Origin of the sequence: Streptomyces luteogriseus (genome assembly GCF_014205055.1) — a bacterium.
GTDB lineage: Bacteria > Actinomycetota > Actinomycetes > Streptomycetales > Streptomycetaceae > Streptomyces > Streptomyces luteogriseus.
This window is the reverse complement of sequence record NZ_JACHMS010000001.1, coordinates 8,131,768-8,189,188: the sequence shown is the minus strand read 5'-3', so window position 1 is coordinate 8,189,188 and position 57,421 is coordinate 8,131,768. Positions and strand designations below refer to the sequence as shown.

Genomic DNA, 57,421 nt, shown 5'->3' with positions numbered 1-57,421 from the left:
TCTGCACCTTGCTGTGATCTCCGAGGACGAGACGGTGGGCGCTGGGGACGCTGGGGGCGGGGGTCACCTCGACGTGCCGGCCGATCAGCGAGGCCTCGATGCGGCCGACGCCCTGGATCGAGGAGTCCCGCAGCACGATGGAGAACTCCAGCTCGCTGTCGGTGATCCGGCAGTTCTCGGCGACGGAGGTGAAGGGGCCGATGTAGGAATTGCTGACGACGGTGCCCGAGCCGATGACGACGGGGCCGACGACACGGGAGTTGACGATCCGCGCGCCCTCTTCGAGCACGACGCGCCCGATGGTCTCCGACGCGTCGTCCACCTCGCCGTCGATACGGCGCTCCATGGCTTCGAGGACCGTGCGGTTCACCTCGAGCATGTCGCCGACGTTGCCGGTGTCCTTCCAGTAGCCCTTGATGACCGTGGAGCGCACGTCGGCGCGGGTGTCGATCAGGTGCTGGATGGCGTGGGTGATCTCCAGTTCGCCGCGCCAGGAGGGTTCGATGGCGCGGACCGCCTCGTGGATGAGGGGCGTGAACATGTAGACGCCGACCAGCGCGAGATCGCTCTTGGGCTGGTCGGGCTTCTCCTCCAAGCCGATCACCTGGCCGGAGGGGTCGAGTTCGGCGACCCCGAAGGCACGCGGGTCGGCCACGCGGGTGAGCAGGATCTGGGCGTCGGGCCGGTTGCCGCGGAACTCCTCGACGAGTCCGGTGATGCCGCCGACGATGAAGTTGTCTCCGAGGTACATCACGAAGTCGTCGTCACCGAGGTAGTCCCGGGCGATCAGCACCGCGTGGGCCAGCCCGAGGGGCCGCTCCTGCGGGATGTAGGTGACCTTGAGGCCGAACCTCGCCCCGTCCCCGACCGCTTCCTCGATCTCCTCGGCGGTGTCCCCGACGATCATGCCGACATCGGTGATGCCGGCTTCGGCGATCGACTCCAACCCGTAGAACAGCACGGCCTTGTTGGCCACGGGCACCAGTTGCTTGGCCGACGTGTGCGTGATCGGCCTCAGTCTTGTTCCTGCGCCGCCGGACAGCACGAGAGCCTTCATTCGGTTCACCTTAGTCGTGATCCGGCGGATCTGAACATCACTTCTTTTAGTTGTCGATGCGCGGAGTTGCTCGGATCGTCACCGCGCGGTCCACGGGGGAGGTATCAGTCCTCACCCCGGACGATGTTCCACTCCGCCCCGGAGCGCGCCACTCCGGGCGTGCCCCGGTCCTCGACGGCGGGGAGGCAGGTGCGCAGCGCGGCCTTTCCGCGCAGACGGCGTGCCTTCGACCAGCCGGTCTCGTGCTGACGGACGACGGGCTTCTCACTGGTGTCCATGGACTCCACGACTCATCATCTTCCTTCTGCTTCCACTCCTTGTTCGAGTCCCCAGCGAAAAACCGAACAAACCCCGGTCCGGAGCAGCTGCCTCGCGGGGTCGAACTCTCCTGCGCCGGACCGGGGTTCGGAAGACGGGTCGAGAAGGCAGGGCTCCCGTCAGGCGTTGGGGCGCGCGGCGCTGATGTCACCGAGCGCCGACTCCGGGTCACGCTCCATGGCCAGGTCGCCCAGGGAGACGATGCCCACGGGGCGCCCGTGGTCGACGACCGGGACGCGGCGCACGGAGTGCTCACGCATCAGCTCCACCGCCTGGGCCAGGCCCTCGTCGGGGCCTACGGTGACCAGTTCGTCGCTGCACGCGGCGGCCACGGTGATCCGCTCCGGGTCGCCGCCCCGGCTGACCGTCCGCACCACGATGTCACGGTCGGTGACCACCCCTCGCAGCCGGTCGCCGTCCGTCACCAGTACGGCTCCGAGGTCCTCGTCGCGCATGATGCGCGCGACCTCGGCGACGGAGGTCTGCGGTTCGACGGTGACCGGGTCGCCGGTCATGATGTCGCGGACATACTGAGCCATGACGTTCCTCTTCCTTGGGCTCGTGGCGGTTTCTCCGTCCTGTGCCGCGGCGGGTACCCGGCCGGCCCGCGGCGTCACCAGGTGCGGCCGGCCTCCAGCAGACGGTCGCGGACGAGGGCCACGTGCGGGTTGTCCGAGGTGCCCGGCCGCTGGACGAGGAAGCCGGTGTTGATCGGCGCGTCCTCGGGGGCGTCGAGGAGGACCAGCGCGCCGGACGCCAGTTCCCCGGCGCACAGGTAGCGCGGCAGCACGCTGTAGCCGGCACCGGCCGTGACCAGCGCGAGGACGGCCCTCAAATCCGGCACCGAGACGGCGGCGCGGCAGTTCAGACGCCGGCCGAAGACGTGCCGCCAGTAGCGGCGCACGATCGGCAGGTCCTCGGCGTACGTGATCAGTGGGATGTCGTGCAACGCGGCGGAGCCGTCGGCGGCCGGGCGCCGCGCGACGCGGTCGGCCCAGGCGGGTGCGGCGACCAGGACGAACTCCTCGTCGGTCAGCGGCACCGCGGACAGGGTGCGGCCGCGCGGCCGGGTGGTGGCGATCACCAGGTCGTGGCGGCCGGCGCGCAGTTCGTCGAGCAGGGGCTCGGTCAGCCCCATGGCGACGCGCAGCCGTACGCCCTCGGTGACGAGCGGGGCGAGGGCGGGCAGGGCCCGGGTGGACAGCAGCTCGGCGGGCCCGGCGAGGTGGACCGGCTCGGCGCGTGACCGCTCCCGGGGACCGTGCCCCGTGGCCTCCGCGAGCGCGTCGAGGGGCGCCGCGACGCGGGCGGCGAGTTCGTCGGCCACGGCGGTCGGGGCGACGCCGCGCGGCAGCCGTTCGAACAGCTCCCGGCGGGTCTGCCGCTCCAGGGTGCGGATCTGCGTGGTGACGGTCGGCTGGGACAGGCCGAGCAGCTGCGCGGCGGCCGTGAAGGAGCCCGACCGGTAGACGGCCAGGAAGGTCCGCAGCAGGTTGAGGTCGTACGGGGCGGGCGTGCCGGTCGCGCCGAGGGGATCGAGGGGCCTCACACGGTCCGACCCTACCGCGCCCCGCCATTGGGATTCCTATGGCTGCCATTGGCCCTGCCATTGGAAAACCGCGGGTCCAGGGGCATACGGTCGTCATCGTTCCAGTCATCGCCGCGCTGACCGACCGCGGCTCGTCCCCCACGGAGATGCACTCACCATGTCGAAGATCCTCTTCGTCGTCAGCGGCGCCGACACCTGGACCCTGGCCGACGGCACCGCACACCCCACCGGCTTCTGGGCCGAGGAGGCCGTCGCCCCGTACGAGGCGTTCCGGGCCGCCGGCCACGAGGTCGTCGTGGCCACGCCCGGCGGAGTCGTACCCACCGTCGACCGGGCCTCCCTGGCCGCCGAGGTGAACGGGGGACAGGAAAACGCCGACCGGGTCGCGAAGGCGCTGGAGTCCTTCGCCGAGCTGCGGCGTCCCGTCCGGCTCGAGGACGTCCGCCTGGACGACTACGCCGCCGTCTTCTACCCCGGCGGTCACGGCCCGATGGAGGACCTCGCCGTGAACGCCGACTCCGGCCGGCTGCTCGCCCGGGCCCTGGAGTCGGGCAGGCCGCTCGGGGTCGTCTGCCACGGGCCGGCCGCGCTGCTGGCCGCCGTCGGGGCCGACGGCACCAACGTCTTCGCCGGCTACGAGGTCGCGGCCTTCACCAACGCCGAGGAGATCCAGGGCGGCCTCGCCGACCGCGCGAAGTGGCTGCTCCAGGACCGTCTCACCGAGGCCGGGGTGACCGTGCGGACCGGTGAGCCGTGGGCCCCGCACGTGGTCACCGACCGCAACCTGGTCACGGGCCAGAACCCGGCGTCGTCGGCCCCGCTGGCGGAGGAACTGCTGAAGCGGCTGGGCTGAGCGGGAGCACCGCCCGCCGGCCGGGTCAGCGGCCCAGCACCAGTTCCGCCCACACCTGTTTGCCGCCGCTGACCGGCAGGGTGCCCCAGGTCGCGGAGAGGGCCTCGACGAGGAGGATGCCCCGGCCGCCGGTGGCCTCCCAGCCGATGCTCGCCGGTCTGACCGGGGAGCGGGGTGAGGCGTCGGCGACGGCGATGCGCAGCCGGTTGTTGACGAGGGTGAGGTCCATCCGGACCTTGTCGTCGGTGTGGACCAGGGCGTTGGTGACGAGTTCGGAGACGACGAGGAGCGCGGCGTCGTAGTCCACGGCGACGCCCCAGGAGCGCAGGGTGCGCCGGGCGAAGCGGCGGGCGTGCCCGACGGCCTGCGGCACCCGCCAGACCGTCCAGCTCTCCCGGAGCGGGCGCAGTTCCATGCCGTCGTAGCGCAGCAGGAGCAGGGCCACGTCGTCGCTGCGCGGGGCGTTGCCCAGGAGGGCGTCGGCGACGAGCCCCATGTCGGTGGGGGCGGCCTCGGCGAGCCGCTCGGCCAGGTACTCCATGCCCTCGTCGATGTCGGATTCGGGCGTCTCGACGAGCCCGTCCGTGACCAGGGCGATGACGGTGCCGGGCGGGAGCCGGAGCGGGCTCATGGGGAAGTCGGCCCGGGTGACCACCCCGAGGGGCGGACCGCCCTCCGCCTCCGCGATCTCGGTCCTGCCGTCCGGGTAGCGCAGCACCGGCGGCAGATGCCCGGCGCGCACGCACCAGGCGGCGCCCTCCTCCAGGTCGACGTCGACGTAGCAGCAGGTGGCGAAGAGGTCGCTCTCCATGTCCATGAGGAGCCGGTTGGCGTGCGCGACCACCACGTCCGGCGGATGCCCCTCGACGGCGTAGGCGCGCAGGGCGGTGCGCATCTGGCCCATGAGGGTGGCGGCGCCGGCGCTGTGGCCCTGGACGTCGCCGATGACGAGGGCGACGTGGTTGTCGGGCAGCGGGATGACGTCGTACCAGTCGCCACCGAGTTCCAGCCCAGCCGTGCTGGGCAGGTAGCGGGCCACGGCCACCGCGCCCGGCAGCCGGGGCAGGCTGCGTGGCAGCAGCTGGCGCTGGAGCATGCCGACCAGTTCGTGCTCGGCGTCGAAGGCCCGGGCCCGCACCAGGGCCTGTCCGGCGAGGCCCGCGCAGGCGGTGAGCAGGGCGCGTTCGTCGGTGCCGAAGTCGTGCGGGGTGTCCCAGCCGATCAGACAGGCTCCGGCCATGCGGTTCCCGGCGGGCAGCGGCAGGACGGCGAGGCCGCCGGGGCCGACCTCGGCCAGGGCGCGTTCCAGGGGGCTGCCCGCGGGCCAGATGCGGGCCCGGCCCTCGCGCAGCGCGGCGGCGAGCGTGGGCATGGCGCGCACGGGTGCGTCGGGCCACTCGGTGCGCCACTCCGACCGCCACAGCTCGGGCCAGGCCTCGGGTTCGGGCGGGTCGAGGACGGTGACGACGAGGCGATCGCTCTCCAGCTCGGCGAGTGCGATCCGGTCGGCCCGCAGCGGCCGGCGCAGCGCGGCGACCACGGCCTTGCCGACGTCGCGGACGGTGACGGCGGTGGCCAGCGCGGCGGCCAGGCGCTGGACGCGGGCGACGTCGGTGACGTCGGAGCGCAGTGTGGAGACGTCGACGACCGTGCCCACGAGACGTGCCGGGCGGCCCTCGCCGCCCGGCAGGAGGCGTCCGCGCAGCCGGAGCCACTTCGGCGGCCCGGTGGGCTGGAGCACCCGGAACTCCAGCTCCCGGTCGCCGATGGACATGTGGTCGGCCTCCACCACGGACATCAGCGACGGCAGGTCCTCGGGGACCGTGAGACCGAGCAGCGTCTCGACGCGGCCGTCGAACTCCACGGGATCCAGGCCGAACAGGTCCAGCAGGTCGTCGCCGACCCGGACGCGTCCGGTGTCCATGGCGAGGCTGAAGGCGCTCGGCGGCAGGTCACCGGCCTCGGCGGGTGCGGCCGGGGCGGTGAAGGCGACCGCGTCCGCGATGAGTTCCAGACAGCGGTGGTCACCGGGGCCGAACCCCTCGGACCGTTCGGTCACGGCCAGCAGACAGCCGCCGCCCCGCACGGGCAGGGCCGTCAGGGAGAAGTCCCCCGACGGTACGCGCCGTGCCTGGGCGTGCTCGGCGAGTTCCGCCGGGCCCAGCGACACCGGCCGTCCACGGCGGTGGGCCTCGGCGGCCGGGGACCGCCCGGCGCACGGGTAGCTGTCGCGCAGCCCGTACAGCGTCCTCGGGACGCCGGCCGACTCCATCAGGCAGAGCAGCTCGCCGTCCTCGCTGGGCCCGTAGACGGCGGCGAGCGCCGCACCGGCGAAGACGAGTGCCTGCTCGAGGACGCGGCGCAGCCGCTCGGGCGACTCGTGATCGACCGCGATCGCCTTGAGGGCACCTTCGGCACGCAGCGATCGCTTTCCGCGTTCTTGGGCGCCCTGACTGACCACGTTGGCCATTACAGCGCTAATGAGACACCTGCGCAGCCCCTGTGGGCGTTCCGTGGACCAGCGAGGAGGCGGACGCTCGAAAGAATCCGAACATGTCTTAACGCATGCGTTCCGCACGGTGTTCTCGTGACAGGCGTGACTGTCCGTGCCCGGCTGGTGGCTGGAAAGCTCGGTGCTCGTCAGGAGGGGGACGCATGGACAAGCGGTACGAGGTGTACGCGCTGGCCGACCGGCATTTCTACGAGACGCCGGACCGGCTGGCGCGGGGCGGCCAAGGCACGGCCGACCACCTCTACGAGACGGCCCGCCGGCCACTGCCGGAGGGCTGGGAGTCGGCCCGCATCGGCGACTGGCAGACCATGACGCCGCTCGGCCCGGACGGCGAACCGGTACAGGGCCCGGCCCAGGGGTGGAAGATCCACGCCTCGGCGACCCGGGCGAACGCCGAGGAGATCGCCCGGATCGTGTGGGACTACTGCGTCGAGCGGCGCGTCCCCTTCAAGTTCGTGCCGGGTCCGCACCTGCTCCACCTGCGCAACACCAAGTACGCCCCGCGCGACGGCAGCGGCAAGTTCGTCACCGTCTACCCGGCCGACGAGGAGCAGCTGCACCGGGTGCTGCGCGAGCTGGGCGCGTTGCTGGAGGGTTTCGAGGGGCCCTACATCCTCACCGACCTGCGCTGGGGCGAGGGCCCGCTGTACGTGCGCTACGGCGCCTTCGCCCGGGCGTTCGTCGTGGACGAGCGGGGCTCGCTGGTGCCGGCGGTGCGGGACGGCGAGGGGCGGCTGGTGCCGGACCGGCGGGCGCCGTCCTTCCAGGTGCCGGAGTGGGTGACCCTCCCGCCCTTCCTCCAGCCGCACCTGGACGCGCGGAACGACACGACGACGGGCGAGCTGCCGTACCGCATCGAGAAGGCGCTGCACTTCTCCAACGGTGGCGGGGTGTACGCGGGCACCGACACCCGCGACGGGCGCAAGATCGTCCTCAAGGAGGGGCGGCCGCACGCGGGACTGGCCTCGGACGGGGCCGACGCGATCGCGCGGCTGGAGCGCGAGAAGCAGGCGCTGGAGCAGGTCGCGGGCACGGGCGTGGTCCCGGAGGTGCGGGACTGGTTCGAGCTCGGCGGGCACCGCTTCCTGGTGATGGACTTCCTGGAGGGCCGTCCGCTCAACGCCTTCTTCGCGGAGCGGCATCCGCTGCTCACCCAGGACCCCGACGCGAAGGCCGTCGCCTCCTACACGGCGTGGGCGCTGCGCATCCACCGCAGGGTGGAGGAGGCCGTGGCGGCGGTGCACGCCCGGGGCATCGTCTTCAACGACCTGCACGTCTTCAACATCATGGTCGCCCCGGACGAGGAGACGGTGTTCCTCCTCGACTTCGAGGCCGCGGCCCCGGTCGGGGAGAACGGCCGCCAGGTCGTCGCCCACCCCGGGTTCTTCGCGCCGCCGGACCGCCGGGGCGCCGACATCGACCGCTATGCGCTGGCCTGTCTGCGCCTGGCCCTGTTCCTGCCCGTGACCACGCTGTTCGTGGTCGACCGGGGCAAGGCGGCGCACCTGGCCGAGGTGATCGCGGAGCAGTTCCCGGACGTGCCACGCGAGTTCCTCGACGAGGCGGTCACCGAGATCACCCGGGAGGTGTCCGGCCGTACGGTGGCCGCTCCGTCCTCGCCGGTGGACCCGGGCGACTGGCCGTACAGCCGCGACTCGATGGTCAAGGCCATCCTCGCCTCGGCCACCCCCGAGCGCGACGACAGGCTCTTCCCCGGCGATGTCGCGCAGTTCTCCGACGGTGGCGGGCTCGGGCTCGCCCACGGCGCCGCGGGGGTGCTGTTCGCGCTGGACGCGGCCGGCGCCGAGCGGTACGAGGAGGGCGAGCGCTGGCTGCTGGACCGGACGGCACCGGCCCCGATCGGTACCCCGCTCGGCCTGTACGACGGGCTCGCGGGCGTCGCCCTGGTCCTCGACCGGCTCGGCCACCGGCAGCGGGCACTGGACCTGGTCGAGGGCATCCTCGCCGAACGGTGGCAGAACCTCTCGTCCGACCTGCACGGCGGACTGGCCGGGCTCGGCCTCGTTCTCGGACAGCTGGCCCTTACGACCGGCGAGGCGGAGCTGGGCGAACGGGCCCATGAGGCGGCGCGGATCCTCGTCCAGCGGCTCACCGAGCCCGTCCCGGCCACGTCCCGGCCGCGCGCCGGACTGCTGCGCGGCGCGAGCGGCCCCGCCCTGCTCATGCTGCGGCAGTACGAGTGGACCGGTGAGGAGGCCTGGCTGGAGGCGGCTGCCGTGGCCCTGCGCCGGGACCTGGCGTCCTGCGTGACCCGCGAGAACGGGTCGCTGGAGGTCGACGAGGGCTGGCGGACGCTGCCCTACCTCGGCGACGGCAGCGCGGGCCTCGGCATGGTCCTCGACGACCTCGTGACCCACTCCCCCGCGCTGGACGGGGAGTTCGGGACGGCCCGCTCCGGGGTGATCACCGCCGCGACCTCGCGGTTCTACGCGCAGCCCGGCCTCTTCCAGGGCCGCGCCGGGATGATCCTGCACCTCAGCCGCACGACCGCACCGGGTGCGACGGAGGACCGGCTGGCGGCGCAGATCGCCGGGCTCGGCTGGTTCGCGATGGCCTACCAGGGCCAACTGGCCTTCCCCGGGCACCAGATGATGCGGCTCTCCATGGACCTCGCCACCGGAACGGCAGGGTGCCTGCTGGCCCTCGGCGCGGCCCTCGACCCGGCGACCGACGCCCACCTGCCGTTTCTCCCGCCGCCGAACAGGCGGCCCCACTGACGCGGTTCCGCGATCCCGCGGAGTCGTGACACCACCCCGTCCCCACGGATGACCACGGACGGACACCCAACGGAAGGACACACCATGGCACTTCTCGACCTGCAGACCATCGAGACCGAAGAGCGCACGACCGGCGGCAACAGCACGGTGAGCCTGCTCTCCTGCATCAGCGCCGCGAGCGTTCTGCTCTGTCTCTGACCTGCGGTCTGCTCGCTCCGGGCGGCTCTCTCCCTTCGGGGAGGGGCCGCCCGGGGTCCGTCCCGCCCCAGGAAAGGCCCGTATGACCCCGCGTGCCGACGACGACCCGGCGGCCGGACACGCCCGCGCCCTGCTGCGCGACGCCACCCGGTACAGCGGGGCGCGCTGCCTGGTGCTGTGCCTGGTGAGCATCGCCGCGACAGGTGCGGGGCTGCTGCTGCCGGCCGCGCTGGGCCGGGCCCTCGATCTTGTGCTGGCGCACGCCCCCGCCACCCGCTGGGTGCTCTGCTGCGCCGGTCTCGTCCTGCTGCTCGGGCTGCTCGACGCGGTCCAGACCGTCCTCACCGGCACCGTCGACGCCCGTACCACCGCATGGCTGCGCCGTCGGCTGACCGGGCACGTCCTGGGCGCCGGGCCGCGCGCCGCGGACCGGTTCGGCTCCGGTGACCTCGTCGCCCGCCTGGTCGGCAACGCCGCCGAGGCGGGCACCACTCCGGCGGCCCGTGCGGCGCTCGTGGCCGCACTCGCCGGCCCCGTCGGCGGGGTGGTCGCGCTGGGTCTGATCGACTGGTGGCTCGCGGCCGTGTTCCTCGCCGGGGCCCCCGTACTGGCGCTTCTTCTGCGCGCCGTCTCCCGTGACACCTCGGAGAGCGCGTCGCGCTACCAGCGGGCCCAGGGCCGGATCGCGGCCGCGCTGGCGGAGGCCGTCGAGGGCGTGCGCACCGTCCGGGCGGCCGGCACGGAAGGCCGGGAGACAGCCCGGGTGCTGCGGCCGCTGCCCGATCTGTCCAGCGCCGGGCACCGCATGTGGCGGGTGCAGGGGCGGGCTGCGGCCCGGGCGGTCGCCGTGGCGCCGCTGCTGCAACTCGCGGTCGTCGCCGTGGCCGGGGTCCTGCTCACCCGGGACCGGCTCTCGGTCGGCGAGGTGCTCGCCGCCTCCCGGTACGCGGTGCTCGCGACGGGCGTCGGCGTGCTGGTCGGCCGGCTCGCGGGCCTGGCCCGGGCCCGGGCCGCGGCCCGGCGCCTCGGCGAGGTCGAGACCGAGCCCGCCACCGCGTACGGCACCCGCGGGCTGCCCGACGGCCCCGGGCGGCTGGAGCTGCGCGGGGTGACGGCCCGGCGCGGCGGCCGCACCGTGCTGGACGGGGTGGATCTCGACGTGCCGGGCGGCACGACCCTGGCCGTCGTCGGCCGGTCCGGAGCGGGCAAGTCGCTGCTGGCCGCGCTCGCCGGACGGCTGGCCGATCCGGACGCGGGTGAGGTGCTCCTCGACGGTGTGCCGCTGCGCGAACTGCCGCACGAGGACCTGCGCGGCGCCGTCGGCTACGCCTTCGCCCGCCCCGCCCTCCTCGGCGGCACGGTCGGGCAGGCGATCGGCCTCGGCCTGCCGTCCCCCTCCCCCGGCCTGGTCCGCGAGGCGGCCCGCACGGCCCTCGCCGACGACTTCGTCCGCCGCCTCCCCGACGGATACGACACGCCCGTCGCCGACGCCCCGCGCTCCGGCGGCGAGTCCCAACGGCTCGGTCTCGCCCGGGCCTTCGCCCACGGCGGTCGCCTGCTGATCCTCGACGACGCCCTCTCCAGCCTCGACACGGTGACGGAACGCCGCATCACCGACGCCCTGTTCGGCGACGGACCGGGCACCACCCGGCTCCTGGTCGCCCACCGTGGCGCGACGGCCGCGTGTGCCGACGCGGTGGCGTGGCTGGACGGGGGGCGGGTGCGGGCGGTGGGGCGGCACGAGGAGTTGTGGCGGTTCCCTGAGTACCGGGCGGTGTTCGGAGACGGCGCGGGCCTCGACGTCACGGATGCGGACGACGGGGCGGTGTTCCGGGACGGCGCGGACCCCCACCCCACGGATACGGACGACCGGGCGATGCTCCGGGACGGCGCGGACCCCCACCCCACGGATACGGACGACCAGGCGATGCTCCGGGACGGCGCGGACCCCCACCCCACGGATACGGACGACCAGGCGATGCTCCGGGACGGCGCGAACCCCCACCCCACGGATACGGACAGCGGCGGTCCGCGGCCGGTCCGGACACCCGGGGCGGGACGAGCAGGGAGGGACGTGACGGCATGAACGGCCCGAGGGGTACGGGTGCGGCTGCCGGGGACGGGGCGCTGACATGACGGCCCGGATCCGTACGCGCGGACGACGCGGGCAGGACGCGGAAACGGCCGCCGACGCCCCGGCAGGAGCCGCCCTCCCCACCCGGGGCCTGCGCTTCCTTCTGGCACGCCGACGAGTCCTGCTGCGGCTCACCGCCTGGTCCGTGCTGGAGACCGGGCAGACCTTCCTCATCGGGTACGGGCCCGCCCGCGCCCTGGACGAGGGGTTCCTGCGCGGGCGGGCGGATGTCGGACTGGTCTGGCTGGCCGTGACCGGGCTGGGTGTCCTGCTCGGCGCGTACGGGACCGCCCGGGTCTACGCCGCCGTCGCCGCGCTGGTCGAACCGCTCCGGGACCTGCTCGTGGAGCGGGTGGTCACGCGTGGGGTGCGGACCGGGGACGCGGGGTCGCTGTCCGGGCTCACCCAGCAGGTGGAGATCGCGCGGGACACCTTCGCCGGACTGGTCATGGTCTCCCGCTCCTTCGTGTTCACCGCCGCAGGCGCCCTGGCGGGCCTGTTCACGCTCGCCCCGCCGCTCCTGCTGATCGTGGGGCCGCCCCTGATCGTGGGCATGGCGCTGTTCGCCGCGACGCTGCGACCGCTCGCCCGGCGGCAGGAGACGTTCCTGGTCGCGGACGAGGCCCTCGCCGGTGACCTCGGCACCGTCTGCCCCGGCCTGCGGGACATCACGGCGACCGGCGCGGAAGCGCAGATCGCCGCCGGCACCGGGGAACGGGTCGAGTCGGAACTGCGGGCGGCACGCGCCCTGGCCCACTGGGGTGTGCTGCGCGTGGCGTCCCTGACGATCGGCGGCCAGCTGCCGATCGTGCTGCTGCTCGCCGCCGGACCCTGGCTCCTGTCCCACGGCGTCACCGCGGGCGCCCTGGTCGGCGCCCTCGCCTACGTCACCCAGTCCCTGCTCCCGGCCCTGCGCAACCTGATCCACGGTCTGGGCACGAGCGGCTCCCGCCTGACGGTGGTGCTGCGCAGGCTCGCCGGGAAGGACACCGGCCCGGCCCGGCCGCCGGACACCGGGCCCGGGCCCGCGGACGCCACCGCGGGCCACGGTGCCCCGCACCCCGCCTTCTCCCTCGCCTCCGTCACCTTCGCCTACGGTCCCGCCAGCGCGCCCGTCGTCCAGGATCTCGATCTCACCCTCCCGCCCGGCGCGCACCTGGCCGTCGTGGGTCCCAGCGGCGCCGGCAAGTCCACGCTCACCGCACTCGTGGCGGGGCTGCTCGCCCCGTCACACGGCACGATCCGGGTCGGCGGACATCCCGTGCCCGGACCGGAGGTCGCCGCCGCGCGGGTGCTCATCCCGCAGGAGGCATACGTGTTCAGCGGCACGCTGACCGAGAACCTCGCGTATCTGCGGCCCGGCCCGGTGCCCGGGGAGGAACTGCTGGCCGCGGCCGAGGCGGTCGGGCTCGCCCCGCTGGCCGAGCGGCTCGGGGGATTCGACGCCCGGATCGATCCGGCGGCGCTGTCGGCCGGCGAACGGCAGCTGATCGCCCTGACCCGGGCCTACCTGTCGTACGCCCCGCTCGCCCTGCTGGACGAGGCGACCTGCCATCTGGACCCCGGGACGGAGGAGCGTGCGGAGCGGGCGTTCGCCGCGCGGCCGGGCGGGACCCTGGTGGTCGTGGCCCACCGCATCAGCTCGGCCCGCCGTGCCGGCCGGGTCCTGGTGATGGACGGCCGGAGCACGGCGTACGGCAGTCATGAGGAGTTGATGCGGTCCTCCGGGCTGTACCGGGACCTCGTCGGGAGCTGGATCCCCGCACCGGCCCGGCGGTGATCAGAGCCAGCCCTGGCCCTGCGAGATGCGTATCGCGTCGATGCGGTTGCGGGCCCCGGTCTTGCGGGTGATGGCGGCCATGTAGTTGCGCACCGTCCCGTGGGAGAGGTGCAGGCTCCCGGCGATCTCCGCGATGGAGGCTCCCTCGGCCGCGAGGGATAACACGCTCAGTTCTCTGCGGGTCAACGGCATCTCCGCCGCCTTGAGGAACCCGAAGCCCAGCGAGTCGTTGACGAAACGTTCCCCCTCGGCAACGCGGCGGATCCCGCGCAGCAGATTCTGCGGGGATCCCTCCTTGTCCACGTAGCCGAGCGCCCCCGCCTCGGCCGCCCGCTTCAACAGGCCCGGCCGACTCGCGGTGGCGAGCACGAGTAATCGCGGGTGCACGCGCTCCGGGCCCGGCCGGCACAGTTCGCCCAGCGGAGGGATGCCGTAGGAGTCCGTGCACTCCAGGTCCGCCGCGCACACGTCCGGCCGGACCGACCGCACCATGCCCGGCGCACCGCGCCACGACGTGTCGTGCACCGCCAGGTCGGTCTCCCGCCGCAGCCACTCCGCCAGCACCGACCGCACGAGGCACTCGTCGTGCACCAGAAGCACCCGGATCACTGCCACCCCTCCGCTCGCCGTACGCCCCCTCGTCCTGGTGAGCGCGTGCCCCATTGTTCGTGACCGTGACCCAGCGTGGGCGCGGAGAACCAGCCATCAGGGTGCGCGGGGGCGCACGCCCAGCGCCCGTACGCCCGGCCACGCTTCGACTACGGGGGCATGGGTCGGAGGAGTCGGGGTACGTGGGCGCTCCCGCCGGGGCCGGAGCGCATGTGACCGTCGGTAACCAGGCCCGTCGCGGAACCGCTCGTCGTGCGGGACCGGCCGTCAGGGGGGAGATTTGTTCCTGGGGCCGGTCGCGCGGCCGTGCGAGGAGGTGGTCGGCGTGTCCGACGGACAGTCGTCCGCGCAGGCGCCGGCGACCGCCAGGACGCCGGTCGGCCGGCCCCTGCTCTCGTTGGCGCTGGCCTCGATGATGGACGAGGTGCACGCTCACTCCGGCGCGGTGTACCTGATGGCACCGGACCAGCCGGTGCTGGAGATGGCGGTGATGGCCGGTCTGCCGCGGGCTTTCGCGGCGCCCTGGGAGCGGGTGGGCCTGAGCTCGCCGATCCCGGTCTCCGACGCGGCGCGCGAGCGACGGCTGGTGTGGGTCGGTGGCGAGGAGCAGATGGCCCGCCACTATCCGCGGATCGCCGTGGTGCTGCCCTACCCGTTCGCCCTGGCCGCGGTGCCGGTCGCGACCGAGTCCACCGTGTACGGCGCGGTCTTCGTGACCTGGCCGGGCGCGCATCCGGCGGAGATGTCCGACCACGAGCGCGATCATCTGACCGCGGCCTGCGGCCGGCTCGCGGTCCGGCTGGAGCGGGCCGCCGAGCACAGCATCCCGCCGCACCCCGAGACCGATCTGCTCGCCTCCCCCCTGGTGGGCGGCATGGCCGGCACGCTGGGCACGGTCGAGGCGGCCCGAATGGTGAGCCGGCTGCCGTACGGGCTGGTCTCGCTGGACCTGCACGGACGGGTCGGCTTCGTCAACGCGGCGGCGGGCGAGCTGCTGAACGTCCCCGTCAGCCGGCTGCTCGGCACCCAGCTGTGGGCGTCGGTGCCGTGGCTCAACGACCCGGTGTACGAGGACCGTTACCGGGCCGCGCTGCTGAGCCAGCACGTCACCTCGTTCGTGGCGCTGCGCCCGCCCGGCGAATGGCTGTCGTTCCGGCTGTACCCGAGCACGACGGGTCTGAGCGTCCGCATCACCAGGTCCCGGGCCGTGTCCCGGATGAACCGGACCGCACCGCCGCCCGACGGGACGCCGTCCCGCCTCGTCACCATCTCGCAGGTGCTGGACCTGGCCGGTGCGCTCACCGAGGCGGTGGGAGTGCAGGACGTGGTGCAGCTGGTCGCGGACGAGATCGCCCCGGCCGTGGGCAGTCAGGCCCTGGTCGTGCTCGGCTCGCGGGCGAACCGGCTGCAGGTGCTCGGGCATCGCGGATACCCGGACCCGCGCGTGGTGGAACGGTTCGACGGGATGCCTCTGACCGAGTCGACACCCGGCATCCAGGTGCTGCGGACGGGCGTGCCCGCGTTCTTCGAGACGCAGGAGCAGCTGGAGCGCCTGTACCCGGCGCGGCTCGCGACCCCCGACGGTTTCGCCGCCTGGGCCTACCTGCCGCTGATCGCCCAGGGCCGCCCGGTGGGGACCTGTGTGCTCTCCTACGCCGAGCCCCACCCCTTCCCGACGGAGGAGCGGGCGGTGATGACCAGCATGGCCGGGCTGATCGCGCAGGCGCTGGAGCGGGCCCTGCTCTACGACGCCAAGCACCGGCTCGCGCACGGCCTCCAGGAGGCGCTGCTGCCGCACTCCCTGCCGTCACTGCCCGGCATCGAGGCGGTCGGCCGCTATGTGCCGGCCACTCAGGGCATGGACATCGGCGGCGACTTCTACGACCTGGTCGGCTCCCAGGGGACGGCGGCGGCGGTGATCGGGGACGTCCAGGGCCACAACGTGACGGCGGCCGGTCTGATGGGACAGGTGCGCACCGCGGTGCGCGCGTACACGACCGTGGGGCAGGCGCCCGAAGAGGTCATGCGCAGCACCAACCGGCTGCTGCTCGACCTGGGGGCCGACCTGTTCGCCAGCTGTCTGTACCTGCGGCTCGACCCGGAGCACGGGCGGGCCGTGATGTCCCGGGCCGGGCACCCCCCGCCGCTGCTGAGGCGGCCGGACGGCAAGGTCCGCGTCCTCGACCTGGCGGGCGGCCCACTGCTGGGCATCGACGCCTCGGCGGTGTATCCGACGACGGAGGTCGCCCTGCCCCCCGGTTCGCTGCTCGTCCTCTACACGGACGGGCTGGTCGAGTCGCCCGGCACGGACTTCGAGGAGGCCCTCGCGGATCTGGGCCGGCGGCTGGCCGATGCCGGGGACCTGCCGCTGGACGAGCTGGCCGACAGCCTCGTCCATCAGGGGCGGCACCACGCGGACGGGGAGGAACGGCTCGACGACATCGCCCTGTTGCTGATCAGGGCCCTCGGGTAGCTCCCCCGGGCGCGGCGCCGCGGAAACGCCGGTGGCCGGCCCGGTCCCGCCAGGAAGGGGGCGGGACCGGGCCGGCGGCGTCGGACCGGCTGCCGACGGCTTGAGCAGGGTCAGCGGGACTCGGTCAGACCAGAGTTGTCCTCGACACCCTGACCGGCGTCCTGGCCGGCACCGGCACCCGCTTCGTCACCACCGGCCTGCTCACCGGCACCCGCACCGGCCTCTTCACCGGCCCCGGCTTCCTGGCCGGCTCCGGCCTCCTCACCGGCGCCCGCTTCCTCACCGGCACCGGCACCGGCCTCGTCGCCCGCACCTGCTTCGTCGCCCGCACCCGCACCGGCTTCGTCACCGGCACCGGCACCGCCGCCAGCGGCACCACCCGCACCGAGGGTCGCGCCGACCGCCTCCAGGGCGGTGGTCACCGGCTGGAAGAACGTCTCACCGCCGGCCGTGCAGTCGCCGCTGCCGCCGGAGGTCAGGCCGATGGCGAGACCGTCCTGGGTGAACAGCGAGCCGCCGCTGTCGCCGGGTTCGGCGCAGACGTCGGTCTGGATGAGGCCGGTGACCGTGCCCTCCGGGTAGTTCACCGTGGCGTCGAGGCCGAGCACCTGGCCGTCGTTGAGCCCGGTGGTGCTGCCCATCCGGAACACCTGCTGGCCGACGGTCGCCTCGGCGGCCTCGGTGATCGGCACGGTCTGGTCGCCGGTGTTGACCTCGCTGGGCGCCTCCGTCGCCGGGTCGTCGTACTTCACGAGTGCGAAGTCGCCGTTGCCGGGGAAGGTGGACTGGTCGACCGTGGCGATCGGCTGGCCGCCCTGGGTGTCGGACCACTCGTTGCCGCCGAGGGTGCAGTGACCGGCGGTCAGGAAGGCCGGGGAGCCGTCGCCCGCGGTGACGTTGAAGCCGAGGGAGCAGCGCGAGCCGCCCGCGAAGATGGCGTCGCCTCCGGAGACGAACGGCTTGAAGGTGCCGGAGGACTTCTTGATGGTGGCCATGTCGGAGCCGAGCTCCTTCACGGTGCTCTCCAGTCTGTCCCACTTGGCACCGGTCACGGTGCTGTCCGCGGTCACCAGGAGCTTGTTGGTCCGCGGGTCGATCGACCACGAGGTGCCCGCGATGGTCGCCTCGGACTTCAGCGTCGACGCCCCGTCCTGAAGCTCCGACCAGCTGTTGTCGACCTCGCGGACCTTCGCACCGGCCGCCTTCGCCTGCACGACCACGTTGTTGTCGTCGCCCGGAACGACGTTGACGACGAGCTGCTTGCTGGCACTGTCGTAGTAGGAGCCGCCGAACGCCTCTCCGAGGAGTCCGGAGAGCTGCGAGGCGAGATCCGAGGCGTCGCCCGCCTTCAGTGTCTTCGGCGCGGCCGCCGCGTCGCCGGACGAACCGTCCTGCGAGGCGTTGGCGTTGGGGAGCAGGATCGCGGCCGCGCCGAGCGCCACCACGCCGCCCGCCGCTATCGCGGCCTTGCGCTTCGGAATTCGCTTGTGACTCAAACTTCTCTCCTCCTGGGGGGACGGAGCCTGTGCCGCCGTCCGGCAGCTTGGGGGGCGCCTGGATGGCTGTTGGTACGCACGGGCCGTGCGGGGCGTTCAATTCCGATTGCAAGTGATCCCTTCGCATCGCGGAATCAGCCAACTCCCGCTGCCCGCCCACCGACCGCGCGGTCCGCGACTCCCCTGTTCCCATGGGCCGGTCGAGGAGGGCGGGCCCGGCCGGCCCGCGGAGAGTCATGGCCGGATGACGGCCCTTCAGCTACGGCACCGCTCCGGCATCGCGGAACGAAACGCTCCGTATCCGGCCGGGAACGATCTGTCGCCCTCACAGAGCCGGATCCCGGCTTCAGCGAATCTGCACATCGAATGCTCAACCCGGTCACCGAAAGGAGGGTTATCCACACCCCGGCCGCGTCGGACACGCCTTTGGTGCGGGAGTGCCGGATTCGCCTGCCCCCGGAGCAAGGGCCGGGATGCGCCGATGCGGTGTCACGTGTGAAGAACTCGCCGCCAAGCGGTGTCCAGACCTGCACGGAACGGTGCCGTGGAGGCGCAAGTTCCCTGGTGAGGGGGGTGGTTGATTGGAAGCGTGGACCCGCAGCGTGCTTTGATCCATCGCACCGCGGGAGCCGCTCAGGGCGTTCGGAAACGGACGCCCGGTGCTCGCGGTCGCGGCCGTCATCTGTCCCCAGAGGGGGCCGCTCCCCCCTTGTGAGATATCCATATGAAGGGAAGTTCCATCATGAACTCCACCCCCCAGGTTGAGACCGTCGAGATCGCCGACGCCCAGCTCGACGCCATCTCCGGCGGCCTGTCCGTGAACGCCGTCAACACCGTCACCGACACCGTCGACGGCATCGCTCCGGTCTCCGGCCTGGTCGACACGGCCGTCGGCACCGTCGAGGGTGTCACCGGCCTCAACACGGCCCCGGTCACCGGCCTGGTCTCCGGCCTCTGATCGAGCCTTTGTGCCGTTGATTCCCGGAACCGCAGCCGGCGGTTCCGGGTTCTTCGGGTTCCGCATGCACCTCTTGCACGGTCGCCGGCACGTTCGCCACGGCCGTGAGTACCTCTTCTACGGGTGAGGGAAGTTCCTTGCAGTTCCGCCAACAGGCCCTCGCCAAGCTCCAGTCACCGGAGGAACTCGATCTGCCGGTGCGCTTCGCCCGCCCGCAGGGCTGGCTCGTGCTCTCGGTGACGGTGGTCGCGATGGCCGCAGCCTCGGTGTGGGCGGTGACCGGCTCGGTGACCTCCACCGTCAGCGCACCCGCCATCATCACGCACGGGCAGGGCAGCTACCTCCTCCAGAGCCCCGTCGCGGGCCAGGTCACGGCGGTGCTCGCCGAGCAGGGACAGCGGGTACCCGCGGGCTCCCCGGTGCTCAAGGTCCGTACGGCCAAAGGCGAAGCGGTCGTCCGCGCGCTCGACGCGGGCCGTGTCTCCGCGCTCGCCGCGACCGTCGGGCAGATCATCCAGACCGGCGCGAACGTCGCCGCCGTCGAGAAGGTCGCCCGTACCGGGGACCCGCTCTACGCGACCGTGTACGTCCCCGCCGAGAACGCCGCCTCGATCCCCGACGACGCCGCCGTGGACCTGACCGTGCAGTCGGTGCCGACGCAGGAGTACGGCGTGCTGCGCGGCCATGTGAAGGCGGTGGACCGCTCGGCCCAGTCCCCGCAGCAGATCGCCGCGTTCCTCGGGGACAGCCAGCTGGGTGGGCAGTTCACGAAGAAGGGCAGGCCGGTGGCCGTGACGGTCCGGCTGGACAAGTCCTCCGCCACGAAGAGCGGGTACAGGTGGTCGTCCGCGGACGGACCCCCGTTCAAGCTGACCTCCATGACGCTGGCCTCCGGTTCGATCCGGCTGGCCGACCAGCACCCCGTCGACTGGCTGCTGCCATGAGCGCGACCGCTCAGGAGCCCCGGAGCAGGCGCCGCGCCGCCCCGCCGAAGCGCAAGGTGCCCAAGGCCCGGGCGAAGACCGTCCGCACCCCCACCGTGCTCCAGATGGAGGCCGTCGAGTGCGGCGCCGCCTCCCTGGCGATGGTGCTCGGCCACTACGGCAAGCACGTCCCGCTGGAGGAGCTGCGCATCGCCTGCGGTGTCTCCCGGGACGGCTCGCGCGCCAGCAACCTGCTGAAGGCGGCCCGCTCCTACGGCCTGACGGCCAAAGGCATGCAGATGGACGTGGCCGCCCTGGCCGAGGTGAAGTCGCCGGCCATCCTGTTCTGGGAGTTCAACCACTACGTCGTCTACGACGGTATGGGGCGGCGTTTCGGCCGCCGCGGCGTCTACATCAACGACCCCGGCAAGGGCCGCCGGTTCGTCCCCATGGAGGACTTCGACGGCAGCTTCACCGGTGTCGTCCTGGTGATGGAACCCGGTGAGGACTTCGCCCGGGGCGGCCGCAAGCCCGGCGTCCTGGGCGCGATGCCCGCCCGGCTGCGTGGTACGGCGGGCACGATGCCCGCGGCGGTGCTGGCGAGTCTGCTGCTGGTGGCGGTCGGCGCCGCGGTGCCCGCGCTGAGCCGCACCTACATCGACGAGTTCCTGATCGGCAACCAGACCTCGCTGCTCGGCGTGCTGTTCACGTCGATGGCGGCGTGCGTGCTGCTCACCGTCGTGCTGACCTGGCTCCAGCAGGCCAACCTGCTGCGGGGCCGCATCATCTCATCCACCCTGTCCAGCGCCCGCTTCCTGCGGCATCTGCTGCGGCTGCCGGTGACGTTCTTCTCGCAGCGCAGCCCGGCCGATCTGGTGCAGCGCCTGCAGTCCAACGACGCGGTGTCCGAGACCCTGTCGCGCGACCTCGCGGCGGCGGGCGTGGACGCGATCGTGGTCGTCCTGTACGCGGTACTGCTCTACACCTACGACCCGCAGCTGACGTTCGTCGGCATCGGCGTGGCCCTGCTGAACGTCGTCGCCATGCGGGTCGTCATCCGGCTGCGGGCGACCCGCACGGCGAAACTGCGCGCGGACACGGCTCGCCTCACCAACACCGCCTACACGGGCCTTCAGCTCATCGAGACGATGAAGGCGACCGGCGGCGAGGACGGCTACTTCCGCAAGTGGGCGGGGCAGCACGCCACCACCCTGGAGGAGCAGCAGCGGCTCGGCGTGCCGAGTGCCTGGCTGGGCGTGGTCGCGCCGACGCTCGCCACCCTCAACAGCGCGCTGATCCTGTGGATCGGCGGTATGCGGGCGGTCGAGGGGCACATCTCGGTGGGTCTGCTGGTGGCCTTCCAGGCGCTGGTCACCCGGTTCACCGCCCCGCTGACCCGGCTGAACGGTGTCGCGGGCCGCATCCAGGACTTCGCGGCGGACGTGGCCCGGCTGAAGGACGTGGAGAACTTCAAGGCCGACCCGCTCTACGGCCGCCCCGGCTCCGGCGAGTCCACGCGCCGCCTCCAGGGCCATGTCGAGCTGGAGAACATCACGTTCGGCTACAGCCCGCTCGACAAGCCCCTGCTCACCGGCTTCGACCTGACGGTGGGTCCCGGACAGCAGGTGGCGCTGGTCGGCGGTTCGGGCAGCGGCAAGTCCACGGTGTCCCGGATGATCTCCGGGCTGTACGCGCCGTGGGAGGGCGTGATCCGCATCGACGGGCAACGCATCGAGGACATCCCGCGGGGGGCGCTGGCCGCCTCGGTCTCCTTCGTCGACCAGGACGTGTTCCTCTTCGAGGGGACGGTCCGCGACAACGTGGCCCTGTGGGACCCGTCGATCCCCGACGACGCGGTGGAGGACGCCCTGCGCGACGCCGCCCTGTACGACGTGATCACCCGCCGGCCCGGCGGCATCCACAGCAAGGTGGAGCAGGACGGCCGCAACTTCTCCGGCGGGCAGCGCCAGCGCCTGGAGATCGCGCGGGCGCTGGTGCGCCGGCCGAGCATCCTGGTGCTCGACGAGGTGACGAGCGCGCTGGACGCGGAGACCGAGCAGGTCGTGATGGACAACCTGCGCCGGCGCGGCTGCGCCTGTGTGGTGATCGCGCACCGGCTGAGCACGGTGCGCGACAGCGACGAGATCGTCGTCCTGCAGCACGGCACGATCGTGGAGCGGGGACGGCACGAGGACCTGGTGGCCCGCGGCGGCGCGTACGCGGCACTGGTCAGGGAGCGGTGACATGACGGCCGTTCACGAAGGACACGACGGCGACCTGGTGCTGGGCGCCTTCGGGCAGATGGGTTCGCGCATCGACTGCGCCGGGTTCAACCGCCTCGACCTCGAAGGCCCGCAGGTGCTGTGGCTGGTGGCTTCCGGCGCCGTGGACCTGTTCGCGGTCGACGCCGGGCAGCAGGGCCACTGGCACCATCTGGGCCGGCTGGAGGCGGGCTCGCTGGTGCTCGGCCCGGTGCCGGGACCGCAGCACACCTTGGTGGCCCGGCCGCTGCGGGACTGCGTGGTGCACCGCATCGGCCTGCGCGAGCTGTACCAGCCCGCCAACACCGCGACCTGGTCGTACGACGAGTACGGCAACCCGCAGTACGTGCCGCCGACGACGAGTCCGCTGGAGTACGCGCTGGCCCTCGGGGTCGGCCGCAGCCTGTCGATCCTGTTCCAGGCGCCGATGGCCACCGAGCGGGCCGCCGCGCCGACGGACGACGACGTGTTCTGGATGCAGGTGCCGCCGGGCAGTGTGCAGTACGGCTCGCTGTACGGCGCGGAGGCCGCGGCCGACCTGCTGATGGATCCGGGGCTGTGGCAGTCCATGGTCGACCAGCAGTACCGGCTGCTGACCACGCTGGACCGCTGGATCGAGCAGCTGGAGCGCACCCACGAGACGCGCACCGCCGAGGGCATCAAGGCCGGTGAGGCGGTGCGCGCCCAGGCCGACCAGACGCTGCTCGCCTCCATCGGCAAGCGCTCCTCCCAGCGCACGACCGCGGCCGACGCGGACGCCACGTACGCGGCCTGCAAGCTGGTCGGGCAGGCGGCCGGGATCCGTATCACCGAGCCGACCCAGAAGGGCACCGGCGGCGACCGCCTCGACCCGGTCGAGCAGGTCGCCCTGGCCTCCCGCGTGCGTACCCGGGCGGTACGGCTCGACGGCCGCTGGTGGCGGGACAACGTGGGGCCGCTGGTGGGTCAGCGGGCCCTGTCGGGCGCGCCGGTTGCGCTGCTGTGGCGGCGCGGCGGCTATGTCGCGGTGCATCCGTCGACCGGCCGGGAGACGCCGGTCGAGAAGGCCAACGCCGAAGAGTTCGAGCCGCGCGCGGTGATGTTCTACCGTCCGCTGCCGGAGCGGGGGCTCAGTCCGCTGAGGCTGCTGCGGTTCTGCATGCAGGGCATGCGCGGCGACCTGACGGGTCTGCTGCTCAGCGGTCTGGTGACGGTGGCGATCGGCGCGCTCGTGCCCATCGCGACCGGCAAGGTGCTGGGCGAGTTCGTGCCGAAGGCGCAGACGGACCTGATCGTGCAGGTGTGTCTCGCGGTGATGCTGAGCAGTGTGGTGGCGGCGGCCTTCATGCTGTTGCAGAACCTCACGATCCTGCGGCTGGAGGGCCGGATCGAGGCGACGCTCCAGCCGGCGGTGTGGGACCGGCTGCTGAGACTGCCGACGAAGTTCTTCACCGAGCGCTCCACGGGCGAACTGGCCAGCGCGGCCATGGGCATCAGCTCGATCCGCCGGCTGCTGGCGGGGGTCGGACCGACGGTCGCCCAGTCGGTGACGGTCGGCGCGATGAACCTGGGGCTGCTGCTGTGGTTCAGCGTGCCGATGGCGATGGCCGCGATCGGCATGCTCGTCGTCATCGCCGCCGTGTTCCTGGGCCTCGGGCTGTGGCAGGTGCGCTGGCAGCGGCGTCTCGTGGTGCTCTCCAACAAGCTGAACAACCAGGCGTTCCAGACGCTGCGGGGTCTGCCCAAGCTGCGGGTGGCCGCGGCCGAGAACTACGCGTACGCCGCGTGGGCCTCGGAGTTCGCGCGCAGCCGGGAGCTCCAGCAGAAGGTCGGCCGCATCAAGAACCTCACGACGGTGCTGGGCGCGGTGTACCTGCCGCTGTGCACCCTGCTGATGTTCATGCTGCTGGCCGGCCCCGCCCGGGGCTCGATGTCGGCGGCGGCGTTCCTCACCTTCAACACGTCGGTGACGATGGTGCTGACCTCCGTCACGCAGCTGACGGGCTCGTTCGTCTCGGCGGTGGCCGCGCTGCCGCTGTTCGAGGAGATCAAGCCGGTGCTCGACGCGACGCCGGAGGTGCGCACGGCGAGCACCCGGCCGGGTCCGCTGAGCGGGGCGATCGAGGCACGGCGGGTGTCCTTCCGTTACTCGGACGACGGTCCGCTGGTCCTGGACGACGTGTCGTTCGAGGTGCGACCGGGCGAGTTCGTCGCGGTCGTCGGCCCGAGCGGCTGCGGAAAGTCGACGCTGCTGCGGCTGCTGATCGGCTTCGACCGGCCGGTGTCGGGCAGCGTGCTGTACGACGGGCAGGACCTGGCGGCCCTCGACCAGTCGGCGGTGCGCCGCCAGTGCGGTGTGGTGCTCCAGAACGCGCAGCCGTTCACCGGTTCGATCCTGGACGTCATCTGCGGCACCGAGCCGTACACGCCGGAGGAGGCGATGGCGGCGGCCGAGATGGCCGGTCTCGCCGAGGACATCAAGCGGATGCCGATGGGCCTGCACACGATCGTCGCGGGCAGCGGAGCCGTCTCCGGCGGCCAGCGCCAGCGGCTGATGATCGCCCAGGCGCTGATCCGGCGGCCGCGCATCCTCTTCTTCGACGAGGCGACCAGCGCGCTCGACAACGAGACGCAGCGCACGGTGATCGAGAGCACCAAGGCCCTCAACGCGACCCGGATCGTCATCGCGCACCGGCTGTCGACGGTGCTGGACGCCGACCGGGTCGTGGTGATGGAGGAGGGCAAGGTCATCCAGCAGGGCCCGCCCGCGCAGCTCCTCGCCGACACCGGAGGCCGGCTGCACGAGCTGGTGCGGCGTCAGATGGCGTAGCGGTCAGTCCAGTCCGGGTACCGGCGCGCCGGAGGGCATCCCCGCCGCGACGTAGGCGGCGTAGAGCTCCTTCCAGGGCGCGTCGGCGCCGGAGTGCGGACCGGAGGTCTCCTCGCCGCGCGCCCGGGCGTCCAGCGCGGCCAGGCACACCTCCCAGCCGGCGCCGTTGCGGGCGGCGCTGTCCTGGGCGTCGAGGACGTTGGTGAGAGTGAAACGGGTGCTCTTGTCGCCGGTTTCCTCCAGGTCGAAGCGGAGTTCGTCCCCGCCCCACTCGAACGCCAGGTGCCGGGGCGGGTCGACGGCGAGGACCCGGCCGGTGGAGCCCTCCATGTGGGGGTCACCGCTGAAGGTGATCGTGCCGCCCGGACGCAGCTCGATCTCGGCGCGGGAAGGGAACCAGCGTTCCAGCTCGTCCGCGTCGGTCACGAACTGCCAGACGCGGTCCACGGGATGGTCGTAGACGCGGCTGAAACGGACGGCGGGGCGGCCGTCGTCCAGGGTCAGATAGGTGCCGGTGAGGTCGGCGGTCATGGCGGATCAGTCCTTCGGTGCGGGTGGTTCGGGGGCGTCCGGCGTCTCGTCGAGGCGGCGGCCCAGCGTGTCGAGGCTCTTGTTCCAGAGGGCGCGGTAGGGGGCGAGCCAGGCGTCCAGGGCGGCGATCGGGGCGGGGTCGAGGGCGTAGACACGGCGTTGCGCGTCCTGGCGCACCCGGACCAGGCCCGCCTCGCGCAGCACCTTGAGGTGCTTGGAGGTGCTCGGCTGACTCAGTCCGCACGCCTCGACGATCTCACCGACGGGCCGGGGCCGCTCCAGGAGCAGCGCGACGATGGCCCGCCGGTGGGGATCGGCCAGCGCGGTCCAGAGGGCGGCGTCGGACATGACTCCAATATGCCTCGACGGTTATATGCGCGTCAAGGAATACAGGCTGGTCCTGCCGGGCCCTTGTTCCAGGTGCTCACGGCCCGCCGATGGCGCGTCCTCGCCGGTCGCGCGCGTGCGCTCTGTTGGCCTGCCGCGTAAGTGGGTACCCACCGCCCATGCGTATCAGCGTGGTGGATGTGGGATCGAACGCGGTCAGACTGGTGGTCGCCGACGCGGCGGACGGAGTGCCGCTGCCGGTGCACACCGCCAAGTGGCGGCTGAGGCTGTCCGAGCAGATCACACCGGGGGGACCCGTCCCGGAGCAGGCCGTGGGGCAACTCGTCGACGCGGTGGCCGAGGCGAGCAGGACCGCCAACCGGTGGGGTGCGGCCGGTCCGTTGGCGTTCGCGACCGCCGTGGTGCGCAACGCGCCGAACCGGCACGAGGTCCTGCGCGCCGTCCGCGCCCGTTCGGGCGTCGACCTGTGCACCCTGCCGGGTGAGGTCGAGGCCGAACTGACGTTTCTCGGGGCGCGGCGCTGGATGGGCTGGCGGTCGGGGCCGCTCGCCCTGCTCGACATCGGCGGCGGCACACTGGACGTCGCCTTCGGGCGCGGCCGGTTGCCCGACTTCGTGGCCTCGCTGCCGCTGGGGGCTCGGCGGTTGACGCACGAGTTCTTCGAGGACGAGGACCCGCCGTCGCCGGAGCGGGTGCGGGCGCTGCGCCGCAAGGTCCGCCATCAGCTGCGGGACGTCGCGGCGCGCATCCGCTGGGAGGGCCCGCGCACCGCGGTCGCCACCTCCCGCACCTTCCAGCAGCTGGGGCGGCTGTGCGGCGCCGCACCCGGACGCCACGGCCCTTTCGTGGACCGGCAGATGCACCGCTCCGAACTGCGGGCGGCGATCACACGGCTGGCCGCCCTGCCCGCCGCCGAGCGGGCGCACCTGCCCGGCATCTCCGCCCCGCGCGCCGCACAGAGCCTGGCGGGAGCGGTGGTCGGGCACACCGCGCTGAAGCTGACCGGCATCAAGGCCGTCACGGTCTGCCCCTGGGCGATCCGCGAGGGCGTGCTGCTGCGCCACATCGAGGACGGCCCCTCCTGGTGGGCGGAGGTCTCCCGCGGCAGCAAGGAGGCCGCTCCTTCCGACCCGGTGCCGCTGCGGATCGCCGCCACCTCCGGCTGACGCCCGCGCCGTCCTGAACAGAGGAGGAGACCCCCGCGCCCCAGGACCAGAACCAGACCGGCACGGCAGGCCCGGCCCGGCCCCTGGCTTCAGGGCTGTCGTGAGGGGTGACCTCGGTCGTCGGGCGGGTACCCGGCGCACATGGAGCACGAAGGACCACGACTGCCGGCCCCGCGCGGCCCGCTGAGCAGGGGTGTCGGCGCGTATCTGCGGGGAGCCGGCCGCCTGCCCCGCCTCGAGGAGGTCGCCCGCGCCGAGGTGTACGGCGACGATCTCCAGCTCGCCCTGTACCTGTGCTACGAGCTGCACTACCGCGGCTTCGCGGAGGTCTCGCCGGAGCGGGAGTGGGATCCCGAGCTGCTGCGCACCCGCGCCGCCATGGAGCACCGCTTCCTGTCCGCGCTGCGCACCGACGCGCACGTCCACGACAGCGTGGACGAGGCGCTGGCCGGCCTGCTGGTCGAGCCCGTCGAGGGCACCGGCGTGACCCACTTCCTGCGCGCCGAGGGCGAACTGTGGCAGGTGCGCGAGTACGCGGCACAGCGTTCCCTGTACCACCTGAAGGAGGCGGACCCACATGCCTGGGTGCTGCCGCGGCTGTGGGGCCGGGCGAAGGCGGGGATGGCGGCCGTGGAGTTCGACGAGTGGGGCGGCGGCCGCGCGGAGCGCGTGCACGCGGCCCTGTTCGCCGACCTGATGACGGACCTGGGCCTGGACACCACGTACGGCCGCTACCTCGACGCCGCCTCCGCCGAGGCCCTGGTCACCGTGAACATGATGTCGCTGTTCGGGCTGCACCGGGCTCTCAGGGGCGCCCTGGTCGGGCACTTCGCGACGGTCGAGATCACCTCGTCCCCGGGGTCGCGGCGGCTCGCCGAGGCGATGCGCCGCACGGGCGCCGGGCCCGCGGCCGAGCACTTCTACGACGAGCACGTCGAGGCCGACGCGGTGCACGAGCAGGTGGTGCGTCACGAGGTCATCGGCGGGCTGCTGGAGCAGGAGCCGCATCTCGCCCCGGACGTCGTCTTCGGCATCGACGCCACCGAGTTCGTCGAGGCGCGCTTCGGTGCCCGGCTGCTCACCGACTGGCACGCCGCACGTTCGTCACTCCATGCACCGCTTGCCCAGGAAGCAGCTCATATCTCCTGATTGCCGGGGTACTCGGCGTCCGTGATTGCACTGGTACCCCCGGGCGTGTACGCCCCGCAGGAGGACACCGAGCTGCTGGCCGGTGCCCTGTACGACGAACCGCTGCCTCCGGGCGCGGAGGTCCTCGACGTGGGCACCGGCAGTGGCGCCCTGGCCCTGGAGGCCGCGCGCCGGGGCAGCCGTGTGACCGCCGTGGACGTGTCCTGGAGTGCCGTATGGGCGGCGCGGGTTAACGCCCGGCTCGCAGGGCTCCCGGTCCGCATCCGGCACGGGAATCTCTTCGAACCCGTGCACGGCAAGACGTTCGATCTGATCCTGGCCAATCCCCCGTACGTCCCCGCGCCCGACGGTCATCGCAGGCCGCCCCGGGGGGCGGCCCGGGCCTGGGACGCGGGCGGCGACGGACGGATGGTCGTGGACCGCATCTGCCGGGAGGCGCCCGGCCTGCTGCGCCCGGGCGGGGTGCTGCTGCTCGTGCAGTCGGCGCTCAGCGGCCCGGACCTGACCGTCGGGCAGTTGCGCACGGCCGGTCTGAAGGCCGCGGTGACCCGTCGGCGCCGGATCGCGCTCGGGCCCGTGCTGCGCGGCCGAGAGCGCTGGCTGCGGGAGCGGGGGCTGCTGCCCGCCGCCGATGACAAGGAAGAGCTGGTGGTCGTCCGTGCCGAACTCCCCGTCTGACCGGCCTGCCGCGCCGCGCCGCGTCACCGTCCAGCGCAAGGGCCCGCTGCTGGTGGAGGGCCCGGTGGAGGTGGAGCTCGAGGACGGTTCCGTCGTCAGCTCCGACCGCTTCCGCGTCGCCCTGTGCACGTGCCGCCGCAGCCGCCGCTACCCATGGTGCGACACGAGCCACCGCGACCGGGCGTGAGACCCCGGCCGTAGGAACGCCCAGGGGCCGGCGGGCGGCCCCACTCCGCCCGCCGGCCCCCTCGCACGAGATCGCGACTCCCCGTGACAACGGCCCGGCTCCCCAGCCACGGCCCGCTGCGCTTCACGGATTCAGCGCGATCCCGGTCTGTGGGTCGAGCCCTCTCAGAAGGAGAAGACGCCCGTTCCGTAGGCGTTCTTCATGCAGTCGTTGGAGAAGGTCCGCTCATAGGAGACGCGCTTGCCCTGCCAGACGCCGTCGACGGTGATGACCACGGGGTCGTACTGCTTGGTGCACATCACGCCGCCCCTCGCGGTCAGGGCGTCGAAGTCCCCGCCGACGCCGCGCAGTTCCGCGCAGGCCGAGCCGGCCGCCGGGTGCGTGCCGGCGGCCGTCGGGGCACAGGTCAGGGTGACCGCGCGTTCCGGAGTCGCTGCGACCGCGCTCTCGCCGTGGCCCACCGTGAGAACGAGGGCCGACGGGGCGTAGAGCGCGGTGGGGGCCTGACCCGGGGAGGCGAGCGCGGCCCCGGTGAGGGGTCCGCAGACGGCGGTGGCCGTCATGCCGAGGATCATGGCCCAGCGCGCGGTGTTCCGCATTGTGTGCATCCTTCCGCTTCGATTACAGGGTGTGCCGGTCCGTGCTCGGTCGGTGCCCGGAGCGGCGATCGCGAGTCTGCCGAGTCCGCCGGGGAAACACACATCGACCCCACGGGTTTCAGTAACATTGCGTGTTGAATCAGTGGCGTGAAGTTACGGAACGCGCGCGTCCGAAGCCCGTAACCGCGCGGCCTCCCGGATCAGGAAGCGGCCAGATGGCCGATTCTCGTGTGTTCGTTAATAGGCCTGAAACATTCCGATTCCGCTCTCGGCCGACTGCTTGGCGACCCCTTGTGTTCATGGAACGGCCGAGTAATCGTCATTACATGATTACGAACGAGCAGAGAGAGAAGCTCCGCGGCTGGTTCGCCGGTCGCCTGCCCGACGACCTCTTCGAGGAGCTGACCGAGGTCACGGTCGACCGCGAGGAGATCACCGTCATCGGCCGCATCCCCGTTCCCAGGGCGGCCGGGGACGCCCCGGCCGCCGAACGGGAGGCGGCTCTGGAGAGCCGAGTGCAGGAATTCCGGGAGCGCACCCGCGAGGACCGCATGGCCGTGGCCCGGGAGGCCGAGCACCGGTTCGGCCGGAAGGTGTCCTGGGGTGTCGAGTGCGGCGGGCGGCGCACGCTCTTCACGCATGTGGCCGCGCCGGTCATGACGCGGCTGCGCCAGCCGGAACGCCAGGTCCTCGACACACTGATCGCCGGTGGCGTCGCGCGCAGCCGCAGCGACGCGCTGGCCTGGTGCGTCCGCCTGGTCCAGCGTCACACGGACGACTGGCTCGCCGAGTTGCGCGAGTCCCTCGAACACGTGCAGCGCGTCAGGGCCCAGGGCCCGGACTCCGAGCCGGACCCCGCACCGCGTGCGGACGAGGAGTGACCCGTTGTCGGACCCCTCGGCTACGTTGCCCGCATGACCGACTTCGTACTGGTGGCAGGGGCATGGCTCGGGGCGTGGGCATGGGACGGGGTGGCCGCGCGGCTGCGCGGCGCCGGGCATGACGTCCACGCGGTGACGCTGTCGGGCCTCGCCGAGAGACGGGACACACGGCCGTCCGGGCAGCAGACGCACGTCCGGGACATCGTCGAGGAGGTGGAGCGGCTCGGTCTGCGGGACGTCGTCCTGGTCGGGCACAGCTACGCGGGCGTTCCGGTCGGGCAGGCCGCCGAGCGGATCGGCGAACGGCTGCGGCGCGTGGTGTTCGTCGACGCGAACGTGCCCGTGGACGGGGAGTCGTTCCTGTCGGGCTGGCCCAGCGAGCACGTCCGGCGGACGATCGACGCGCAGGGCGGGTACTGGCCGCCGCTCGGCCCCGAGGACTACGCGGGGCAGGGGCTGACGGACGAGCACATCGCCCGGATCGTGGGAGCGACCCCGCACCCGGGTGTCACGCTCACCGAACCGGCCGTCCTCACCCGCCCCCTGGGTGAGCTGCCGGCGACGTACGTGAAGTGCCTCCTGGACGGGGACGAGCCGATGCCGGCGGTGGCCGCGCTGCTCGGGAGCGACCGCTGGGAGCTGGTGACGCTGGACACCGGCCACTGGCCGATGTTCTCGCAGCCGGGCGCACTGGCCCGGGTCCTGCACGAGGCGGCGATCCGCCCCTGATCCACCGGAACGCATACCGCTCGGTATCGTCGCCCGTACGGCACGGTCTCGACGAGGAGACGACGAGAGGCGGGGCGTACGTGGGCAAGCAGTGGGCGGACTTCCAGTACGAGATCTATCTGAACGGGATGACGGGTGCCGTACCCCGGCTGCCCACCGATCTGACCCGGCTGGAGGAGCTCACCGAGCAGCGGCTCGGGCCCGGCCCGGTCGGCTACGTGGCGGGCAGCGCGGGCAACGGCAGTACGGCCCGCGCCAACCGGGCGGCCCTGGAGCGCCGCCGGATCGTGCCGCGCATGCTGCGTGACGTGCACCAGCGGGATCTGTCCGTCGAGGTGCTGGGCCGCGCCCTGCCGGCACCCCTCGCGCTGGCCCCGGTCGGCGTGCTGTCGATCATGCACCCGGACGCCGAGTCCGCCGCGGCCCGGGCCGCCGCCGCACAGGGGGTGCCGTACATCCTGTCGTCGGCGTCCAGCACGCCCATGGAGCAGGTCGCCGAGGCGATGGGGGACGCCGAGCGCTGGTTCCAGCTGTACTGGCCGAAGGACCCGGAGGTGGCCCGCAGTTTCCTGAACCGGGCGAAGGCCGCCGGGTTCACCGCGCTGGTCGTCACCCTGGACACGCCGCTGCTGTCGTGGCGGCCGCGTGATCTCGACCAGGCGTACCTTCCGTTCCTGCACGGGGTCGGCACGGCCAACTACTTCTCGGACCCGGCTTTCCAGGCGGGTCTGGCCAAGCCGGTGCACGAGGCTCCGAACGCGGCCGTGATGCACTTCGTCGGGATGTTCTCCGACCCGGCCAAGAGCTGGCCGGACCTGGCGTTCCTGCGCGAGAACTGGGACGGGCCGATCGTCCTCAAGGGCGTCCTGCACCCGGACGACGCGCGGCTGGCCGCCGACGCCGGCATGGACGGCGTGGTCGTCTCCAATCACGGCGGCCGCCAGGTGGCCGGCTCCGTCGCGGCGGCCGACGCGCTTCCCCGTGTGGCGGAGGCGGTGGGCGACCGGCTCACCGTCCTCTTCGACAGCGGTGTCCGCACCGGTGACGACATCTTCAAGGCCCTCGCCCTCGGCGCCCGCACGGTCCTCGTCGGCCGCCCGTACGTCTACGGCCTCGGACTCGACGGCCGGTCCGGTGTCGAGCACGTCATCCGCTGTCTGCTCGCCGAACTCGACCTCACGCTCGCCCTCTCGGGGCATGCGACGCCGAGCACCATCGGCCCGGCCGACCTCGTCGAGGATCCGGCCTGAGGGTGGGCCGCGCGGCTCGTCGGCCACGCAGCCCCCGCTCAGGCCGTTGGGCGTGCCGTCAGGCGGTCCGGCCGTCGGCGTGTGTCACCTGTCGGGCCGCCTGGTCCTCCCGTTCCTCGATCGACAGGGAGCCCTCCGTCGTCGGCAGCGGTTGCGGCCGCCAGCGCTGGGCCTCGGAGGAGCGGTCGCGGACCTTGACGACGATGTCGGCGTCCGGGTCGTCGTCGGCCGGAGTGAGGGCGAGCTGCTCGTCCCAGCGGGGTAGCAACTCCCCCTGCACGGTGAGGTCGTAGCGCACGTCGTCGCCCCGCTCGGCGTCCGCGTCGGCGCAGGTGCCGAGGACGACGACACCGGCGTCCTTGTGGGAGTCCAGGCACAGCCCGGGATCGGCGACGCTGCGCAGGAGTCCGTCGTCCTCGTACGTCCACTGCTGGGTCCACACCGCCGAGCACGGGGCCAGCTTGGTGCCCGCACCCTCCTTCGGCAGATCCCGGATGTCGAGGCACAGGTCGGCACCGGCGTTGCGCAGCCGTGTCACGCCCTCGGCTGCGGGAAGCCCGGCGGTGCCGGGTGGCGTCACCGACGAGGAGCCCCGGCCGCCGGCGGCGCTGTCGGAGCCGGCCGGGTCGGCCTCCCCACCGTCGTAGGACGACGCGCTGATGATGAGCACCGTCGCCAGCACCCCGGCCGAGACCGCGCCGACGCCCGAGAGCAGCGCCCGCGACGACCGCATCGCCTCCGGCACCCGGGCGGGCACCGGGAGCCGGGACAGCAGCCCGTGCCGTCCGCCGCCCCGCCGTCCGCCGCCGCGCCGGCCCGCGCGGGCACCCCGCGTGCCGTGCGACGCGCGCCCCGGGCGTGAGTCGAGGTAGCGGCGGGCGCCCCAGCCGAGCACCGCCTCGGCGACCAACGGCCCCAGCGGGCCCTCGAAATGGCTCAGTTGTTCCGCCGCGTCCCGGCAGTAGCGGCACTCGTCCAGATGGTGCTGGACGTCCGGCAGCAGTGCGCCGCCCCGGCGGATCGGGACGTCGAGGAGGCGGTTGTAGAACCGGCAATCGTGCGTGGGCGCGAGTTCGCGATGGGCACGAACACAGCCTTCACGGAATTTGTCCCGCGCCTGTTCGAGGGCCGCCGACGCGATGTCGGTGTCCATGCCCAGCAGTCCGGCCGGGACGCTTAAAGGATCTGCCTCGACCTCGACATGCCAGAGCAAACACCGCGAAGCCGCGGGAAGTGCCTGGAATGCCCGCTCCGCGAGGATGCGGTTTTCCGGCGTCATGGCTGTCGCGGCGCGCAGCCCGCGCCCTCCGGCCGGTTTCTGCAACGCGGGCAGAACGGCCGATATTCGATCGTCGCCGGACCACTCGCGGATCGTGTCGCGCACGGTCACCAGAAGGGCCGGGCGCAGCGCGACGGCGGACTCGCCGAAGGCCAGACGGTTGAGTGTCCGGTGGAAGGCGGTCCCGGTCACCATCGCGGCGACCTGCGCCGACGAGGCGAGACAGATGACCGCGTAGTCGTGCACCGACTCGTGGTGCCGCGCCATCAGCAGCGCGACGGAATGGGCGGCGACCTCGCCCTCCGGGCTGCCTCTCAGCGGGGCGGCGAGTGATTCATCGGATTCCCCGGGATCCCCGCCGGGCGGGGGATACGGGGGACGAGGGGGGTGGGGGGTGGGCACTGAGATGGTTCCTTCCCACGCGTGTGGCACACAGAAGTCCTGCCGCCGGAAAAGGAGGCCCGGTTGGTGCGTACCTTTTCGGGCGGGCGCGGGAGGTGCGATTTCACCGACGGCGAATCGGACGCGGTCCACAAATCACGTGCGACACCCGGCCATTCCCCCCGCACGCGCGTTTCACTCTTGCACAACCCCCACACGGCCAACAAGGCGCCCGGACAACATCCCCGCCATTGACAGAAAGTCAGAAGCGGGGAACGGATATGCGCAGGTCGCACCCGTTTTCGACATTTCCCTGCGGCCTGTGTGAATCGGGCGCCGGAGCCCGCTCCTCAGATCTGCCAGGAGCGCAACCGGTCCGCCGCTCCGTAGACGTCGGTGACGCCGGACAACAGGTCGCGGGCGAGGTCGACGAGGGCGCCGTACGGCGGGTCGATGCCGACACCGCTGACGAACATGTACGCCACGGCGGTCGCGCAGGCGAAGCGGGCGTTGGCTGAGGGCAGCGGCCTGAGCACGGTGATGCTGTGCAGCAGCGCGGCGGCCCGCCAGGCCGGGTCGGAGTTCACTCCGAGGCGCGGCGGGTCGACGCGGTGCCGGGCGACGGCGGCGACCAGCGCGGAGAAGTCGTTGACGGTGGGCTGGTCCGGCAGGACCTCCTCGTGGCGCTGAAGCAGCCAGGGCACGTCGATATGGATCACGGGTGCCATGGCTCAGGCGGCCCGCCCTTCGCCCTTGGCGGGCGGTTCGTCATCGGGGAACGCGGCGGCGAACTCGTCGGCATGGGTGGCGAAGAAGCGGCGGAAGGCCTCCGCGCCCTCCTGGAGGGCCCGGTGGCGGGCTATGTCGGCCGCGGCCGCCTCCCGCACGAGGGCCTTCATGGACGTACCGCGCTCCTTGGCGATCTGCCGCAGGTCCTCGAGCTCGCGGTCGCTGAACTCCACGTTGAGAGCTGGCATGCCCTCACGGTACCGCTCGGGTACTGACTGGTAAATACCCCCAGGTCAGGCAGGTCGCCTGACGGTACCTGAGAGAGGAGCGGCCTGAGATGTGGGTCACATCGAGCCGTGCGGTGTCACATTTCGCGGCCCTGTCCGGCTCGCAGTGGTGAGCGCGTTCACGGGAGGCCCACACATGACCGAGATCTCCGTACCCGGCACCGACGCCCCGCTCGACGAGGCGACCGGTGTCTTCGTCGACCATCGCGAGCTGCTGTTCGGCGTCGTCTACAACATGCTCGGCAGTGTCGCCGACACCGAGGACGTGTTGCAGGAGACGTGGCTGTCCTGGACGGCGCGCGGCGACGGAGCTCCCCTGGCAGGCGTCGACAACCCGCGCGCCTATCTCGTCCGGGTGGCGGTCAACCACGCGCTGCGCCGCCGCACGGTCATCAGCCGCCGACGGGAGACGTACGTCGGCCCGTGGCTGCCCGAGCCCCTGGTCGGCGGCGACACCGAGACCGCGGAGGACCCGGCCCTGCGGTCGGAGTCGGTGTCGCTGGCCATGCTGGTGGTGCTGGAGTCGCTGACCCCACTGGAGCGGGCCGTGTTCGTGCTGGGCGAGGTGTTCGGCTACCCGCACGCCGAGATCGCGGAGGTCATCGACCGCTCCCCCGCCGCCGTCCGGCAGTTGGCGCACCGGGCCCGGGAACACGTGCACGCGCGGCGGCCGCGGTACGAGGCGCATCCGCGGGTGCGCCGGGAGGCGACCGAGCGGTTCGTGCGGGCGGCGCTCGGCGGCGACATCGCCGAGCTGATGGAGGTGCTCGCGCCGGACGTCACGGCGTGGACGGACGCGGGCGGCAAGCGCCGGCGGGCGAGTCTGCGGCCGGTGCAGGGCCGGGACAAGGTGGCCCGGCTACTCACGTCCGGCCGGGGCGGCCCGGACCACCCCGTCTGGCGCTACCGGCGGGTGAACGGCGACGACGCGGCAATCCTGTTCGACGGCGACGCGCCGTTCGCCGTCCTGGTCCTGGACCTCACCCCGGAGGGCGACCGGGTGCGCGGCATCTACGTCGTGGCCAACCCGGACAAGCTCGCCCACCTGCCCGGGGCGGCGGCGTGAGCGCCGGGCGCGGCGAGCAGCTGGCCGACTGGTTCGACGGGCGGCTCGGCATCCACACGCTGGGCAGGAAGTACCTGCGCAAGGTGTTCCCCGACCACTGGTCGTTTCTGCTGGGCGAGATCTGCCTGTACAGCTTCGTGGTGCTGGTCCTCACCGGCGTGTATCTGACGCTGTTCTTCCACCCGTCGATGAACGAGGTGACGTACCAGGGGAGCTACGTCCCGCTCAACGGCGTGCGGATGTCCGAGGCCTACGCGTCCACCCTGGACATCAGCTTCGACGTGCGCGGCGGGCTGCTGATACGGCAGCTGCACCACTGGGCGGCGCTGGTCTTCGTCGCCGGGATGCTGACGCACATGATGCGGCACTTCTTCACGGGCTCGTTCCGCAAGCCACGGGAGATCAACTGGCTGTTCGGCTGGCTGCTGCTGTTCCTCGGCCTGTTCGAGGGGCTGTTCGGCTACTCGCTGCCGGACGACCTGCTGTCCGGCACCGGCCTCAGGTTCGTGCACGGCGCGCTGCTGTCCGTGCCGATCGTGGGGACGTACCTGGCGATGTTCCTGTTCGGCGGCGAGTTCCCCGGGGACGACATCGTGGCCCGCTTCTACTCGCTGCACGTGCTGCTGATCCCGGGGGTCATGGCGGCGCTGATCGCGGTCCATGTGCTGCTGGTCGTGTACCACAAGCACACCCAGTTCGCGGGGCCCGGGCGCACCGAGCGCAATGTCGTGGGGGCGCCGTTCATGCCGGTGTACCTGGCGAAGGCGGGCGGCTTCTTCTTCCTGGTGTTCGGGGTGCTCGCGCTGATCGCGGCGGTGGCGACGATCAACCCGGTGTGGTCGTACGGCCCGTACCGCGCCGACCAGGTGTCCACGGGCGCCCAGCCCGACTGGTATCTCGGCTTCGCCGAGGGCCTGGTGCGGATCATGCCCGGCTGGGAGATCACGTGGTGGGGCCACACCCTGGTGCTGGGCGTGCTGATCCCGATCGTGGTGTTTCCGCTGCTGCTGCTCTTCATCGGCGTGTATCCGTTCCTGGAGGCCAGGTTCACCGGCGACCGGGACGAGCATCATCTGCTGGACCGACCGCGCAACCGGCCGGTGCGCACGGCGATCGGGGCGGCATGGATCAGCCTCTACCTGGTGCTGCTCGCGGGCGGTGGGAATGACATCGTGGCGACCCGCCTCCATCTGTCGATCAATACGGTGACGTGGGCGGTGCGGACCGGGATGTTCGTCGTGCCGGCGGTGGTCTTCGTCGTGACCCGGCGGATCTGCCTGGGGCTGCAACTGCGCGACAAGGAGCTCGTCGCGCACGGCCGGGAGACCGGCGTGATCAAACGGCTGCCGCACGGCGAGTACGTCGAGGTGCACGAGCCGCTCGACCGGGCCCGGCTGCACACCCTGACCGCCCACGAGCGCCCGGGGGAACTCGTCGGGCACGAGCCGCGGCGCCGGGAGGTCCGCGGGTCCGGTCAGGAGTGAGCGCGGCAGAACTCCCGGACGGTCCGGTTGAACGGCTCGGGTGCCTCGATGTTGCTCAGGTGCCCGATGCCGGGGAGCACGACCAGCGTCGCCCGCGGGATCGTTTCGAGGAACTGGTGGGCGACGGGGTCCACGGGTGAGCGGGCGTCGAGCTCGCCCCACAGCAGGAGCGTCGGCACCTCGATCCTCGGCAGCAGATCCCGCAGGTCGGCCTCGGCCATGACGGTGAGCTCGGTCCGCATGCTCTGGGCGCGGGTGTCGGCCGACATCACGGACAGCAGGCGGACGGCATCGGCGGGTGGCGGCCCGGCGAACAGGCCGGGCATGGTCGGTGCGAAGGCCTCGGCGGGGACCGCGAGCATGCGCTCCGCCCCCTCGACCCGGGAACGCACCTCCGCGGCGGACAGCGAGCCCTTCCAGCCCGCGTAGGTGTCGACGAGAAGCAGTGTCCGCACGAGCCCGGGGTGCTGCCGGTAGAGCTCCAGCACGACGGTCCCGCCCCAGGACAGGCCGAGGACATGGGCCGGGCCCAGGTCCACGTCCTCGACGACGGCCGCCAGACAGCGGGCGTAGTCGGCCAGGGTGAAGGAGGGCGGTACGTCGGAGGACCGGCCGGCGCCCGGTTCGTCCCAGGCGACGACGGTGAACTCGTCGACCAGGTCCTCGGCCTGGGTACGGAACAGCCGGGCGTCCGTCGTGGCGCCGTGCGCCAGCACGAGGGGCGGGCCCTGGCCCACCCGGTCGTACGCGACCTCGATGCCGTCGACCCGCACCGCTGGCATGTCACCAGGTTACGCGCGGGTGCCGGGGGCGTCCTGTCGGCGGACTCCCCCGGCACGCGGCACCGCTGTCCGGTCCCTTCCCTATCCCTGGTCCGCCACGAAGGAGGCCATGCGGGCCAGGGCGGCGTTCCAGTTGATCGTGTGCTCGTTGGTCGACCATGACTGGATGTCGTCGATGTAGCAGAACTGGCCGACGCAGCCCTGGAGTTTGCTCTGTGCGTAGGGGTCCTGGATGCTCGAGTTCGGCCCGCCCGCGAGGGTGCCCTCGGGCGGGTTGGGCAGCTTCGGGTCGAGCTGGTGGGCGTACCAGCGGCTGTGCTGGTTCTGCGCGCTGACCTCGCCGTAGCCGGTGACGTAGGAGATGTTCAGCGCGTTGCGACCCAGGATGTAGTCCATGCTCTGCAGTGCGCCGTCCCGGTACTTGGCGGCGCCGGTGATGTCGTACGCGGTGGCGAGGACGACCGCGTTGTTGAGGACCTGGTGGCTGGAGCCCCAGTCGTAGGTGTTGCCGTCCGGTGCGTACGGCATGCCGTAGGGGTGGGCCTTGAGGGTGGCCAGGTAGCGGTCGGCGCCCTGGACGACGGACCGGCGCACCTTGTCCCGGCCGGGCAGCCCGTTCGGCACGGTCGCGAGGTCGAGCCGGCCGGCCGCGCCGGTGCGGGCCCAGTCGAAGCCGATGGGCTTGAAGAGGTCGGCCGTGTGGACCGGGGACTTCAGGACGTACTCCCGGAACTGCTTCTCGCCGGTGGAGAGGTACAGCTCGGCCGCCGCCCAGTAGAAGTCGTCGGTGACGTCGCTGTCGGCATAGGCGCCGCCGCCGACGCCGTCGCTCTCGGAGGCGAGGCGGTCGGGGTGGGCGAGCGCCGCGGTCCAGGCCTTGCGTGCGGCCGCCAGCGCCTTGCCCGCGAAGGGCTTGTCGTAGGGGCGGTACAGGCGGGCGGCCTGCGCGGCGGTGGCCGCCAGGTTGAGGGTGGCGGCGGTGGAGGGCGGGTGCAGTTCGCGCTTCTGCGGGTCGTCACCGGGCAGCAGCGGCAGGCCGGTCCACTGCTCGTCGTGCATCTTGTGGTGGGCCATGCCGGCCAGCGGCTTGCCGTCGGGCACCTGCATCCTCAGCAGGAACTCCAGCTCCCAGCGGGCCTCGTCGAGGATGTCGGGCACCTTGTTGCCGCTCTCGGGGATGGCGAGTGTGCCGTCGCCGAGCTTGTCCGCCCGGCCGGTGCGGGCGGTGCGGGCGCGCTCGTAGGTGCTCAGCAGCTCCCAGGTGGAGATGCCGCCGTTGACGACGTACTTGCCGTGGTCCCCGGCGTCGTACCAGCCGCCGCTGACGTCGAGGGTGTAGTCGCACACGCCCGGCTGGCAGGGCACGGCGGTGTCGCCCTGGTTGGGGGCCACGCCCAGGTGACCGGCCGGGCGGCCGTAGCCGGGCCGTAGGTCGTCGCGGATCGCGAGGCCGCTGCGCTGGGTGTAGTAGTACTTCGCCGAGTCCAGCCGGAGCCGCTCGTAGGCGCTCGCGTCGATGTCGAAGGGCCGGCTGGTCTCGCCGTCGGCGACGAGCGTGAAGCCCGTGCCCTTGGCGCGGTAGGCGCCGAAGTCGATGGAGTGGACGTTCTGCCCGGAGGAGGCGTCGACCCCGCGCGGCAGGGTCGTGCCCCTGGCGACGACCGTTCCGCGGGAGTTCTTCAGCTGCCAGGGCAGCTTGGCGGTGGCATCGGTGACCAGGGTGGCGTTCTTCGGGCCGGCCGGGAGATAGCCGACCTGGTTGACGCGCACCCGGGGCCCCGTGTCGGGCTCGTACGGTTCCGGCGCCACTCCGCCGAGGAGCGAGACGTCGTCCATGCAGAAGCGCCACGCGTCCGCGCTGCCGCCGAGCTGGAAGCCGACCTGGCCCTGGGTGGTGTCGACGGGCGAGGTGAAGGTGTACGAGTAGCGGTCGCCGGAGACGCTGAGCTGCGGCGTCACCTCGTGGTAGGTGTCGTAGGGCGACACCGACAGGCCCACGATCGCCCGCACCACGTGCCCGGCGGGTGTCCCGGTCGCGCTGAACGAGAAGCGGTACGACTCGCCCTTCACGAGGGTGATGTCGTTCTGCCCGACGGCGGCGTCCCAGCGGTTGGCGGTGCCGCCGGGGACGTCGGCGCAGAGCCGGCCGTCGGACAGACCCGCGGTGACGTTGCTGGTCGTCCACCAGGGGTCGGTGGCGGTGTCGAAGGTGCCGTTCCTGACCTGCTCGACTTCGTCGGCCCCGGCCGGCGAGGAGGGCAGCGCGGTGAGCGCGGTCGCCAGCAGGGCCGTCAGGGACAGCAGGGCGGTTCTGCGTCGTTTCACGTCTGGGCTCCTGGGGGAGGTGCGGGTGGCGCTCGGCGTGGGAGCGCTCCCAGATGCGGACGCAGGCCATGGTTGTGGTTGATGTGACGCCCCGTCAACGGTCCGGACGGGACTGGCTGTTCACCGCCCGTCCGGACCTTGGCCCCGGGGGCTCAGGCGACCGGGGCGACGAGCCGGCTGATGCGGACCGCTCCCCGGGGCTCGCCGGGGTGGCGGCTCGTGAGAGTGAGCCGGATCCGTGAGCCTCGGACGGCCTTGAAGGTGATCACCGTGGGGGCGTCGGAGGCGGTGGCCCAGCCGATCTCGGTGTTCCGCGCGGCCTGCCAGGCGCGGCCGTCCCAGACCGCCACCTCGATCGCCGCGGGCAGGCTGTGTGTGGCGTCCACGGTGAAGGAGACGTCCACCCGGTCGTAGCCGCGGACGCGCCCGTGGTCGACACTGACCCAGTCCTCGGCCCGTGCCCCGTCGAAGGCCGGCAGCAGGGGCGTGGCCTGCTTGAAGAAGCCGTTGGACCAGCCGGTGGCCGGGTCGCCGTCGAGCATGGCGGCGGGCAGGGTGTCCGGACGGCCGGAGTAGCTCGCGTCCGCGCGCGGGTGGTCGACGGGGGCCGGGTGCTCGGGCCCGAAGACGGCCGGGGCCGTCTCGGCCCGGTCCCGCGCCCGGGTGGCCCGTACGGTAGCCGTGCCCGCGCGCAGTCCCTCGGCGCGGGCGGTCACCTTCACCTCGCCCGGCTTCGTGCCGGAGCGGACGACGGCGAGGGCCTTGCCGTGGAAGGCGGTCCGGGTGCTCGCCTGATAGCGCTCGGCGCTCTCCTGCCGGCCGTTGTCGAGCCCCGCGAGGGAGCCGCCCGCCACCTCGAAGGACAGCAGGTGCTCCGCGTCGGGCACCACCACCCCGCGCCGGTCCACGACCTCGGCGGTCACGAAGACCAGGGAGCGGCCGTCCGCGGCGAGGGAGGGGCGGTCCGCGGTCAGGCGTATCGCGTGCGGGGCTCCGGCGGTGCGCAGCACGTCGGTGGCGACCACCTCGCCGCCCCGCCGGGCGACGGCCTTCAGCTCTCCGGGCTCGAAGGGCACCTTCCAGGTCAGGTGGAGCTTGCCGGCGCTGCCGTTCGGGCTGGTGTAGCTGCCGGGGTAGGGGCCGTCGGTGACGGTCTTGTCGTCCCCGGTCGCCTCGGTGGTCTCCAGGTACGAGCGGCCGTCGAGGGTCTTCTTGGTGTCGAAGCGCCGTACGCCCAGGGACTCGCCGTTGAGGTACAGCTCGACGGTGCCGACGTTCGAATACGCCCAGACCTCGACCGTGTCGCCCTTGTCGTGGTTCCAGGTCATCGGCAGCAGGTGGACCATCGGTTCGCTGGTCCACTGGCTTCGGAAGAGGTGGTACATGTCCTTCGGGAAGCCCGCGGTGTCGACCGCGCCGAAGAAGGACGCCTTGACCGGGAAGACGTCGTAGGGCGTGGGTTCGCCGATGTAGTCGATGCCCGACCAGAGGAACTGCCCGGCGAACCACTTGCGGTCCCGGTCCTTCTTGTGGCCGTACTCGCCGCTCATGGTCCAGGAGGCGAGGTTGTTGTCGTAGGAGGAGGTCGCGCGTCTGCCCGGGGTGTGGTTCTCGCCGGTGTTGAGGTGCTCGGGCTCCTGGTAGGCGCCGCGGGTGGAGGTCTCCGAGGAGGACTCCGACTCGAAGAGGAACAGGTGCGGGTAGGCCGCGTGCAGCTGGTCGACCGACGCGGCGGTGTTGTAGTTGAGGCCGAGGCCGTCCAGCTTGGCCAGCATCAGGTCGGCCGCGGAGCCCTTGGCGGGCAGGCGGCGGTACTTGTCGGAGCCGATGACCAGCGGGCGGGTGTCGTCGACGGCCTTGATCGCCCCGATGATCCTTTCGGCCATGGCGAGGCCGGCGGTGGAGGTGGAGTCGGGGACCTCGTTGCCGATGGACCAGCTCAGCACGGCGGGCGAGTTGCGCGCCGCCAGCACCATCTCGGTGGCGTCCTTCTCGCACCACTCGTCGAAGAAGCGGCCGTAGTCGTACCGGTTCTTTCCGGTGCGCCAGCAGTCGAACGCCTCCACCAGCATGACGACGCCGAGCTCCTCGCAGACCTGGATCACCTCGGGCGCGGGCGGGTTGTGGGAGGTGCGCAGGGCGTTGACGCCCATGGAACGCATGATCTCCAGCTGCCGACGGACGGCGTCGATGCTGACGGCGGCGCCGAGCGCGCCCAGGTCGTGGTGGAGGTCGACGCCCTTGATCTTGTGGCGGGTGCCGTTCAGGAAGAAGCCCTCGTCCGGGTCGAAGCGGAAGGTGCGGAAGCCGAAGACCGTGCGGTGGGTGTCGGTCGTTCGGCCGCCGACGCGCAGTTCGGTGTGCAGGGTGTAGCGGTGCGGTGTCTCGAAGTCCCACAACTCCGTTCGCCGGACGGTGAGTTCCTGGGTCTCGGTGTGCTCGCCGGTGACGGCCGCGGTGGAGGAGGTGCGGGCGACCGTCCGGCCCGTGCGGTCGACGACCCGGGAGACGATCTCGACGTCCGCGCCCGCGCCGGAGGCGTTGACGACGGACGTGCCGACCCGTACGACGGCACGCGCGGCGGAGATCTCGGGCGTGGTGACGCGGGTGCCCCAGCGGGCCACGTGCACCGGCTCGGTGATCACCAGGCGGGCCTCGCGGTAGATGCCGCTGCCGGAGTACCAGCGGCTGCTGGGGAGCCGGTTGCGGACCTCGACGGCGATCACGTTCTCGGTGGTGCCGTCGGTGTGCACCAGGTCGGTGAGGTCGAGGGCGAAGCCGGTGTAGCCGTAGGGGTGACGGCCGGCCTCCTTGCCGTTGCAGTACACGGTGGAGTCCATGTAGACGCCGTCGAACTCCACCGAGACACGCTTGCCGGTGAGGGCGGGCGGCAGGGTGAAGGCCAGGCGGTACCAGCCGAGGCCCCCGGGGAGGAAGCCGGTGCCGCTGGTGGTGCCGTGCTCGGTGGTGGGGGTCTGCTCGATGCTCCAGTCGTGCGGAACGGCGGTCTCACGCCATCCGGAGTCGTCGTAAGCGGGGAGGTGGGCGTCGGCGTAGGCGCCGGTCGGGTCGGTGATGCCACCCGGGTTCACCAGCGCGAAGCGCCAGCCGTCGCGCAGTGCGACGGTCCGGCGGCCGGACGCGCCACGCGCCTGCTCGGCGGCCCACGCCTCCGGGGCGCCGAGCAGCGTCCCGGCCGCGGGTGCGGCGGCGGAGGCGAGCAGGACCGATCTGCGACTGACCGACATGACGGCTCTCCCTCATCAGGGCCCAGAAGTACTCACAACTGATCGCGAACAAACAGATTCTGTCGACGTGTCACACACGGCCGTCAAGGGCGCGGAAGCTCCCTTCTGCCTCACGGACGGCTTCGGCCGGATTTGTGCCTTGACCCCGGCCCGGGGAGGCGGCAGCGGGGTTACCGGTCCACGCCGGGCGCCCACGGACTACGCTGGAACTCAACTGACTTCCCTGTTCACTGTGAGTGTCCGCATGGAGTCGCGACGATGAGTCCGGACGAGGCGTTGGACGATGGCGTGGCCGCCCGTGCCGTCATCGCCGTCGACGGCACGCTCACCGAGTGGAGCGAGGGCGCCCGCCGCCTGCTGGGCCACACGGCCGCCGAGGTCGTGGGCCGCCCCGCCGCCGACCTGCTGGCCGACGGCGCGGAGCCGCCGACCGTGCCGGACGACTCCCGCTGGAGCGGCACGGTCACCCTCCGCCACCGCGACGGCCACCCCGTCACCCTCTGGGTGCTCGCCCACCGCCGACCGCCGGACGCAGCGGAAGCGATCGACTGGCTGGCGGTGTCCCCGCCGGAGACCGCCGACCAGGCGCTCGCGGACGACCCGCTGGTGCGCATGGCGCTGACACAGTCGCCCTGCGCCACGATGATCTTCGACGAGCGGCTGCGGCTGCGCGGCGTCAACGAGGCCATGGCCGATCTGCTGGGACTGCCCGCCGGACGGATGCTGGGCCTCAGGCCCACCGACGTCGGCAGCCGGCCGCCGAACGCCGAGCTCGAGGAGCATCTGCGCCGGGTGCTGAGCACCGGCCGGCGGGAGGACATGCAGACGTACATGAAGGCGACCGGCGAGGACCGGGGCGCGCACGCGTGGCTGGCCCGGATGGCGCCGCTCACCGACGGGGCGGGCCGGGTGCGGGGCGTGTGCGTGACCGCCCACGACTTCTCCGACCAGTACCGCGCACGCGAGCAGTTGCAGCTGGTCAACGAGGCCAGCGTGCGCATCGGCACCACCCTCGACGTCACCCGTACCGCCCAGGAGCTGGCGGACGTGTGTGTCCCGGCGCTCGCCGACTTCGTCAGCGTCGACCTGCTCGACCCGCAGGAGCAGGGCGGCGAGTCCGCCGGACCGCCGGTCCCGCCGCTGAGTCTGCGCCGGTCCGCCCACCAGTCGGTGAACAAGGGCAGTCCCGAGGCCGTCGCCAAGCCCGGGCAGGTGGACGTCTACCCGGAGAACTCCCCGCAGTCCGCCTCGCTGGTCGCGGGGCACACGGTCGTGGCCACAGGCTCCTCCAGCGACCTCGAGCGGTGGCTGGCCTGGGACCCGGTGCGCTTCCAGCGGATCCAGGAGTACGGCATCCACTCCACGATGTCCGTTCCGCTGCAGGCCCGGGGCACGACCCTCGGGGTGGCGGTCTTCACCCGCTTCCGGCGCCCCGAGGCGTTCACCGTCGACGACGTGCTGCTGGCCGAGGAGGTCACGGCCCGGGCCGCCGTCTGCATCGACAACGCGCGCCGCTACTCCCGCGAGCGCGAGACGACGCTCACCCTGCAGCGCAGTCTGCTGCCCCGCACTCTGCCGCGCACAGCGGCGATCGAGGCGGCCTCCCGCTATCTGCCGGCCACCCGCTCCGGCGTGGGCGGCGACTGGTTCGACGTGATCCCGCTGTCCGGGATGCGGGTCGCCATGATCGTCGGCGACGTCGTCGGCCACGGCATCCAGGCCTCGGCCACCATGGGCCGGCTGCGCACCGCCGTGCGCACCCTCGCCGACATCGATCTGGCCCCCGACGAACTGCTCACCCACCTCGACGACCTGGTCGTCCGGCTGTCGGAGGAATCCGGCGGGGACGACAGCGCCGGAGAGGTGGGCGCGACCTGTCTGTACGCGGTCTACGACCCGGTCTCCCGGCGCTGCACCCTGGCCCGGGCCGGGCATCCGCTGCCCCTGCTGGTGCCTCCCGACGGCCCGGCGCAGCAGCTCGACCTGCCTTCGGGGCCGCCGCTGGGCGTCGGGGGGCTGCCGTTCGAGTCCACCGAGGTGGAGCTGCGGGAGGGCAGCGTCCTGGCATTCCACACGGACGGGCTGCTGGTCAGCCGGGAGCGGGACGTCGACGCGAGCGGCCGGATGCTCCGCGAGGCGCTGTCGGCGCCCTCCGACTCCCTGGACGAGATCTGCGACCGCGTGCTGCACACGCTGCTCCCGCCGGGCGGCTCCAGCGACGACGTGGCCCTGCTGCTCGCCCGCACCCGCGGCCTGCCGTCCGCCCAGGTCGCCACCTGGGACATCCCCGCCGACCCGGCACTGGTGGCGCCCATCCGCAAGCAGGTCGTCGACCAGCTCGAACGCTGGGGGCTGACCGAGGCCACGTTCACCGCCGAGCTGGTCGTGAGCGAGCTGGTCACCAACGCCATCCGCTACGGCGCCCCGCCCATCCGGCTGCGGCTGATCCATGACGCGGCCACCCTGATCTGCGAGGTGTCCGACACCAACCACACGGCGCCGCACCTGCGCCGGGCCAAGACCTGGGACGAGGGGGGCCGTGGGCTGCTCCTGGTCGCCCAGCTCACCCAGCGATGGGGCAGCAGGCACACCGGCGAGGGCAAGACGATCTGGGCGGAGCTGGCCCTGCTCGACGACGAGATCTGAGTCACCGGCGGCAGTCGCTGCGGCCCATGGTCCTCGACCAGGACCGCGGGGCCGCCGAGGGCCTCTTACCGAGGCCTGGTTTCATTGGGCGGGCCCGCCTGATCGCGCCCGGAGGACCCCGCCCTGAACACCCCGCTCGCCGCCGTCCTGTCCGTGACGCTGCTGGTCGCCGTGCTCGTCTGGGCCGTCGCCCGCCCGAAGGGGCTGCCCGAGGGCGTGCTGGCGGTGCCCGCCGCCGGACTGGCCGTCGCCCTCGGAGTCATCTCGCCGGATCACGCCTGGGAGGAGATCCAGCGGCTGGGGCCCGTGGTCGGCTTCCTCGCGGCCGTGCTGGTGCTCGCGCACTTCTGCGACGTCGAGGGGCTGTTCACCGCGTGCGGGGCGTGGATGGCCCGCTGGGCGGCGGGGCGCCCCACACGGCTGCTGACCGCGGTGTTCGCGCTGGCGTCCGTCATCACGGCCGTGCTCAGTCTGGACGCCACCGTCGTCCTGCTCACCCCGGTGGTGCTCGCCACCGCGACCCGCATGGGCGTGCGGGCCCGGCCGCACCTGTACGCGTGCGCCCATCTGTCGAACACCGCCTCGCTGCTGCTGCCGGTCTCGAACCTGACCAACCTGCTGGCGTTCACGGCGAGCGGGCTGAGCTTCACCCGCTTCGCCGCGCTCATGGCGCTGCCCTGGCTGGTCGCGATCGGCGCCGAGTACCTGGTGTTCCGGCGCTTCTTCGACGAGGAGCTCGCGGCGCCCCTCCCCTCCCCCGACGCCGAGCCGCGTCCCGAGCCGCTCCCGCTGTTCGCCCTCGTCACCGTCGGCTGCACGCTCGCCGGTTTCGTGGTGGCCTCCGCCGTGGGGATCGCACCGGCGTGGGCCGCGCTGGCCGGTGCGCTGGTGCTGGCCGGCCGGGCGCTGGTGCGTCGGCGGGCCACCCCCCTGACGGTGGTGCGGTCCGCGTCCCCGGCCTTCCTGGCGTTCGTGCTCGCGCTCGGCGTGGTCGTGCGTGCGGTCGTCGACCACGGGCTCGCCGACGCGCTGCGGCACGTTCTGCCCGGCGGATCGGGCCTGCTGACACTGTTGGGTGTGGCCGCGGTGGCCGCCGTCCTGGCCAACCTCATCAACAACCTGCCCGCGGTGCTGGTGCTGCTGCCCCTGACCGCCGGGTCCGGTCCCGGCGCCGTGCTGGCGGTGCTGCTCGGTGTGAACATCGGCCCCAACCTGACCTACGCCGGATCGCTGGCGACCCTGCTGTGGCGGCGGATCGTGCAGCAGCACGGGACCCGGGTCGGACTCGGGGAGTTCACCCGCCTCGGGCTGCTCACCACACCGGCGGCGCTGGTGCCGGCCGTGGTGGCCCTGTGGCTGTCGCTGACCGTCGTCGGAGCCTGAGCGCCCGCCCCGTCAGCGGCGGCCGCCTCCGTAGCCATAGCCGCCGTAGCCGTATCCGTAACCGGGGTAACCGTAGCCCGGGTTGCCGTACCGGCCGTCCGAGTCGCAGTAGTAGCCGTAGCGGTCGCAGGGCGAGTCGGTGGCGGCCGGGCCGCTCGGCGTCGGTCGCGGGGCCGGGGAGGTCACGGACGGCGTCGGGGTGGGCACGGGCGTCCTGGACGGGGTGGGGGTGGGGGTCGGTGCGGGCGTGGAGCGCTGGGCGGGAAGGGCGGCGTTCCAGGTGACGGCCTCCATCTGGAGGTCGGCCTTGGAGGTGTCGATCACCCAGCGCTGGACCTCGTCGTCCACCCGGGCCTTGAGGACCAGGGCTCCCGAGCCGTCGGTGGCGGCCGGGGTCAGGGCCAGGTCCTGGTCCGAGCGGGGCACGAGGGCGCCCTGGAGGGTGAAGTCGTAGCGGATGTTCTTCGGGTCGGGCCGGGACGCGCCCGTGCAGGGGGCCAGCCGCACCGAGTACCCGAGCTGCGAGTCCAGGCACAGGTCGGGGGCGGCGCCGTTGCGCAGCAGTCCGTCGGTCTCGTACGTCCATTGCTGGGCGGCCTCCGCGGAGCAGGGCGCGAGCTCTGCCTCCCCGCCCGCCACGGCCTTCTCGCCGTCGATGCCCACGCACAGGCCCGAGGAGACGTTGTGCAGCCGGCCGCTCAGGGCGCCCTTCTCCGCTTCGCCCGCCCCGGCCCAGGACGAGTCGCCGCTCGCCTCGCCCGCGTCGGAGTCGGGGACCTCACCGGTGGGCCGGTCGGAACCGGCCGGCGCGCCGTCGCCGGAGTTGCCGGTGGACCACAGGACCAGCGGCAGGACGACCAGACCGCTGACGGTCAGGATGCCCGCGGTGAGGTTGCGCCGCCGGGCGGCGCGGCGGGCCGCCTTGTGGGCGGATCTTCGTGCGGCGGTCCGGGGGCCTTCGGGACGACGGGCCGGGGGTGCGGGGGGAGGCGGTACGGCGCGGTCCGCGCGGGCCGGGGCCTGTGCGGTGCCCGCGGCCGGGTCCACTCCCCGGGGTATGCGAGGGGACGGCGGCGTGGCCGCGGGGCCTCCCGGATGGGTGAACGACTCCCCGACCGCGCCGGCGAGGGCGACCGGGTCCGGGAAGACCTCACGGCCCTCACCGGCCGGGCCGGGGAAGGCGTCACGCGCCGCGCGGGCCGGATCCGGCAAGACCCCATCCGCCCCGCCGACCCGATCCGGAGAAGCTTCGCGCGCCCCGCCGACCTGATCCGGGAAGACCCCACCCGCCCCGCCGACCCGATCCGGGAAGGGCTCGCGCCGCCCCTCACGGGCCGGGCCGGGAAAGGACTCGCGCGGTGCGCGAACCGGGTCCGGAATGATCTCGTACGCCAGATCGACCGGGTCGGGAAAGACCTCGCGCGCCAGGGCGACCGGGTCCGGGAACAGGTCACGCGCCGCACCGGCCGGCATCACGGCCGTGGCCGCACCGGCCACACGTCCCGGCCGCTCGCGCTCCGCGGCATCCCGCCCGCCGGCCCGCTCCCCCGCCGCGTGTGCCCGGCTCTGCGCGTAGTCCCGCCCGCCCCAGCCCAGCACCGCCTCCGACAGGGCGACACCGAGGTCGTGGTTGAACTGGTCGAGCTGGTCGGCGGCGGCGCTGCAGTGCCCGCAGCCCTCGATATGCGCGCGTAGATCCGGGTCGATGTCGAGGCCCCCGCGCCGGTACGTCACGTCGAGCAGGCGCAGATAGCGCCGGCACTCCTCGTCGGGAGCGAGTTCACGGTGCAGCTGGAGGCACTCCTCGCGCAGCCGGTCCCGGGCCCGGCCCAGTTCGACCCGCGCGCCCTCCTCGTCCAGGCCGAGCAACCCGGCCGGGGAGACGAGCGGTTCGGCCTCGACCTCGACGTGCCACAGCAGACAGCGGGCGGACTGGGGCAGCCGCTGGAAGGCCCCGGACAGCAGGCGCCGGTGCTGCGAGGGCAGCAGCCGGGAGGCGGGGCGGTCCCCGTCGCCCGTCCCGGTGAGCAGCTGCGGGTGGAGGGAGTCGAGCCGGTGGTCGCCGGCCCACTCGGCCGCGATCCGCCGCACGGTGAGGAGCAGGTGGGGCCGCCAGGCGGAGGACGGGCCGTTCTGCCGGAGGGTCTCGCCGAAAAGCCGGGTGAAAGCCGCGGTCGTGAGCATTCCCGCGGAGCGCGGGCCGTCGGTGCACAGCCGGGCGTAGGCGAAGGCCGCCTCCCAGTGCCGGTCCAGCAGTTCGCCCACGGGGTGAAGCGCGGGCGTCGCTCCGGTCCACTTCCTGAGCTCCGCGCTCAGTTGCTCGTCCGTCGCACCGAACCTGCGGGCCGAGGCCGGGGAATTCGACGGGCCTGCGTCTTTCAAGGCTGCATTCCTCTCAAGGACATACGGAATAAAGTCCATACCAAGGGGTATGCCGGCCCGGCGGCCTCGCGCATACGAAAGAACGGCGTGTTGTGGACACGCCGACAGGGCACACCTTTGCACAGCTCAACGACAGGGAACAAGTGAACCGACGGTTTCGCGCATTGCGTGCCCGGCCAACGCCTTTTGACAAAATGTCAATCAGGTGAGCGAAAGGCATTTCCATGCGGTCCGCCCCCTTTAGCTGCTCGCATTCGCCCGCCTCCGGCACCGGCCCGGAAACCATTGGGTCCCCACCCGAACAGCAGCTCACACCGCCGGCCCTGTTCTCCACGCCGCCCTTTCCCGCCCTCCCCCGGAACCAATAGCAGTGCTCAGCCGGGCGGACCGCCGTGCGTCGTGCGGTACGCCCCGGGCGGTTCCCCGTAGCGCTCGCGAAAGGCGCGGTTGAAGTGGAACGGGCTGACGAAACCCGAGGCCGCGGCCACGCGCTCCACGGGCAGGTCGGTACTCTCCAGCAGCCGGGCGGCATGACGCAGCCGTGCCTCACGCAGGGCGCGCATCGGCGACCGGCCCAGCTGCCGGCTGAACAGATGGGCGAAGCGCGACGGCGACAGCGCGACGCCCCCGGCGAGCGAGCTGACGGTGTGCGGGGCGCCCGGGTCGGCGTCGATCAGCTCCTGGGCGCGACGGATCCGAGCGTCGATGCCGGGCCGGGGCGCGGTCGGCCGGGCACCGGCGGTGGTGAGGAGGACGACCTCCTCCAGTGCGCACAGGGCCAGTTCGCGGGCCGCGCTGCCGTGCGCGACGGCGATCTGCGTGTTCGGGGGTGAGGCCTCGGGCGGCGCCCCGGTGCCGGTCCAGCGGGCGTCGGCGCGCATCCGCCGGAACGCCGTCCCGACGCGGCCGTGCACCCCGGCCGGGGCGGAGGTGACCGCGTACATCCCGTCGCCGGTGGCGTACGGCCGCAGCCACGCGGCCCAGGACGGGCGGGCCTGGCAGTGCGCCCACCAGAACCGCCAGTGGTGGGCCCCGGGCGCGACGGCGTACCCGTGCGGGACACCGGGGGCGAGCACGACCAGTTCGCCCGCGTCGGCCGTGGTCCGCGCACCACCCTGCCACAGCCGACCCCGCCCCGCCGTGGTCCAGGTGAAGAGCCAGCTCGCGGATCCGTGCGGCCGGCTGACGCCGTAGCCGGGCGGCTGGTCGAAGTGGCCGAGGACCACCAGCCCGGGCGGCGGGGCGGGGTCCCCGCTGTCGGGGTGCGCAGCAGTGTCGGGCAATCCGTCAGCACGCACGGGCATCCTCCTGGGCGGTTGCGCGGCCTAGCGTTCTGGAGCGAGGACACCTGACCGAGGAGTGCGTTCATGACAGTCACGGGCAACGGCGCCGTCGGCGCTTCCATCCTGGACCCCGCCGGGCTCCGGCGGTACCGGGAGAGTTTCGAGGAGGACGGTTTCACCGTGGTGCGCGGGCTCTTCGGGGCCGACGCGATCGAGCGGCTGTGCGGTGAGTTCGCGGCGCTGCGGGCGGCCGGCCGGGTGCCCGGGCACTTCGAGCCGCGCGCCGATGACGGGCCGGGCGTTGATCCGCTGCACGTCTGGCCGCGGGTGATGCACCCGCACGAGATCAACGGTCGCGCACGCGAGGTCCTGCTGGACGCCCGGCTGCGGACGGTTCTGGAGGCGCTCCTCGGGGAGGAGGTGCTGGCCGCGCAGAGCATGTTCTACTTCAAGCCGCCCGGGGCCCGGGGGCAGGCGCTGCACCAGGACAACTTCTACCTGCGGGTCGAGCCGGGCACGTGTGTGGCCGCATGGGTGGCCTGCGACGTGATCGACCGGGAGAACGGCGGGCTGGAGGTCGTGCCTGGCACGCACCGCATGGACCTGTTCTGTCCTGAGACGGCCGACTCGGACGTGTCCTTCGCCCGGGAGTACGTTCCCCCGCCGCCGGGGCTGGCGCCGGTGCCGGTGGACATGGCGCCGGGAGACGTCCTGTTCTTCAACGGGAGCCTGGTGCACGGCTCGCAGCCGAACCGGGCGGCCGAGCGGTTCCGGCGGTCGTTCATCGGGCACTACGTGGGGCGGTCGGCGGAGCGGATCGGGCGGTTCTACCGGACGCTGGAGATGAGCGGGGCGAGGGTGGAGCTGGCGGAGAGCGAGGGGGCGGGCCCCTGCGGAACGGAGTTCGAACCGCAGGGCCCGCACTGAGCTTCGAGTGACTGTTCAGTGCCCGGCGATGGGGTGGGGACCGTACGGGCGCTGGAGTTCCTCCAGTTCCTTGTCGCTCAGCTCGATCTCCACGGCCGCCACCGCGTCCTCCAGGTGCCCGGGCTTGGACGCGCCGACGATCGGAGCGGTCACCGCGGGCTGGTGGAGGAGCCAGGCGAGGGCGACCTGCGCGCGGGGGACGCCCCGCTCCCCGGCGATGCGGGTGACCGTCTCGACGATGGCCCGGTCGCCCTCCTGGTACAGGGTGCTGCCGAAGGTGTCGGTGGCGCTGCGCTCGGTGCCGGTGTCCCAGTCCCGGGTGAGCCGGCCTCGCGCGAGGGGGCTCCAGGGCAGGACGGCGACGCCCTGGTCCTCGCACAGGGGCAGCATCTCGCGCTCCTCCTCGCGGTAGATCAGGTTGTAGTGGTTCTGCATGGAGACGAAGCGGGTCCAGCCGTTCAGCCGCGCGGTGTACTGGGCCTTGGAGAACTGCCACGCGTACATCGAACTGGCCCCGATGTAGCGGACCTTGCCCGCCTTCACGACGTCGTGCAGGGCCTCCATCGTCTCCTCGACCGGAGTGTGCGGGTCGAAGCGGTGGATCTGGTAGAGGTCGACGTAGTCGGTGCCGAGGCGGGTGAGGCTCCGGTCGAGCTCGGTCATGATCGCCTTGCGGGACAGTCCGCCGCCGTTCGGTCCGGGGCGCATCCGGCCGTGCACCTTCGTGGCCAGGACGATCTCGTCGCGGCGGGCGAAGTCGCGCAGGGCCCGGCCGACGATCTCCTCGCTGGTGCCGTCGGAGTAGACGTTCGCCGTGTCGAAGAAGGTGATCCCCGCCTCGACCGCCTGCCGGATCAGCGGGCGAGAGGCCTCCTCGCCGAGGGTCCACTCGTGCGTACCGCGGTCGGGCAGCCCGTAGGTCATGCACCCCAGACAGATCCGCGAGACGTCCAGGCCCGTCGAACCGAGCTTCACGTACTGCATCGATGCTGCTCCTGCCTTCGGAGGGTTTCCACGGGGAGCGTACGTGCTCGCGTGCACTCGAAGGCGCGGCCGGTGCGGGCTGCCTGACAGGCCGTCACCGCCGATGCCGGGGTGTGACCGTCAGCCGTGTCCGACCAGGTCCAGGGCCCGTTCCCAGCCGAACTCGGGCCGGCCGCCGTCCTCCCCGGGCTCTCCCGTGTACGGCTCACCGAACCGCACGCCCATCCCCCGCAGCCGTTCGACGCTGTCCCGGTAGGCGGGGTGGGCGGCCAGTGCGCCGGCCACGCACGGCAGGACGGCGACCGGCACCCCGAGCCCCGCGACCTCGCACAGGGTGCCCAGGGCGAGGGTGTCGGCGATGCCGGCCGCCCACTTGTTGACGGTGTTGAAGGTGGCGGGCGCGACGACCACGGCGTCGGGTGCCGGAAAGGGACGCGGCTCGCCCGGGGTGCGCCAGGCAGAGCGGATGGGTCGGCCCGTCTGGGCCTCGACGGCGGCGGTGTCGAAGAAGCCGTTCATCGCGACGGGTGTCGCGATGACACCCACCTCCCAGTCCCGCTCCTGCGCGGCGGTGATCAGCTTGCTGACGTCCACGGCGATGCCCGCGGCGCAGACGACGACGTAGAGGAAGGGCTTGGGGGCGGCCTGTCGGGTCATCCGGAAGACCCTAGCGACTCCCCGGACTCACCTCAGGGGGAACGTGCCTCCGCGTTCCGTCTCCGGCCGGGGGCCGTGGATCCGGCGCTCCCTCTCCTCGATCCGCACGTCGTTGATGCTCGCCTCGCGGCGGGTCATGAGGCCGTGCTCGTCGAACTCCCACAGTTCGTTGCCGTAGGAGCGCCACCACTGCCCGTCGGTGTCCCGGCACTCGTACTGGAAGCGGACGGCGATGCGGTTGCCGTCGAAGGCCCACAGGTCCTTGCGCAGCGCGTACTCCCGCTCGCGCTCCCACTTGCGGGTCAGGAACCGCGCGATCTCGGCGCGGCCGGTGACGAAGGTGCCGCGATTGCGCCAGACGGAGTCCGGCGAGTAGGCGAGGGCGACCTTGTGCGGGTCGCGGGTGTTCCAGGCGTCCTCGGCGGCCTGGACCTTCTGAGCGGCGGTCTCGCGGGTGAAGGGCGGCAGCGGCGGGCGGGCGGTCATGGATCCTCCCTGACAGCACAGGAGAACGAGCGTTCTCCATCGGGCTGCTACCGTAGGAGAACGCTCGTTCTCGCGTCAAGGAGGGTCATCCCATGGACAGTGCAGTGGCCCGGGAGCGGGCACTGGACGCCGCCGAGGAGCTGTTCTACGGGCGGGGGGTGCAGACCGTCGGGATGGACGACGTCCGCGGCGCTTCCGGGGTCTCGCTGAAGCGGCTCTACCAGCTCTTCCCGGCGAAGGAGCTCCTGGTCGAGGCGTATCTGGAGCGGCGCGACACGCGCTGGCGCGGTCGGCTGGCCGAGTACGTCGAGCGGCACGCGGAGCCGGAGCAGCAGCTCCTGGCCGTGTTCGACTGGCTCGGAAGGTGGTTCGGCGAGCCGGGCTTTCGCGGCTGCGCGTGGCTCAACGCGTACGGCGAGCTGGGCGCCACCTCGGAACGGGTGACCGGCCAGGTGCGCGCGCACAAGCGGGCGTTCCGGGAGTACCTCGGCGCGCTCGTGGCGGCGGCGGGACGGCCCGACGCGCTGGCGGGACAGCTGTTCCTGCTGGCGGAGGGTGCGATGGTCACGGCGGGCGTCACCAGGAGCGCCGAGCCCGCGGCCGAGGCGCGCGAGGCGGCCCGGCGGCTCCTGGACACCGGGTGAGGCCCGGGGTCAGCCCACCGTCTCGGACACGGTGATGGCGTTGACCGGGCAGGCGCGGGCCGCCTCCCGCAGCAGTGGGCTGCCGCCGCCCTGCGCGCCGGGCAGCAGGGTGCTGTAGCCGTCGTCGTCCTGGGTGAAGACGTCCGGGGCGGTCAGGGCGCACTGGCCCGCGCCGATGCAGACGTCCTGGTCGATGTCGATGTGCATGTGCGGAGGCCTCTCACCAGGTCACGGGGAGTTCCAGCATCCCCTGGATGGTGTCGCCGGGCTTGAAGGGGATCTCCTCGGCCGGGGCGGCCAGGCGCAGGGTGGGCAGCCGGTCGAAGAGGCTGTGCAGCGCGATCTCCAGCTCGGCGCGGGCGAGGTTCTGGCCGAGGCACTGGTGGATGCCGAAGCCGAACGCGACATGGTGACGGGCGGACCGGCTCCAGTCGAGTGTGTCCGGGTCGGGGTAGACCGTCTCGTCACGGTTGATGACGGAGGTCGCGAAGACCACTCCCTCACCCTTGCGGATCGTCGTCCCGGCCACCTCGATGTCCTCGACGGCCAGGCGCAGCATGCCGTCCGCGATGGACAGCATCCGCATCAGTTCCTCGACCGCGGCCGGCAGCAGCCGCGGGTCCGCGCGCAGCTCGGCGAGCCGCTCGGGATGCCGGAGCAGGGTGAAGGTGCCGAGTGAGATCATGTTGGCGGTCGTCTCATGGCCCGCGACCAGCAGGATGAGGGCCATGGCGATCAGGCCCTCGCGGTCGAGGTCACCCTCGCGCAGTTGCCGGTGGACCAGGTCGTCCAGCAGGCCGGTGCCGGGGTCCTGCTGCTTGCGGTCGATCAGCTCGCCGAAGTACGCCTCCAGCCGGTCGCGGGCCGCGAGCACGTCGGCGGCCTCGGGGCCGCGCAGCAGCCGTCGCGACTGGGCCTCGAAGAAGTCGTGGTCGGCGTAGGGGACGCCGAGCAGGGCGCAGATCACCATGGAGGGCACGGGCAGCGCGAAGGCGCTCACCAGGTCGGCGACCGGGCCCGCGGCGATCATCGCATCGAGCCGCTCGTCCACGATCTGCTGGATCCGTGGCCGGAGTTCGACGGCCCGCTTGAGGGTGAAGTCCCCGACGACCATCCGCCGCTGGGCGCGGTGCTCGGGGTCGTCGACGCCGAGCAGGGCCGTTCTGCGGTTGCGGATCCCGGCCAGGCGCTTGGTGGAGGCGGGGAAGCCGGGCCGGTCGCGGTTGGACGACAGGCGCGGGTCGGCCAGCAGCGCGCGGGCCGTGGCGTGCCCACTGACGAGCCACGCCTCGCGTCCGTCGAAGAGGGTGATGCGGGTCAGGGGGCGTTCCGTGCGCAGCGCGTCGTAGGCGGCGGGCGGGTGGTAGGGGCAGGTCCGGCTCTGAGGGAAGGCGACGGGTGCGGTCGTGTCCGTCATGAAGACCTCGCAGACGAGTAGTACGTCGTACCGATCTTCATTAGATGCCCCAGGCATCTAATGAGGCGACGCGAAGTTCGGCCAGATCGCCGACACCGGCAACATGGCCGGGGAACGCCGCCCTGCCGTTCGAACACCGGGAGCGGTGGCGCGTGTCGCGGGTCCGCCACCCGTGCCGGGGGCGCGTGCGCGCCGGCACCGACGCGAAAACCGGTTGTCGGCGCGGCAGGGCAGGGCTCAGGATCCGGCCATGTCTACGTTCACCGTTCTCCCGCCGTTGTCCGCCGCCGCTTCCGCCGCGGGCCGACAGCAGCAGTCCGGCCGCCGGGGAGGACCGACACCGCCGCGGTCATGACGGGCGCGCTCGTCGCGGGGCTGCTCGCCGGGTACGGCATCGCCGTCCCCGTGGGCGCCGTCGGGACCTACCTCGTCTCCCTCACCGCCCGCACCTCCCTGCGCACCGGGGCCTGCGCCGCGCTCGGCGTCGCCACCGCCGACGGGCTCTACGCCCTCGCGGCCACCCTCGGGGGCACCGCTCTGGCGTCCGCGCTGCGGCCGGTGCTCGGGCCGCTGCGGTGGGTGTGCGTGCTCGTGCTGCTCGCCCTGGCGGCATGGGGCGCCGTCACCGCGCTGCGCGAGCACCGCGGCCACCGGCTCGCGACCCGGACCGCCCCCGCTCCCCCGAGTCCGGCCCGGGCCTATCTGGGCCTGCTGGGCATCACCCTGCTCAACCCCACCACCGTCATCTACTTCGCCGCCCTCGTGCTCGGTTCGCAGGCCAGTGGACCGGCCGGTCCACTGGAGCAGGGCGTGTTCGTGCTGGCGGCGTTCGCCGCCTCCGCGAG

47 protein-coding genes (2 of these 47 running past the window's edge) are annotated in these 57,421 nt (G+C 72.7%); 24 read left to right on the top strand and 23 right to left on the bottom strand.

Annotated elements, in window-relative coordinates; genetic code table 11:
• From BJ965_RS36365 to BJ965_RS36350, 4 genes are all read right to left on the bottom strand, one after another.
• A protein-coding gene (locus BJ965_RS36365) for a glucose-1-phosphate thymidylyltransferase (RefSeq protein ID WP_184915487.1) crosses the window boundary here: on the bottom strand, positions 1-1,057 show its 5' portion. 11 nt of this gene lie to the left of the window's left edge; the window shows 1,057 of its 1,068 coding nt (coding positions 1-1,057); the start codon lies at positions 1,055-1,057; its stop codon lies off the left edge, out of view.
• Between the two features lie 104 nt (positions 1,058-1,161).
• The gene (locus BJ965_RS36360) at positions 1,162-1,344 is read right to left on the bottom strand and encodes a hypothetical protein (RefSeq protein ID WP_184918098.1); all 183 of its coding nucleotides are present in this window, start codon (positions 1,342-1,344) and stop codon (positions 1,162-1,164) included.
• A 150-nt stretch (positions 1,345-1,494) separates the two neighbouring features.
• Positions 1,495-1,914, bottom strand: a complete 420-nt coding sequence (locus BJ965_RS36355; RefSeq protein WP_184915484.1) for a CBS domain-containing protein — start codon at positions 1,912-1,914, stop codon at positions 1,495-1,497.
• Positions 1,915-1,988: 74 nt separating this feature from the next.
• Positions 1,989-2,924, bottom strand: a complete 936-nt coding sequence (locus BJ965_RS36350; RefSeq protein ID WP_184915481.1) for a LysR family transcriptional regulator — start codon at positions 2,922-2,924, stop codon at positions 1,989-1,991.
• 157 nt (positions 2,925-3,081) lie between these two features.
• Here BJ965_RS36350 and BJ965_RS36345 point away from each other — a divergent pair, with 157 nt between their 5' ends.
• A complete protein-coding gene (locus tag BJ965_RS36345) occupies positions 3,082-3,777 on the top strand; it encodes a type 1 glutamine amidotransferase domain-containing protein (protein WP_184915478.1) in 696 nt (231 codons plus the stop codon).
• A gap of 25 nt (positions 3,778-3,802) precedes the next feature.
• On the opposite strand, the gene BJ965_RS36340 is transcribed toward BJ965_RS36345, so the two are convergent.
• On the bottom strand, positions 3,803-6,247 hold the full coding sequence (locus tag BJ965_RS36340) for a SpoIIE family protein phosphatase (protein ID WP_184915475.1): 2,445 nt from the start codon (positions 6,245-6,247) through the stop codon (positions 3,803-3,805).
• Between the two features lie 185 nt (positions 6,248-6,432).
• On the opposite strand from BJ965_RS36340, the gene lanKC reads away from it, so the two are divergent.
• From lanKC to BJ965_RS36320, 4 genes are all read left to right on the top strand, one after another.
• Positions 6,433-9,027, top strand: coding sequence for a class III lanthionine synthetase LanKC (gene lanKC, locus BJ965_RS36335; protein ID WP_184915472.1), 2,595 nt, complete (start codon positions 6,433-6,435; stop codon positions 9,025-9,027).
• An 84-nt stretch (positions 9,028-9,111) separates the two neighbouring features.
• Positions 9,112-9,225: a SapB/AmfS family lanthipeptide gene (locus tag BJ965_RS36330; RefSeq protein WP_184915469.1), complete on the top strand. Its 114-nt coding sequence runs from the start codon at positions 9,112-9,114 to the stop codon at positions 9,223-9,225.
• Between the two features lie 82 nt (positions 9,226-9,307).
• On the top strand, positions 9,308-11,311 hold the full coding sequence (locus BJ965_RS36325) for an ABC transporter ATP-binding protein (protein WP_246546192.1): 2,004 nt from the start codon (positions 9,308-9,310) through the stop codon (positions 11,309-11,311).
• A 46-nt stretch (positions 11,312-11,357) separates the two neighbouring features.
• Entirely contained in the window at positions 11,358-13,139 is a 1,782-nt protein-coding gene (locus tag BJ965_RS36320) for an ABC transporter ATP-binding protein (protein ID WP_184915453.1), read from the top strand.
• Here the strand turns inward: BJ965_RS36320 and BJ965_RS36315 are convergent, their stop codons facing one another.
• Positions 13,140-13,748 (bottom strand): response regulator transcription factor, encoded by a 609-nt coding sequence (locus BJ965_RS36315; RefSeq protein WP_313667578.1) that lies wholly within the window; start codon positions 13,746-13,748, stop codon positions 13,140-13,142. It lies immediately after the preceding gene.
• A gap of 316 nt (positions 13,749-14,064) precedes the next feature.
• On the opposite strand from BJ965_RS36315, the gene BJ965_RS36310 reads away from it, so the two are divergent.
• Positions 14,065-16,221 (top strand): SpoIIE family protein phosphatase, encoded by a 2,157-nt coding sequence (locus tag BJ965_RS36310; protein ID WP_184917918.1) that lies wholly within the window; start codon positions 14,065-14,067, stop codon positions 16,219-16,221.
• A 110-nt stretch (positions 16,222-16,331) separates the two neighbouring features.
• On the opposite strand, the gene BJ965_RS36305 is transcribed toward BJ965_RS36310, so the two are convergent.
• Entirely contained in the window at positions 16,332-17,717 is a 1,386-nt protein-coding gene (locus BJ965_RS36305) for a S1 family peptidase (protein ID WP_184915447.1), read from the bottom strand.
• Between the two features lie 742 nt (positions 17,718-18,459).
• Between BJ965_RS36305 and BJ965_RS36300 the strand changes: the two genes are divergently transcribed.
• The 4 genes from BJ965_RS36300 (at position 18,460) to BJ965_RS36285 (ending at position 24,668) form a co-directional block, all read left to right on the top strand.
• Complete coding sequence (locus BJ965_RS36300) at positions 18,460-18,675, top strand: hypothetical protein (RefSeq protein WP_003994898.1); 216 nt, start codon at positions 18,460-18,462, stop codon at positions 18,673-18,675.
• Positions 18,676-18,812: 137 nt separating this feature from the next.
• A complete protein-coding gene (locus BJ965_RS36295) occupies positions 18,813-19,619 on the top strand; it encodes an HlyD family efflux transporter periplasmic adaptor subunit (RefSeq protein ID WP_184915443.1) in 807 nt (268 codons plus the stop codon).
• Positions 19,616-21,841, top strand: coding sequence for an NHLP family bacteriocin export ABC transporter peptidase/permease/ATPase subunit (locus BJ965_RS36290; RefSeq protein WP_184915440.1), 2,226 nt, complete (start codon positions 19,616-19,618; stop codon positions 21,839-21,841). The genes BJ965_RS36295 and BJ965_RS36290 overlap by 4 nt, the downstream gene beginning before the upstream one ends.
• A gap of 1 nt (position 21,842) precedes the next feature.
• Positions 21,843-24,668, top strand: a complete 2,826-nt coding sequence (locus tag BJ965_RS36285; RefSeq protein WP_184915437.1) for an NHLP bacteriocin export ABC transporter permease/ATPase subunit — start codon at positions 21,843-21,845, stop codon at positions 24,666-24,668.
• Positions 24,669-24,671: 3 nt separating this feature from the next.
• Here BJ965_RS36285 and BJ965_RS36280 read toward each other — a convergent pair whose 3' ends face one another.
• Both BJ965_RS36280 and BJ965_RS36275 read right to left on the bottom strand, forming a co-directional pair.
• Positions 24,672-25,199 carry an SRPBCC family protein gene (locus BJ965_RS36280; RefSeq protein ID WP_184915434.1) on the bottom strand — a complete coding sequence of 176 codons (528 nt, stop codon included), beginning with the start codon at positions 25,197-25,199 and terminating at the stop codon, positions 24,672-24,674.
• A 6-nt stretch (positions 25,200-25,205) separates the two neighbouring features.
• Entirely contained in the window at positions 25,206-25,547 is a 342-nt protein-coding gene (locus BJ965_RS36275; protein ID WP_184915431.1) for an ArsR/SmtB family transcription factor, read from the bottom strand.
• Positions 25,548-25,705: 158 nt separating this feature from the next.
• Between BJ965_RS36275 and BJ965_RS36270 the strand changes: the two genes are divergently transcribed.
• The 4 genes from BJ965_RS36270 (at position 25,706) to BJ965_RS36255 (ending at position 28,727) form a co-directional block, all read left to right on the top strand.
• Positions 25,706-26,713: a Ppx/GppA phosphatase family protein gene (locus BJ965_RS36270; protein ID WP_184915428.1), complete on the top strand. Its 1,008-nt coding sequence runs from the start codon at positions 25,706-25,708 to the stop codon at positions 26,711-26,713.
• Between the two features lie 141 nt (positions 26,714-26,854).
• The gene (locus BJ965_RS36265) at positions 26,855-27,862 is read left to right on the top strand and encodes an iron-containing redox enzyme family protein (RefSeq protein ID WP_184915425.1); all 1,008 of its coding nucleotides are present in this window, start codon (positions 26,855-26,857) and stop codon (positions 27,860-27,862) included.
• A gap of 21 nt (positions 27,863-27,883) precedes the next feature.
• A complete protein-coding gene (locus BJ965_RS36260; RefSeq protein ID WP_313667574.1) occupies positions 27,884-28,540 on the top strand; it encodes a HemK2/MTQ2 family protein methyltransferase in 657 nt (218 codons plus the stop codon).
• Positions 28,521-28,727 carry a CDGSH iron-sulfur domain-containing protein gene (locus BJ965_RS36255; protein WP_184915422.1) on the top strand — a complete coding sequence of 69 codons (207 nt, stop codon included), beginning with the start codon at positions 28,521-28,523 and terminating at the stop codon, positions 28,725-28,727. Before BJ965_RS36260 ends, BJ965_RS36255 begins: the two co-directional genes overlap by 20 nt.
• Positions 28,728-28,891: 164 nt before the next feature.
• Here the strand turns inward: BJ965_RS36255 and BJ965_RS36250 are convergent, their stop codons facing one another.
• Positions 28,892-29,326, bottom strand: a complete 435-nt coding sequence (locus tag BJ965_RS36250) for a protease inhibitor (RefSeq protein ID WP_030845125.1) — start codon at positions 29,324-29,326, stop codon at positions 28,892-28,894.
• A 326-nt stretch (positions 29,327-29,652) separates the two neighbouring features.
• Here BJ965_RS36250 and BJ965_RS36245 point away from each other — a divergent pair, with 326 nt between their 5' ends.
• The 3 genes from BJ965_RS36245 (at position 29,653) to BJ965_RS36235 (ending at position 32,186) form a co-directional block, all read left to right on the top strand.
• Complete coding sequence (locus BJ965_RS36245; protein WP_184915419.1) at positions 29,653-30,207, top strand: hypothetical protein; 555 nt, start codon at positions 29,653-29,655, stop codon at positions 30,205-30,207.
• 33 nt (positions 30,208-30,240) lie between these two features.
• Positions 30,241-30,936 (top strand): alpha/beta fold hydrolase, encoded by a 696-nt coding sequence (locus BJ965_RS36240; RefSeq protein WP_184915416.1) that lies wholly within the window; start codon positions 30,241-30,243, stop codon positions 30,934-30,936.
• A gap of 80 nt (positions 30,937-31,016) precedes the next feature.
• Positions 31,017-32,186 carry a lactate 2-monooxygenase gene (locus BJ965_RS36235; protein ID WP_184915413.1) on the top strand — a complete coding sequence of 390 codons (1,170 nt, stop codon included), beginning with the start codon at positions 31,017-31,019 and terminating at the stop codon, positions 32,184-32,186.
• Between the two features lie 58 nt (positions 32,187-32,244).
• Here BJ965_RS36235 and BJ965_RS36230 read toward each other — a convergent pair whose 3' ends face one another.
• The 3 genes from BJ965_RS36230 to BJ965_RS36220 form a co-directional block, all read right to left on the bottom strand.
• The gene (locus BJ965_RS36230) at positions 32,245-33,867 is read right to left on the bottom strand and encodes an RICIN domain-containing protein (protein ID WP_184915410.1); all 1,623 of its coding nucleotides are present in this window, start codon (positions 33,865-33,867) and stop codon (positions 32,245-32,247) included.
• A 329-nt stretch (positions 33,868-34,196) separates the two neighbouring features.
• Positions 34,197-34,574, bottom strand: a complete 378-nt coding sequence (locus BJ965_RS36225; RefSeq protein WP_184915407.1) for a toxin Doc — start codon at positions 34,572-34,574, stop codon at positions 34,197-34,199.
• A gap of 3 nt (positions 34,575-34,577) precedes the next feature.
• Complete coding sequence (locus BJ965_RS36220) at positions 34,578-34,823, bottom strand: hypothetical protein (protein WP_030845137.1); 246 nt, start codon at positions 34,821-34,823, stop codon at positions 34,578-34,580.
• Between the two features lie 175 nt (positions 34,824-34,998).
• Between BJ965_RS36220 and BJ965_RS36215 the strand changes: the two genes are divergently transcribed.
• Both BJ965_RS36215 and qcrB read left to right on the top strand, forming a co-directional pair.
• Positions 34,999-35,928: a sigma-70 family RNA polymerase sigma factor gene (locus BJ965_RS36215; RefSeq protein ID WP_184915403.1), complete on the top strand. Its 930-nt coding sequence runs from the start codon at positions 34,999-35,001 to the stop codon at positions 35,926-35,928.
• Entirely contained in the window at positions 35,925-37,412 is a 1,488-nt protein-coding gene (gene qcrB / locus BJ965_RS36210) for a cytochrome bc1 complex cytochrome b subunit (RefSeq protein WP_184915400.1), read from the top strand. Before BJ965_RS36215 ends, qcrB begins: the two co-directional genes overlap by 4 nt.
• On the opposite strand, the gene BJ965_RS36205 is transcribed toward qcrB, so the two are convergent.
• The 3 genes from BJ965_RS36205 to BJ965_RS36195 all read right to left on the bottom strand — a co-directional run bounded on the left by BJ965_RS36205 (position 37,403) and on the right by BJ965_RS36195 (position 43,767).
• Positions 37,403-38,194, bottom strand: coding sequence for an alpha/beta fold hydrolase (locus BJ965_RS36205; protein WP_184915397.1), 792 nt, complete (start codon positions 38,192-38,194; stop codon positions 37,403-37,405). The genes qcrB and BJ965_RS36205 overlap by 10 nt on opposite strands.
• A gap of 81 nt (positions 38,195-38,275) precedes the next feature.
• The gene (locus BJ965_RS36200; protein ID WP_184915394.1) at positions 38,276-40,519 is read right to left on the bottom strand and encodes a glycoside hydrolase family 9 protein; all 2,244 of its coding nucleotides are present in this window, start codon (positions 40,517-40,519) and stop codon (positions 38,276-38,278) included.
• A 152-nt stretch (positions 40,520-40,671) separates the two neighbouring features.
• On the bottom strand, positions 40,672-43,767 hold the full coding sequence (locus BJ965_RS36195; protein ID WP_184915390.1) for a glycoside hydrolase family 2 TIM barrel-domain containing protein: 3,096 nt from the start codon (positions 43,765-43,767) through the stop codon (positions 40,672-40,674).
• 258 nt (positions 43,768-44,025) lie between these two features.
• Between BJ965_RS36195 and BJ965_RS36190 the strand changes: the two genes are divergently transcribed.
• The gene (locus BJ965_RS36190; RefSeq protein WP_184915387.1) at positions 44,026-46,413 is read left to right on the top strand and encodes a SpoIIE family protein phosphatase; all 2,388 of its coding nucleotides are present in this window, start codon (positions 44,026-44,028) and stop codon (positions 46,411-46,413) included.
• A gap of 153 nt (positions 46,414-46,566) precedes the next feature.
• On the top strand, positions 46,567-47,796 hold the full coding sequence (locus BJ965_RS36185; protein WP_313667569.1) for an arsenic transporter: 1,230 nt from the start codon (positions 46,567-46,569) through the stop codon (positions 47,794-47,796).
• Between the two features lie 12 nt (positions 47,797-47,808).
• Here the strand turns inward: BJ965_RS36185 and BJ965_RS36180 are convergent, their stop codons facing one another.
• Entirely contained in the window at positions 47,809-50,178 is a 2,370-nt protein-coding gene (locus tag BJ965_RS36180; protein ID WP_246546189.1) for an RICIN domain-containing protein, read from the bottom strand.
• A 374-nt stretch (positions 50,179-50,552) separates the two neighbouring features.
• Positions 50,553-51,482, bottom strand: coding sequence for a helix-turn-helix domain-containing protein (locus BJ965_RS36175; protein ID WP_184915382.1), 930 nt, complete (start codon positions 51,480-51,482; stop codon positions 50,553-50,555).
• 63 nt (positions 51,483-51,545) lie between these two features.
• Between BJ965_RS36175 and BJ965_RS36170 the strand changes: the two genes are divergently transcribed.
• Positions 51,546-52,388 carry a phytanoyl-CoA dioxygenase family protein gene (locus BJ965_RS36170; RefSeq protein ID WP_184915379.1) on the top strand — a complete coding sequence of 281 codons (843 nt, stop codon included), beginning with the start codon at positions 51,546-51,548 and terminating at the stop codon, positions 52,386-52,388.
• 15 nt (positions 52,389-52,403) lie between these two features.
• Here BJ965_RS36170 and BJ965_RS36165 read toward each other — a convergent pair whose 3' ends face one another.
• From BJ965_RS36165 to BJ965_RS36155, 3 genes are all read right to left on the bottom strand, one after another.
• Positions 52,404-53,372: an aldo/keto reductase gene (locus tag BJ965_RS36165; RefSeq protein WP_184915376.1), complete on the bottom strand. Its 969-nt coding sequence runs from the start codon at positions 53,370-53,372 to the stop codon at positions 52,404-52,406.
• Positions 53,373-53,492: 120 nt separating this feature from the next.
• Positions 53,493-54,029, bottom strand: coding sequence for a flavoprotein (locus BJ965_RS36160; RefSeq protein WP_184915371.1), 537 nt, complete (start codon positions 54,027-54,029; stop codon positions 53,493-53,495).
• 27 nt (positions 54,030-54,056) lie between these two features.
• Complete coding sequence (locus BJ965_RS36155) at positions 54,057-54,515, bottom strand: nuclear transport factor 2 family protein (protein WP_184915368.1); 459 nt, start codon at positions 54,513-54,515, stop codon at positions 54,057-54,059.
• Between the two features lie 92 nt (positions 54,516-54,607).
• Here BJ965_RS36155 and BJ965_RS36150 point away from each other — a divergent pair, with 92 nt between their 5' ends.
• Positions 54,608-55,159 carry a TetR/AcrR family transcriptional regulator gene (locus BJ965_RS36150; protein ID WP_184915365.1) on the top strand — a complete coding sequence of 184 codons (552 nt, stop codon included), beginning with the start codon at positions 54,608-54,610 and terminating at the stop codon, positions 55,157-55,159.
• A 9-nt stretch (positions 55,160-55,168) separates the two neighbouring features.
• On the opposite strand, the gene BJ965_RS36145 is transcribed toward BJ965_RS36150, so the two are convergent.
• The gene (locus BJ965_RS36145; protein WP_184915362.1) at positions 55,169-55,366 is read right to left on the bottom strand and encodes a ferredoxin; all 198 of its coding nucleotides are present in this window, start codon (positions 55,364-55,366) and stop codon (positions 55,169-55,171) included.
• A gap of 13 nt (positions 55,367-55,379) precedes the next feature.
• Positions 55,380-56,576, bottom strand: a complete 1,197-nt coding sequence (locus tag BJ965_RS36140; protein WP_184915358.1) for a cytochrome P450 — start codon at positions 56,574-56,576, stop codon at positions 55,380-55,382.
• A 351-nt stretch (positions 56,577-56,927) separates the two neighbouring features.
• Here BJ965_RS36140 and BJ965_RS36135 point away from each other — a divergent pair, with 351 nt between their 5' ends.
• Positions 56,928-57,421: the 5' portion of a LysE family transporter gene (locus tag BJ965_RS36135; protein ID WP_184915355.1), read on the top strand. Its footprint extends 139 nt past the window's final position; only the first 494 of its 633 coding nucleotides appear in the window; it begins with the start codon at positions 56,928-56,930; its stop codon lies beyond the right edge, outside the window.

Coding starts and splice junctions, on each gene's coding strand:
- BJ965_RS36320 (WP_184915453.1), top strand. CDS start 11,358: ATGACGGCCCGGATCCGTACGCGCGGACGACGCGGGCAGGACGCGGAA.
- BJ965_RS36265 (WP_184915425.1), top strand. CDS start 26,855: ATGGAGCACGAAGGACCACGACTGCCGGCCCCGCGCGGCCCGCTGAGC.
- lanKC (WP_184915472.1), top strand. CDS start 6,433: ATGGACAAGCGGTACGAGGTGTACGCGCTGGCCGACCGGCATTTCTAC.
- BJ965_RS36345 (WP_184915478.1), top strand. CDS start 3,082: ATGTCGAAGATCCTCTTCGTCGTCAGCGGCGCCGACACCTGGACCCTG.
- BJ965_RS36330 (WP_184915469.1), top strand. CDS start 9,112: ATGGCACTTCTCGACCTGCAGACCATCGAGACCGAAGAGCGCACGACC.
- BJ965_RS36325 (WP_246546192.1), top strand. CDS start 9,308: ATGACCCCGCGTGCCGACGACGACCCGGCGGCCGGACACGCCCGCGCC.
- BJ965_RS36220 (WP_030845137.1), bottom strand. CDS start 34,823: ATGCCAGCTCTCAACGTGGAGTTCAGCGACCGCGAGCTCGAGGACCTG.
- BJ965_RS36145 (WP_184915362.1), bottom strand. CDS start 55,366: ATGCACATCGACATCGACCAGGACGTCTGCATCGGCGCGGGCCAGTGC.
- BJ965_RS36275 (WP_184915431.1), bottom strand. CDS start 25,547: ATGTCCGACGCCGCCCTCTGGACCGCGCTGGCCGATCCCCACCGGCGG.
- BJ965_RS36285 (WP_184915437.1), top strand. CDS start 21,843: ATGACGGCCGTTCACGAAGGACACGACGGCGACCTGGTGCTGGGCGCC.
- BJ965_RS36190 (WP_184915387.1), top strand. CDS start 44,026: ATGAGTCCGGACGAGGCGTTGGACGATGGCGTGGCCGCCCGTGCCGTC.
- BJ965_RS36245 (WP_184915419.1), top strand. CDS start 29,653: ATGATTACGAACGAGCAGAGAGAGAAGCTCCGCGGCTGGTTCGCCGGT.
- BJ965_RS36300 (WP_003994898.1), top strand. CDS start 18,460: ATGAACTCCACCCCCCAGGTTGAGACCGTCGAGATCGCCGACGCCCAG.
- BJ965_RS36225 (WP_184915407.1), bottom strand. CDS start 34,574: ATGGCACCCGTGATCCATATCGACGTGCCCTGGCTGCTTCAGCGCCAC.
- BJ965_RS36215 (WP_184915403.1), top strand. CDS start 34,999: ATGACCGAGATCTCCGTACCCGGCACCGACGCCCCGCTCGACGAGGCG.
- BJ965_RS36270 (WP_184915428.1), top strand. CDS start 25,706: ATGCGTATCAGCGTGGTGGATGTGGGATCGAACGCGGTCAGACTGGTG.
- BJ965_RS36355 (WP_184915484.1), bottom strand. CDS start 1,914: ATGGCTCAGTATGTCCGCGACATCATGACCGGCGACCCGGTCACCGTC.
- BJ965_RS36140 (WP_184915358.1), bottom strand. CDS start 56,576: ATGACGGACACGACCGCACCCGTCGCCTTCCCTCAGAGCCGGACCTGC.
- BJ965_RS36195 (WP_184915390.1), bottom strand. CDS start 43,767: ATGTCGGTCAGTCGCAGATCGGTCCTGCTCGCCTCCGCCGCCGCACCC.
- BJ965_RS36240 (WP_184915416.1), top strand. CDS start 30,241: ATGACCGACTTCGTACTGGTGGCAGGGGCATGGCTCGGGGCGTGGGCA.
- BJ965_RS36150 (WP_184915365.1), top strand. CDS start 54,608: ATGGACAGTGCAGTGGCCCGGGAGCGGGCACTGGACGCCGCCGAGGAG.
- BJ965_RS36250 (WP_030845125.1), bottom strand. CDS start 29,326: ATGCGGAACACCGCGCGCTGGGCCATGATCCTCGGCATGACGGCCACC.
- BJ965_RS36205 (WP_184915397.1), bottom strand. CDS start 38,194: ATGCCAGCGGTGCGGGTCGACGGCATCGAGGTCGCGTACGACCGGGTG.
- BJ965_RS36165 (WP_184915376.1), bottom strand. CDS start 53,372: ATGCAGTACGTGAAGCTCGGTTCGACGGGCCTGGACGTCTCGCGGATC.
- BJ965_RS36155 (WP_184915368.1), bottom strand. CDS start 54,515: ATGACCGCCCGCCCGCCGCTGCCGCCCTTCACCCGCGAGACCGCCGCT.
- BJ965_RS36340 (WP_184915475.1), bottom strand. CDS start 6,247: ATGGCCAACGTGGTCAGTCAGGGCGCCCAAGAACGCGGAAAGCGATCG.
- BJ965_RS36175 (WP_184915382.1), bottom strand. CDS start 51,482: ATGCCCGTGCGTGCTGACGGATTGCCCGACACTGCTGCGCACCCCGAC.
- BJ965_RS36280 (WP_184915434.1), bottom strand. CDS start 25,199: ATGACCGCCGACCTCACCGGCACCTATCTGACCCTGGACGACGGCCGC.
- BJ965_RS36160 (WP_184915371.1), bottom strand. CDS start 54,029: ATGACCCGACAGGCCGCCCCCAAGCCCTTCCTCTACGTCGTCGTCTGC.
- BJ965_RS36290 (WP_184915440.1), top strand. CDS start 19,616: ATGAGCGCGACCGCTCAGGAGCCCCGGAGCAGGCGCCGCGCCGCCCCG.
- BJ965_RS36170 (WP_184915379.1), top strand. CDS start 51,546: ATGACAGTCACGGGCAACGGCGCCGTCGGCGCTTCCATCCTGGACCCC.